The organism is Peribacillus sp. FSL K6-1552, assembly GCF_038005205.1.
Lineage (GTDB): Bacteria > Bacillota > Bacilli > Bacillales > DSM-1321 > Peribacillus > Peribacillus butanolivorans.
Genome location: NZ_JBBOST010000001.1, coordinates 4785174 through 4842844, shown reverse-complemented (window position 1 = coordinate 4842844; position 57671 = coordinate 4785174). Strand labels below are relative to the sequence as shown.

The 57671-nt window shown below is 36.9% G+C and carries 51 protein-coding genes and 2 pseudogenes (2 of these 53 cut by a window edge); 37 read left to right on the top strand and 16 right to left on the bottom strand.

Features of this window, described 5'->3' with window-relative positions:
* Both NST21_RS23240 and NST21_RS23235 read right to left on the bottom strand, forming a co-directional pair.
* On the bottom strand, positions 1-1210 hold the 5' portion of the coding sequence (locus NST21_RS23240) for an amidohydrolase (RefSeq protein ID WP_340891547.1). The gene continues 404 nt to the left of window position 1, outside the view; 1210 of the gene's 1614 nt are visible here — the first part of the coding sequence; the start codon lies at positions 1208-1210; the stop codon falls past the left edge of the window.
* 168 nt (positions 1211-1378) lie between these two features.
* Positions 1379-2722: an APC family permease gene (locus tag NST21_RS23235; RefSeq protein ID WP_340891546.1), complete on the bottom strand. Its 1344-nt coding sequence runs from the start codon at positions 2720-2722 to the stop codon at positions 1379-1381.
* A 1339-nt stretch (positions 2723-4061) separates the two neighbouring features.
* Here NST21_RS23235 and ltrA point away from each other — a divergent pair.
* From ltrA to NST21_RS23220, 3 genes are all read left to right on the top strand, one after another.
* Positions 4062-5324: a group II intron reverse transcriptase/maturase gene (ltrA, locus tag NST21_RS23230; protein ID WP_053344638.1), complete on the top strand. Its 1263-nt coding sequence runs from the start codon at positions 4062-4064 to the stop codon at positions 5322-5324.
* Between the two features lie 265 nt (positions 5325-5589).
* On the top strand, positions 5590-6111 hold the full coding sequence (locus NST21_RS23225) for an RNA polymerase sigma factor (RefSeq protein WP_340891544.1): 522 nt from the start codon (positions 5590-5592) through the stop codon (positions 6109-6111).
* On the top strand, positions 6108-7196 hold the full coding sequence (locus tag NST21_RS23220; protein ID WP_340891542.1) for a DUF4179 domain-containing protein: 1089 nt from the start codon (positions 6108-6110) through the stop codon (positions 7194-7196). The genes NST21_RS23225 and NST21_RS23220 overlap by 4 nt, the downstream gene beginning before the upstream one ends.
* 301 nt (positions 7197-7497) lie before the next feature.
* Here NST21_RS23220 and NST21_RS23215 read toward each other — a convergent pair whose 3' ends face one another.
* A complete protein-coding gene (locus NST21_RS23215) occupies positions 7498-8478 on the bottom strand; it encodes a patatin-like phospholipase family protein (protein ID WP_056529925.1) in 981 nt (326 codons plus the stop codon).
* A 538-nt stretch (positions 8479-9016) separates the two neighbouring features.
* Between NST21_RS23215 and NST21_RS23210 the strand changes: the two genes are divergently transcribed.
* The 9 genes from NST21_RS23210 to ppsA all read left to right on the top strand — a co-directional run bounded on the left by NST21_RS23210 (position 9017) and on the right by ppsA (position 17179).
* Positions 9017-9226 (top strand): hypothetical protein, encoded by a 210-nt coding sequence (locus NST21_RS23210; protein WP_328114595.1) that lies wholly within the window; start codon positions 9017-9019, stop codon positions 9224-9226.
* Positions 9227-9505: 279 nt separating this feature from the next.
* Complete coding sequence (locus NST21_RS23205; protein ID WP_056529927.1) at positions 9506-9877, top strand: VOC family protein; 372 nt, start codon at positions 9506-9508, stop codon at positions 9875-9877.
* Between the two features lie 474 nt (positions 9878-10351).
* On the top strand, positions 10352-10504 hold the full coding sequence (locus tag NST21_RS23200; protein WP_340891541.1) for a hypothetical protein: 153 nt from the start codon (positions 10352-10354) through the stop codon (positions 10502-10504).
* Between the two features lie 108 nt (positions 10505-10612).
* Positions 10613-11188, top strand: coding sequence for a recombinase family protein (locus tag NST21_RS23195; RefSeq protein ID WP_340891539.1), 576 nt, complete (start codon positions 10613-10615; stop codon positions 11186-11188).
* A 94-nt stretch (positions 11189-11282) separates the two neighbouring features.
* Positions 11283-11858 (top strand): TetR/AcrR family transcriptional regulator, encoded by a 576-nt coding sequence (locus NST21_RS23190; protein ID WP_340891538.1) that lies wholly within the window; start codon positions 11283-11285, stop codon positions 11856-11858.
* Between the two features lie 102 nt (positions 11859-11960).
* Positions 11961-13082, top strand: a complete 1122-nt coding sequence (locus NST21_RS23185; protein WP_340891537.1) for an ABC transporter permease — start codon at positions 11961-11963, stop codon at positions 13080-13082.
* Positions 13083-13763 carry an ABC transporter ATP-binding protein gene (locus tag NST21_RS23180; protein WP_340891536.1) on the top strand — a complete coding sequence of 227 codons (681 nt, stop codon included), beginning with the start codon at positions 13083-13085 and terminating at the stop codon, positions 13761-13763.
* 19 nt (positions 13764-13782) lie between these two features.
* On the top strand, positions 13783-13968 hold the full coding sequence (locus NST21_RS23175) for an antibiotic biosynthesis monooxygenase (RefSeq protein ID WP_340891533.1): 186 nt from the start codon (positions 13783-13785) through the stop codon (positions 13966-13968).
* A gap of 595 nt (positions 13969-14563) precedes the next feature.
* A complete protein-coding gene (gene ppsA / locus NST21_RS23170) occupies positions 14564-17179 on the top strand; it encodes a phosphoenolpyruvate synthase (RefSeq protein ID WP_340891531.1) in 2616 nt (871 codons plus the stop codon).
* 490 nt (positions 17180-17669) lie between these two features.
* Here ppsA and NST21_RS23165 read toward each other — a convergent pair whose 3' ends face one another.
* Complete coding sequence (locus NST21_RS23165) at positions 17670-18209, bottom strand: YhcN/YlaJ family sporulation lipoprotein (protein ID WP_340891529.1); 540 nt, start codon at positions 18207-18209, stop codon at positions 17670-17672.
* 424 nt (positions 18210-18633) lie between these two features.
* On the opposite strand from NST21_RS23165, the gene NST21_RS23160 reads away from it, so the two are divergent.
* Entirely contained in the window at positions 18634-18837 is a 204-nt protein-coding gene (locus NST21_RS23160; protein WP_340891528.1) for a GlsB/YeaQ/YmgE family stress response membrane protein, read from the top strand.
* Positions 18838-19567: 730 nt separating this feature from the next.
* On the opposite strand, the gene NST21_RS23155 is transcribed toward NST21_RS23160, so the two are convergent.
* The 4 genes and pseudogenes from NST21_RS23155 to NST21_RS23140 all read right to left on the bottom strand — a co-directional run bounded on the left by NST21_RS23155 (position 19568) and on the right by NST21_RS23140 (position 21758).
* Positions 19568-20005 (bottom strand): DoxX family protein, encoded by a 438-nt coding sequence (locus tag NST21_RS23155; RefSeq protein ID WP_340891527.1) that lies wholly within the window; start codon positions 20003-20005, stop codon positions 19568-19570.
* Positions 20006-20314: 309 nt separating this feature from the next.
* The gene (locus NST21_RS23150) at positions 20315-20707 is read right to left on the bottom strand and encodes an SRPBCC family protein (protein ID WP_340892623.1); all 393 of its coding nucleotides are present in this window, start codon (positions 20705-20707) and stop codon (positions 20315-20317) included.
* A pseudogene (locus NST21_RS23145) lies at positions 20708-21079 on the bottom strand (ArsR/SmtB family transcription factor); the annotation flags it as partial.
* Positions 21080-21164: 85 nt separating this feature from the next.
* Positions 21165-21758, bottom strand: coding sequence for a YdeI/OmpD-associated family protein (locus tag NST21_RS23140; protein ID WP_340891526.1), 594 nt, complete (start codon positions 21756-21758; stop codon positions 21165-21167).
* A 994-nt stretch (positions 21759-22752) separates the two neighbouring features.
* On the opposite strand from NST21_RS23140, the gene NST21_RS23135 reads away from it, so the two are divergent.
* The 13 genes from NST21_RS23135 (at position 22753) to NST21_RS23075 (ending at position 38098) form a co-directional block, all read left to right on the top strand.
* Entirely contained in the window at positions 22753-23535 is a 783-nt protein-coding gene (locus tag NST21_RS23135; protein WP_340891525.1) for a sulfite exporter TauE/SafE family protein, read from the top strand.
* Positions 23536-23577: 42 nt separating this feature from the next.
* Entirely contained in the window at positions 23578-24777 is a 1200-nt protein-coding gene (locus NST21_RS23130) for an FAD/NAD(P)-binding oxidoreductase (protein WP_340892621.1), read from the top strand.
* A gap of 62 nt (positions 24778-24839) precedes the next feature.
* Positions 24840-26273 (top strand): MBL fold metallo-hydrolase, encoded by a 1434-nt coding sequence (locus NST21_RS23125; protein WP_340891524.1) that lies wholly within the window; start codon positions 24840-24842, stop codon positions 26271-26273.
* Between the two features lie 227 nt (positions 26274-26500).
* Positions 26501-27682 carry a MalY/PatB family protein gene (locus NST21_RS23120; RefSeq protein WP_340891522.1) on the top strand — a complete coding sequence of 394 codons (1182 nt, stop codon included), beginning with the start codon at positions 26501-26503 and terminating at the stop codon, positions 27680-27682.
* A gap of 63 nt (positions 27683-27745) precedes the next feature.
* On the top strand, positions 27746-29191 hold the full coding sequence (locus NST21_RS23115) for a sigma-54 interaction domain-containing protein (RefSeq protein ID WP_340891520.1): 1446 nt from the start codon (positions 27746-27748) through the stop codon (positions 29189-29191).
* 241 nt (positions 29192-29432) lie between these two features.
* Entirely contained in the window at positions 29433-30911 is a 1479-nt protein-coding gene (locus NST21_RS23110) for an amino acid permease (protein ID WP_340891519.1), read from the top strand.
* A gap of 97 nt (positions 30912-31008) precedes the next feature.
* Positions 31009-31386: a RidA family protein gene (locus NST21_RS23105; protein WP_340891517.1), complete on the top strand. Its 378-nt coding sequence runs from the start codon at positions 31009-31011 to the stop codon at positions 31384-31386.
* A gap of 96 nt (positions 31387-31482) precedes the next feature.
* Positions 31483-32478 (top strand): D-cysteine desulfhydrase, encoded by a 996-nt coding sequence (locus NST21_RS23100; RefSeq protein ID WP_340891514.1) that lies wholly within the window; start codon positions 31483-31485, stop codon positions 32476-32478.
* A 1222-nt stretch (positions 32479-33700) separates the two neighbouring features.
* Positions 33701-33841, top strand: coding sequence for a hypothetical protein (locus tag NST21_RS23095; RefSeq protein ID WP_157444582.1), 141 nt, complete (start codon positions 33701-33703; stop codon positions 33839-33841).
* A 414-nt stretch (positions 33842-34255) separates the two neighbouring features.
* The gene (locus NST21_RS23090) at positions 34256-34900 is read left to right on the top strand and encodes a formylglycine-generating enzyme family protein (RefSeq protein ID WP_340892620.1); all 645 of its coding nucleotides are present in this window, start codon (positions 34256-34258) and stop codon (positions 34898-34900) included.
* A 590-nt stretch (positions 34901-35490) separates the two neighbouring features.
* A complete protein-coding gene (locus NST21_RS23085) occupies positions 35491-35949 on the top strand; it encodes a DUF2716 domain-containing protein (protein ID WP_340891512.1) in 459 nt (152 codons plus the stop codon).
* A 158-nt stretch (positions 35950-36107) separates the two neighbouring features.
* Positions 36108-37016: a PhzF family isomerase gene (locus NST21_RS23080; protein WP_340891508.1), complete on the top strand. Its 909-nt coding sequence runs from the start codon at positions 36108-36110 to the stop codon at positions 37014-37016.
* Positions 37017-37354: 338 nt separating this feature from the next.
* Entirely contained in the window at positions 37355-38098 is a 744-nt protein-coding gene (locus tag NST21_RS23075; protein ID WP_340891505.1) for an amidohydrolase family protein, read from the top strand.
* A gap of 266 nt (positions 38099-38364) precedes the next feature.
* On the opposite strand, the gene NST21_RS23070 is transcribed toward NST21_RS23075, so the two are convergent.
* The 3 genes from NST21_RS23070 to NST21_RS23060 all read right to left on the bottom strand — a co-directional run bounded on the left by NST21_RS23070 (position 38365) and on the right by NST21_RS23060 (position 40356).
* Positions 38365-38526 (bottom strand): SDR family NAD(P)-dependent oxidoreductase, encoded by a 162-nt coding sequence (locus NST21_RS23070; RefSeq protein WP_157444581.1) that lies wholly within the window; start codon positions 38524-38526, stop codon positions 38365-38367.
* Positions 38527-38597: 71 nt separating this feature from the next.
* Positions 38598-39128 carry a PadR family transcriptional regulator gene (locus NST21_RS23065; protein ID WP_056530005.1) on the bottom strand — a complete coding sequence of 177 codons (531 nt, stop codon included), beginning with the start codon at positions 39126-39128 and terminating at the stop codon, positions 38598-38600.
* 46 nt (positions 39129-39174) lie between these two features.
* A complete protein-coding gene (locus tag NST21_RS23060) occupies positions 39175-40356 on the bottom strand; it encodes a YhgE/Pip domain-containing protein (RefSeq protein WP_340891503.1) in 1182 nt (393 codons plus the stop codon).
* A gap of 614 nt (positions 40357-40970) precedes the next feature.
* On the opposite strand from NST21_RS23060, the gene NST21_RS23055 reads away from it, so the two are divergent.
* Positions 40971-42737, top strand: a complete 1767-nt coding sequence (locus tag NST21_RS23055; RefSeq protein ID WP_340891500.1) for a GMC family oxidoreductase — start codon at positions 40971-40973, stop codon at positions 42735-42737.
* Between the two features lie 234 nt (positions 42738-42971).
* Here NST21_RS23055 and NST21_RS23050 read toward each other — a convergent pair whose 3' ends face one another.
* On the bottom strand, positions 42972-43526 hold the full coding sequence (locus NST21_RS23050; protein ID WP_340891499.1) for a helix-turn-helix domain-containing protein: 555 nt from the start codon (positions 43524-43526) through the stop codon (positions 42972-42974).
* A 110-nt stretch (positions 43527-43636) separates the two neighbouring features.
* On the opposite strand from NST21_RS23050, the gene NST21_RS23045 reads away from it, so the two are divergent.
* Positions 43637-44221 (top strand): LysE family transporter, encoded by a 585-nt coding sequence (locus NST21_RS23045; protein ID WP_340456177.1) that lies wholly within the window; start codon positions 43637-43639, stop codon positions 44219-44221.
* A gap of 104 nt (positions 44222-44325) precedes the next feature.
* Here NST21_RS23045 and NST21_RS23040 read toward each other — a convergent pair whose 3' ends face one another.
* Together NST21_RS23040 and NST21_RS23035 are read right to left on the bottom strand one after the other, a co-directional pair.
* Positions 44326-44454, bottom strand: coding sequence for a hypothetical protein (locus NST21_RS23040; RefSeq protein ID WP_340891497.1), 129 nt, complete (start codon positions 44452-44454; stop codon positions 44326-44328).
* A 374-nt stretch (positions 44455-44828) separates the two neighbouring features.
* The gene (locus NST21_RS23035) at positions 44829-45410 is read right to left on the bottom strand and encodes an LOG family protein (protein ID WP_056530032.1); all 582 of its coding nucleotides are present in this window, start codon (positions 45408-45410) and stop codon (positions 44829-44831) included.
* Positions 45411-45709: 299 nt separating this feature from the next.
* On the opposite strand from NST21_RS23035, the gene NST21_RS23030 reads away from it, so the two are divergent.
* From NST21_RS23030 to NST21_RS22995, 8 genes and pseudogenes are all read left to right on the top strand, one after another.
* Positions 45710-46225 (top strand): histidine phosphatase family protein, encoded by a 516-nt coding sequence (locus NST21_RS23030; RefSeq protein ID WP_340891495.1) that lies wholly within the window; start codon positions 45710-45712, stop codon positions 46223-46225.
* An 83-nt stretch (positions 46226-46308) separates the two neighbouring features.
* A complete protein-coding gene (locus NST21_RS23025; RefSeq protein ID WP_340891494.1) occupies positions 46309-46848 on the top strand; it encodes a DUF1697 domain-containing protein in 540 nt (179 codons plus the stop codon).
* 265 nt (positions 46849-47113) lie between these two features.
* Positions 47114-48319, top strand: coding sequence for an IS200/IS605 family element RNA-guided endonuclease TnpB (gene tnpB, locus NST21_RS23020; protein WP_340887741.1), 1206 nt, complete (start codon positions 47114-47116; stop codon positions 48317-48319).
* Positions 48320-48422: 103 nt separating this feature from the next.
* A pseudogene (locus NST21_RS23015) lies at positions 48423-48620 on the top strand (LysE family translocator); the annotation flags it as partial.
* A 187-nt stretch (positions 48621-48807) separates the two neighbouring features.
* On the top strand, positions 48808-49233 hold the full coding sequence (gene fabZ, locus NST21_RS23010; RefSeq protein ID WP_201223121.1) for a 3-hydroxyacyl-ACP dehydratase FabZ: 426 nt from the start codon (positions 48808-48810) through the stop codon (positions 49231-49233).
* 526 nt (positions 49234-49759) lie between these two features.
* Positions 49760-50950 carry a glycine C-acetyltransferase gene (locus tag NST21_RS23005; RefSeq protein ID WP_340891491.1) on the top strand — a complete coding sequence of 397 codons (1191 nt, stop codon included), beginning with the start codon at positions 49760-49762 and terminating at the stop codon, positions 50948-50950.
* Between the two features lie 41 nt (positions 50951-50991).
* Positions 50992-51951 carry an L-threonine 3-dehydrogenase gene (locus tag NST21_RS23000; protein ID WP_340891490.1) on the top strand — a complete coding sequence of 320 codons (960 nt, stop codon included), beginning with the start codon at positions 50992-50994 and terminating at the stop codon, positions 51949-51951.
* Positions 51952-52157: 206 nt separating this feature from the next.
* On the top strand, positions 52158-53552 hold the full coding sequence (locus NST21_RS22995; protein ID WP_053347619.1) for an amino acid permease: 1395 nt from the start codon (positions 52158-52160) through the stop codon (positions 53550-53552).
* A gap of 226 nt (positions 53553-53778) precedes the next feature.
* Here NST21_RS22995 and brnQ read toward each other — a convergent pair whose 3' ends face one another.
* Positions 53779-55113 carry a branched-chain amino acid transport system II carrier protein gene (gene brnQ / locus NST21_RS22990; protein WP_340891489.1) on the bottom strand — a complete coding sequence of 445 codons (1335 nt, stop codon included), beginning with the start codon at positions 55111-55113 and terminating at the stop codon, positions 53779-53781.
* A gap of 597 nt (positions 55114-55710) precedes the next feature.
* On the opposite strand from brnQ, the gene NST21_RS28970 reads away from it, so the two are divergent.
* A complete protein-coding gene (locus NST21_RS28970) occupies positions 55711-55917 on the top strand; it encodes a DUF6980 family protein (RefSeq protein WP_377374765.1) in 207 nt (68 codons plus the stop codon).
* 441 nt (positions 55918-56358) lie between these two features.
* On the opposite strand, the gene NST21_RS22985 is transcribed toward NST21_RS28970, so the two are convergent.
* Positions 56359-57671, bottom strand: partial view of a sigma-54 interaction domain-containing protein gene (locus tag NST21_RS22985; protein ID WP_340891488.1) — the 3' portion only. It continues 97 nt past the right edge of the window; 1313 of the gene's 1410 nt are visible here — the last part of the coding sequence; its start codon lies beyond the right edge, outside the window; the stop codon is at positions 56359-56361.

The window sequence follows — 57671 nt, the reverse complement described above, 5'->3', positions numbered from 1 at the left end:
CCTCGTACACCTCCCTTTGTGAAACGTTGATATGTTCTGGCTGAACAGAGGCAAGTACTCCTAGTTTGTTAAACCTTTCAATGTCATCAGGATGAATCATTTCTACATGCTCTATTACATGACGGGAATCTCTCACCCCATTTTTCCGCTGTGCTGCTTCAAAAGAATCCAAGGCTAATTTAACCGCTCCATCCCCAATACAATGGAAGCGAACCCGAAATCCTTCTTCATCAGCTTCTACTGTCCAATTTTTAATCGTCTCCTCAGGAAAAACTGTATTCCCCTTTGTCGTTGGATTGTTTGCATATTCATCTAGCAAATAGGCAGTATGACTGGTGGTGACTCCATCGACAAACTGCTTGAAGCCACAGAATTGAACCAAATTGGATGTATATTTCTCACGTAAACTTTTTGCCAGTCCCAAATCTCCGTTTAAGGGAGCAACAAAATGAATTCTTGCAGTTAACTTACCTTGTTTTTCATATTCACCATACAATTCAGCTTCTTCCACACCCATTTCTGGGATCCTTAATAAATCATGAACAGAAGTAACTCCGTATTTAGCTGCTTCACGTAAAAAATTATTGAGTAACTTATCTTGCATTTCAAGATTAATAGGTAATGCTTTCGTGACAAAACCTACAGCGTGCTCAAGTAATAATCCTGTAGGCTCCCCATTTTCATCCCTAACAATCTCGCCGTATGGAGGATTTTTCGTATTTTTATCGATCCCTGCCAATTCCAACGCTTTGGAATTCACCCATGCACTATGAAATTCAGCCTGATATAACAGTACAGGTCTGTCCGAAATTACTTCGTCCAAGAAGGATCGGTGCGGCTGCCCATCCTCCCAAAGGCTTTGTTCCCAGCTACACCCTATGACAAAGGGGTCATCTGTTTTGGTGTCTGCGTATGCTTTAACCATCTCAGCGGCATCTTTTGCCGATTTCGCTGAATTGAGCCGAACGCTATCATTCAATAAACCTCCTAACAACAAATGGATATGGAAGTCATGGAAACCCGGCATAATCAGTTGATCACCAAAATGGTAAATCTTCGTCTGACTATCTACATATTCAGCAAAACAACCTAATTCTAAAACTTCTATAATTTTATTTTCCTTGATTAATATAGACGCTGGAGCGGGAGAGTCTGTTGACCCGGTTAAAACTGCATTCCCACTAATAACAATATCTGCTATGATCGGCATTGTAACCTCTCCTTATATAGTAAAATCTTATTTTCGCATGCCACTTGTTTTATTTAAAAAGTGCAAGTTCTATGCCAAATTAACTCTGGCTGTTCACTTAATCCTATAAAAATGCTATTACTTTTGATTATTGTATCTTCTTTTATCATGATAATTTCCCCTTTATTTTTAAGTATGTTCACCTGATAAGTTTATTTCTGGTGGTGACTCTTTAAATCCTTTTGTTAATACCAGCATGTATACAAACCCAAGCACGAACCAAATCCCTCCAAGTACTTTTGAGTGAATATCTAAGTTCACAAGTAACCATAAATCAAGAACGGCTCCAATAAGTGGGATGATTAAATATAGAATGGTTCCTTTGAAGGATCGCTGTTTGTTCTTGATAAAGTAATAAAAAATTACAGAGAGATTAACACAAGTGAAGGCAAGGAAGGCTCCGAAATTTATAAATGAAGCAACTAATGTCAAACTTAAAACTAATGCAAGTAGTGAAAATCCACTAATTACAAGAATGTTATTAACAGGAGTGTTATATTTTTTATGAAGAGTTCCGAAGAATCGCTTCGGTAATTGTCCATCACGCCCCATTGCATAGAGGACACGTGATGCACTTGCTTGAGAAGACATTGCAGATCCAAAGGCGGTGAATCCATAAACAGCTAAGAAGAAAGTAGCAAATGTTTTTCCGCCAACTAATGTAATAATTTCATTAGCTGCAGCATCCGCATTACTGAACGTATCATATAAAGGCCATACGTTATGTGCAAAATATGAAACGGCTATAAATAGAATTCCTCCTGTAAACATGATGATATAGATTGCGCGGGGAATGGTTTTTTCAGGTTGAATCGTCTCTTCAGCAAATGCTGTAGCAGAATCAAACCCAAGAAATGAGAAACAAAGAAGTGCTGCTCCTGCGACTATGAAAGAAAAGTGCTCATTCGTATTATAAAAAGAATCAAAACTCCAAAGTGTACCCGTTCCTGTGCCACCGGTAATTTCACGAATGGATAATCCGATAAATATAGCGATGAAAAGAATGGCTAAAATTGTAAGGAGAGCATTTGCTTTTGTCGCCATTTTTACGCCTATCACATTAATCACTGTCACAATCAACAGTAAACTTAATACCCAAACATATGCCGGTATAGATGGAAAAGCTGCCGAGAAGAAAATGCTAAATAATAAGTAATTGACCATTGGAATGAATAAATAGTCCATTAAAATCGACCAACCTACGAGAAAACCAGCATAAGAATTGATTGATTTTTGTGTGTACGCATAAGCAGAACCTGCTGAAGGTATAACCTTTGCCATCTGTCCATAACTGTATGCCGTAAAGAACATCACACCTAAAGCGAGTAAGTAGGATCCTGGAACCATACCATGAGATAATTGAGCCGCGATTCCATATGTACTAAACACAGTGGCCAACGCCATAAATGAAAAACCAAATAGAACAACAGGAATAAGCGTTAACGACCTCTTCATCCCTTTTGAATCTGACATATAACAACCCCCTTTATTTCTGTTTTAGTTTCTACACATAAAACAAAGCAAAAAATATGCCATTTTCACATAATTAGTAACCGACCTTCTTTTGTGGTGACACAAGCCTTAAGAAAAATCCTTTATCAAATGAGATGAAATTTGTACTTGAGACCACAATTAAGTTCCAAAAACATGTAAAATTGCATACCTTATTCATATTTGCATAAAAAATCATCCTATTTAAAGTAATCTACTTTAAAAGGATGTCATTGTTATTCTAGGGATCCTACCAGGGTAGCATCAGGAAAATGGGATTTAGAATGATAAGCATTTGGTACAAGTCTTATGAGATATTATGAAGCCTAATTTAAGGTGTGATTTGATTATGTCTCAGTAGACTTTACTCTATTGAAATTGTGAAGGATTATAATTAAATTAACAGGTACAAGAGTTGAGGAACCGGGATTGCTGCGCGATCCTTTTTTGTTATTGCTAACGGGGCAGTTTAGTTGAATAAGAAGAACTTTATTCTTCGAAGTGAATTTACTTTTTTTAAAACTGCAATATAAAGGCAATAGAAGAAAAGGATGAGGACTGGTGTTTAGGATTATTATTTCTTAATACACGAATTGTAAATCACTAACTCTTTTGATGGGAAGCTTATTCAGGAACTGAAAACACTGGCTGATTATGACTATGATAAAGATTTTTCAAAAATCTTTATCATTAAGTTTGTGAAACATTGTACTTAAACTAACAGGTGCGTTAGCTGAAGATCAGAGCTGTCTTTAAGGCAGCTTTTTCGTGCGCCCGGCATGGGTGCAATCTATAGGGTGAAAGTCCCGAACCATGAAGGCAGTAGTAGTGGTTAGCTTAATGCAAGGGTGTCCACGGTGACGTGGAATCTGAAGGAAGCAAGCGGCAAACCTCCGGTCTGAGGAACACGAACTTCATATAAGGCTAGGTATCATTGGATGAGTTTGCGAAACAAAACAAAGTCCTTACTGCCGAAGGTGGTACAGAGTAAATGAAGCAGATAGATGGAGGGAAAGATTGCACTCTTACCCGGGGAGGTCTGATGACAGCCAAGTACACTTGGTAACCTGTCCAGTGATGGACAGCTGAATCATCAGAAGTCAGCAGAGGTCATAGTACTTGTCTACTCGAGAAGATAAGGAAGGACCGAACAGATTAAGGAGGATGAATACTAGGCGTTCGTTATCTGCGAAGAAGCAAACAATTCCTAACGGAACTTATTTGAAGGAAGAAGTGGTGAATACACGGGGAACTTCAAAAGGGCGGAGCAGATAAAGGCACAAATAGACCATCTCGTCCACGCAGGGAAAGGATATCAACGATGTTAATGGAACAGATACTAGAGAGGGAAAACTTAATACAGGCATTGAAGCGTGTAGAAAGAAATAAGGGAAGCCATGGTGTAGATGGAATGCCGGTTCAAAACCTGAGACCGCACCTCGCAACCGAATGGTACAACATGAAAACTGCCCTTTTACAGGGTACCTATCAACCGCAGCCCGTCCGTCGTATCGAAATCCCGAAACCAAACGGCGGAGTTCGGCTATTGGGTATTCCAACCGTTCTAGACCGTTTCATTCAACAAGCCATTGCCCAAATATTGACTAAGATATATGACTCAACCTTTTCGGAGAATAGCTATGGATTTCGCCCTAACAAACAAGGGCACCAGGCGGTTCGAAAGGCAAAGTCCTATATAACCGAAGGTTATACATGGGTAGTGGATATGGACTTGGAGAAGTTCTTCGATAAAGTGAATCATGACAAGCTCATGGGAATGTTAGAGCGGAAAATTGAAGATAAACGAGTTCTCAAACTGATTCGTAAATTCCTTCAAGCAGGCATTATGATAGGCGGACTTTTTCATAAAAGTGAGGAGGGAACTCCGCAAGGAGGTCCGTTAAGTCCTTTATTATCTAATATCATGTTAGACGATTTAGATAAAGAACTAGAGAAACGCAATCTTCGATTCGTAAGGTATGCGGATGACAGTACTATCTTTGTGAAGACACGAAAAGCCGCCAAACGTGCAATGGGAAATATCTCAAGCTTCATTGAAAATAAACTGAAGCTAAAGGTCAACTACGAGAAGTCGAAGTATGATCGCCCTTGGAACAGAACGTTTCTCGGTTTTAGTTTCACGAAGTCAAAGAAGAACCCGAAGGTTCTACTGGCTAAACAAACGGTGAAGAGAGTAAAGAAACGAATCAGGGAAATGACCTCGAGAAAATTACCGATACCCATGAAACTCCGAATAAATAAGTTAAAGCAATACCTTAGAGGTTGGATGGGGTATTTCGCCCTCATTGATACTCCGAACGTATTGAAGAATTTAGATTCATGGATTCGAAGAAGACTCAGGATGTGCCTATGGAAGCAATGGAAATTGCCAAGAACGAGGGTGAAGAAACTCAAAGGATTAGGCGTCCCATTTGGAAAAGCATATGAATGGGGAAATAGCAGAAAGGGTTATTGGCGCATAGCGCATAGTCCTATTCTAGACAAAACCCTTAATAATGTTTATTGGCTCCATCATGGGTTAGTAAATCTATATGAACGATATACAAAACTACGTCAGACTTAAACTGAACCGCCGTATACCGAACGGTATGTACGGTGGTGTGAGAGGTCGGAGGCTAGGCGCCTCCTCCTACTCGATTTATGCAACTATCGAGGCAGCCTTTTTCTTATGGCACTAAAAGAGCAGAATAGTGCAAGAAAGATTACAAAATAGATAAAGCTTCGTTTATTTTGGCCTCAGATTTTTTTTTGAGAAAATATAAAAAAATCTAAGCCAAATGAAACTCTAGTTTGTCTAATGAGTGTAAGACTTAAAAGGGAGAGGGTGAATGATAATTATTAAATTAGTGAAAAAAGCTCAAAAAGGTGATGATAAAGCCTTTTTAAAACTTTTCCAACAATATGAAGAAGATATTTATCGGATGGCTTATGTATATGTCAAAAATGAAAGTGATGCCTTAGATGTGGTTCAAGAGGTGGCATATCGCTCATTCAAAAAAATAGAAACATTGAAATATCCAGAGTATTTCAAGACGTGGTTAATAAAAATAGCAATCACTTGTTCCATTGATTTAGTTAGAAAGAATAAAAATGTGGTCCAACTTAAACCAGAGTATGATGAGTGCATTAGCTTTGAGGATGAAGATATTCCTCTTTCTATAACACTTCAAGAATTACTAGATCAGTTAAATGAAGATGAAAAAAGTATCGTTATTTTAAAGTTCTATGAGGGTTATTCATTTAAAGAAATTGCAGACTTGTTAAATATGCCTATAGGATCAGCAAAATCGGTGTTATATCGTGCGTTAGGTAAACTTCGAAAACAATTTAAGGAGGCTGATCTTTCGTGAGTAATATAAAGCAAGAGTTAGAAAAAATTAAGATTCCAAAAGAATTACACGAAAGAACAAAACTTGGCTTAGAAAAAGCAAAATTAGAGCAACAAAGCAACAAGAAAAGAAAACTTTACAAAAGGTTTTCAATAGCTGCAGCAGTTTGCTTGATTGTTGTTTCGACATTAACTTTTACACCCGTATTAGCAGCTATTCAAGAGGTATATGATAAAATATTTTCGAGTAAGCATATTGATGATACAGGTGTAAGAACTGCAATTGATCTAGGACATGGTCAAGCTGTTGATCAAACATTTTATGATGAAAAGCATGACATAACCGTGCATTTTGAGAGTGTGATGATGGATGATAAGGAGACAAAACTCTTATTAACCTATCAAAGTAAAAAAACAAATTTAAAAAACTTTTATATCGACCTTTTTGAGGGTGAAAGTTCTATCAACTTAATTGTTGGAAATGAACAAAAGAAATCATTAGATAATGTGGGTTGGGGAAGCAGATATTACGATAGTAAAGAAAACAAAGTGGTTGAAGCATTATCTTTTGAATCAATAAAAGAATATGAAGGACAAGACATTCGTTTAGAAATTGAAAATTTAACAATATATGAAAACAACGAGACTCGCAGCGTACAAACGATATGGCCACTCAGTTTCAAGCTCAGTAAATCTGCCATCTCAGAAAGAGAAACAGTAGCAGTAAATAAAGATTTCGTTTTTGAAAAAGTAACATACAAGATTAAGCAGGTAGAGTTTTCAGCACTAGAAACAAGAGTTGTTGTTACAGGAAAAGATACAAAGCTTATGAGGGATGAAACCGGAATGAAATATAGAGTGATGAGTAAATTGGAACATCAATTCCTTAATGCAAGGAGATTTGATAAAAAATACGGTTATATCGTAGATGATAAAAAATCTGGTGTATTTTTGAAATCAGCTGGTGAAAAAGTTGAACCGGTTTTTAGTAAAGGGGAAGTAGAAGGCGAAGACGATGAATATATTATGATTTTTGCTCCAGTTAAGGATCCCCAAGACTGCATTCTTGAAGTTGGTAATAAAATTAAAATACCATTAACTAAGTAGGCAAGTGTTTCCTTGATTGTTTAGTATAAGCTTCATTTTTACTAACAGTTCAACTAACGGGTAGTGTGAACAAGAGAGGGGGGGACGTTGTTCCCCTATAGAAAACCTACTCTTAATGAACTAACAGGTGCTTTACTTCAATAAGGGAGCTGCTTTGGCAGCTCTTTTTTCTTATGGCACTAAAGGGGCAGTTTAGTTGAAGAAGAACTGAATAAATAAATAAATAAATAAATAAATAAATAAAAACAGCCAGGTTCTGGCTGTTTTTTTATAAAAAATCCAAATTCTTGAAATGAAAAAATCAATCAGATTTATGGGATAATTTTATATTCCAGTTTTTCTCTATAAATTGAATTGCAGGTTGTAAATTTGTTTTGTTAGCAATTGAAATGACAGTGGGAACCACAGAAGGGTCCGTTTTGGATAAATTAGGAATCCGTGGATTTAACCGAAAAAAACGATTTCCTAGAAGCTGAGAACTGACCATGGATTCATAGTAACCGGATCCACTAGCGACTATTTGAAGAAATGGCAGTAAGGGTTCATTGGGCGATCGGTCCAAAAGAACTCCCCAATTTGGGGGAAGGTTCTTCATATTTTCGGGGCGTATGTTATCTGCACTCACCATCCCCCACCCCTTCGTATCTCTTCTTAATTGAGTCGGCTCTTCACCTGTTCCAATGGATAATACCGCAATTTGATCCAACGGCTGTTTGGCTTTCCCCACTGCAAACGCAATACTAGCTGTACTGGGGTTAGTTGCTACTGTATACCCATCCACGTAGTTTTGATAGGCTCGTTGTGTCGCGGGAGCACCACTGCTCCGTAGTATTACATCACTCGCTTTCTCATTTAAATAGGGAGAGCCAGGAAAGTTGTGGAATAACACAGGAGTCCAACGATTCAGCTCCGGTGAGAATAAATGAAATGCAGGGACAACAATTCGTCTTTTTAAGTCTTTGAGGAGAAGATCTGGTGGGAAAAATGTTTGTACCGCTTTAATGAAACCAGAATATGGTAATTGTTGGTTGTAAACAGGTCCACCTGGTCGGGAAACGCTGAATGCCGGCAGGATTTTATCCTTAAAAAACTGGAGTGTCTCCTTCGGCGATCTTCCACTTGCTAACGCAAGGGCAGTGAATGAACCGATTGAATTTCCCGAAAAAACATTGGTTCGACTAATTAATTTTGGGTTTTGCTGAGCCAGTCTGTTCAAAAGTTGTAAACTTAAAGCACCTAAGGTACCGCCTCCATCAAAGGTCATGATCCGATATTTTGTCAAAGCTGATTTCTCCTTTCTAATCTGATCACAAGTATCATTCAGTATATGTTTTATTTCGTGTCTAATGAATACCTCTTTGACCTGAAATCCTTCAGGACCGGATTATGTAGCTAAACATCCAAGGAAAGACTCCATCGAGTATATAAAAAAATACTCCGACGAGGATAGAGGAGACTACGTTTGAGTGGCAGTACGGGCAAGCCAAAGCTACAAAGGTTACTTGGTCATTATTATGGACGAAAAGATAATAATGATTTGCTCATGTTCGCTTCTACACAAAACGTAAAATGATAGTTTCTTTAAGGAGGGAGAAATCGTATGAAAAAGAAACATAAAAAATTATTATCTATGACAGTAGCTGTATTTGTGAGAAAATCGTATTAAACTGAGGGAGTTTAATAAGATATCTTCCATCTGTTTAATTGAGTGCCAGCTCATGTTATAATGGATAACTTAAGATAATTACTACTTTTACCTATAATTGAACGGATGCCAAGAAAAGCCTCCGCATAGCGATAAAATATGGAGGTGTAAGAGAATGAATAAACAATGGACGATTGGTAAAATTAAAGAATTTGTTGAGAACAATTCGGAAAGTAAGTTGCTAACGACGGAATATCACGGTTTTTCTCAAAAGTTACTATTTAAATGTACATGTGGTAGCAACTTTGAAAAAACATTTACGAAATTTAAAAATAATAACCAACGTAAATGTGACGTGTGCCAACCGCCTAAAGCGACTCGATAAAGTATAGCGAATAAACGAAGTGCCGATTTCTATTAATGAGAAGTTGGCACTATTTTTATTTTAGGGGGAATAAAAGTGGATTTCACTAAAGGGGCAGATTAGTTGAAGAGTGCTGTTTGACCTTTGTTCAACAATTGGGCCATTTAATGGAAAATTAACTGGGCTTTGGTTTTACTTTATAAAAATTGGACAAACTGAAATGTGTTCTTCAAAGTAATGATGTATACTTAATTTATGTAATGAACTTTCTGAATTATGAATTTTTTAAGGGGAGGAATTATGAAACTAGGCGCATTCTCTGTAAGTTTAAGTGTAAAAGACATTAACAAATCAAAATCATTTTACGAAAATTTAGGATTTCAAGTATTTGGAGGGGATATTACCCAAAATTGGCTCATTATGAAAAATGAAAGTTGCATAATTGGACTATTCCAAGGAATGTTTGAAAAGAACATTCTAACTTTTAATCCAGGATGGAATGAAAATGCCGAAAATCTCAATTCGTTTACGGACATTCGAGACATTCAAAATCAGCTTAAAGAAAATGGAATTAAAATACTGTCTGAAGCAGATGAAACAACCGAAGGGCCTGCAAGTTTTACAATTGAAGATCCTGATGGTAATCCCATTCTTGTAGATCAACACAGATGAAATGGAGAATGCAACAGGAATATATAATTATCCTTTAATAAACGTGAAATTCACTATTTAAGGTGACGGTGAAAATGTAGAACATGAGAAGTTATGGGTATTGAGTCTTGAAAGAAAAGGTCTCCCTTTATTACGTTAGATTGTTCTCCAAATTTCGATTAATTAATGTATCTATTCAATACTGAAGGGGTTCTTTCTTTTGTCGTCATAAGGTTGGTTTACTTGAGATTTATTAAATTTTCAAGCCACCCTTATGAATCCATAAAAAAATTAAATTATTTATTCAAGAAAAGGGCGCGATTCTTTAATAAGAATCGCTTTTTTTTATAGAACTAACAGGTACTTTACTTCATTACCAGGAGCTGATCAGCAGCTCCTTTTCTTATGGCACTAAAGGGGAAGTTTAGTTGAAGATGAAAATCGTCTATTATAATTAAATATTAAGGTTGTATCTATTCCATAGGAGGATTCAAAATGGCTAAAGAAAAGGCTAAAAACATAGTAACAAATGGAGATGTTTTTGCTGTAAATTTACCAAATGGTAAATATGGAGCAATAAGAATTGCTGACTCCTCTCGCAATTTTCATATTGTATCATCCCATCTCTGCAATTATTCAGTTTATTAGTACAATTATATACCAATAGAGTGTACTCTATTGATACAAGTGTAGTAGACTGATAAAATCATAGTTAAGAGTGTCTCATAAGACTTGTCTCGAAAATGAGGTGATATTTTGCGAAAAATTGGTTATATTCGTGTCAGTTCGACTAGCCAGAATCCTTCAAGGCAATTTCAGCATTTGAACGAAATCGGAATGGATATTATATATGAAGAGAAAGTTTCAGGAGCAACAAAGGATCGCGAGCAACTTCAAAAAATGTTAGAGGATTTACAGGAAGGTGATATTATATATGTTACAGACTTAACTCGGATTACTCGAAGTACGCAGGATTTATTTGAACTGCTTGATATAATACGAAGTAAAAAAGCAAGCATAAAGTCACTCAAGGATACTTGGCTAGATTTATCAGAGGATAATCCATATAGCCAATTCTTAATTACGGTAATGGCTGGTGTTAACCAATTAGAACGAGACCTTATCCGTATGCGTCAACGTGAAGGGATTGAACTAGCAAAAAAAGAAGGAAAGTTTAAAGGTCGGTTAAAGAAATATCATGAGAATCACGCAGGAATGAATTATGCAGTAAAGCTATATAAAGAAGGAGGTATGACTGTAAATCAAATTTGTGAAATTACAAACGTGTCTAGAGCTTCATTATATAGAAAACTGTCAGAGATTAATTATTAATCACTCTTCAAATTATGGAAAGAATATATTGAACAATAGAACTGGATGAAATAATAAATAAACATTAAGGAACGAATTGAAAAGAGGTTATAACATGGGGAGAGATCGGAAATTTAATACAGTTGACCTATTCCTTTGCACCAAAAAGCTTATTATTCAAACAGGGTATGAAGGGTTTACAATTGGCCAACTAGCAACACAATTAAATGTTACACGATCTGCAATTTATAAGTATTATCAAAATAAGGATGAGTTACTATTAGATTTTATGGTAGAGGAAATGAAAAATACATTAGCGAGTTTTTCTTCTCTTTCGGAGTCCTTGCCATTTTTAGAAAAGATAAACTTACTTTTGCAAAAGATATTCACCCACAAGGATTTACATTTGATTCTTGGGATTCAAGATGTCATCCCTACAAAAGGTGATCCACAATTAGAAGCTAAGAAAAACCATCTTTCTCTTATGCACCGCGAACTATATAAGCCTCTTATCCATGTAGTGCAGCAAGGAAAGATAGAAGGCTTCATCGAAATGGACATGCCGAATGAATTGTTATTAGGGTTTATATTTCAAAGTATTTCTATTCCTAATCATTCAGGAATGAACGCTGAACAAGTGCTCATCTATACGAAGAAGTTGATTCTAAATGGAATTCTAAAAAAAAAGTGACATATATGTAACTTATGTGTATAATCTTTGTATAAGACATATAAGTTATTTTTTTGTTTAAAAGTGACACATGTGTAACTAATTTGAAGGGGGATTTTAGATTTGTTTTTAGCAATTAAAGAATTAAAGCATGCTAAATTTCGTTATGGAATGATGAGTATTATTATCATTCTTATTGCTTGGCTAGTATTTATTTTATCGGGACTGGGAAATGGTCTTTCAACACTAAGTGCTGCCACGATTAAAAACTTGGCCGCAGATTATGTAGTTTATGAGAGAAGTGCTGGTGCTACGTTTAGTAAATCTATTATGTCTGGTAATTTAATTGACGATATTAAAAAAAATAAAGATGTAAAGGAGGCAGCTGTTTTTGGGTCATCAATGGCAGCTGTTTCCAAAGAAAAAACTGATGATAGCAGTAAGAAAACAGATGTAGCTTTAGTTGGAATTACTGCCGATTCATTTATTGAACCAAACGTAATAGAAGGAAAACAACTTTCTACTAATAAGAAGTATGGTGTTCTAGCTAATAGTAATTTAAAAGATGACGGGTACAAAGTTGGGGATGAAATTCGTGTTTCCAATTCCAAAATGAAATTAAACATTATTGGTTTTGTCGAAAATGAAACCTTCAACCATTTACCAGTATTATTTGCGAATATGGATACTTGGAGAGAGTATCAGTATGCAGCGCCAGGAGCTGACAACGGCATTAAAAATCCAGTCCAAGCAATTGTTTTAAAAGCTCCTCAATTAGATAAAGCCCAGCTGGATAAACAGTTCAAAGGGATTGAAACTGTTACAAAATCAACAGCTGTAAAAGGGATGCCGGGATATAAGGAAGAGAACGGTACAATTGTAATGATGCTTTCATTCTTAATTGTCATTTCGGCTTTTATAATCTCCGTTTTTTTCTATGTTATTACAATTCAAAAGACGTCGCAATTTGGTGTAATGAAGGCAATTGGTGCCTCAAATCGATTTATTTCTAACGCTATTGTTGCTCAGGTGTTCGTTTTGTCGTTTTTGGGAATTTTAGTAGGTATAGGTTTAACATACTTGACAGCTCTTTCCTTCCCTAAAGATATGCCATTTAATTTAGATGGTAAGCTAGTAGTCTTGTACGCAATTACTTTATTAGTTATAAGTCTATTAAGTTCTCTTGTTTCAGTCCGGCAAATTACAAAAATTGATCCATTAACAGCTTTAGGGAGAGTGGAATAAATGAGTGGTATTCAGTTGCAACAAGTTACAAAACAATATAAAGAGGGAACTTCTACTCTAACAGCATTAAAAGAGGCTTCTTTAACAGTGAATTCTGGAGAGTTGGTGGCAATTGTAGGTCCATCTGGCTCGGGAAAAAGTACTTTACTATCTATTATCGGTGCATTAATAAACTCAACGTCTGGGAAGGTAATTGTAAATGGAAAAGATTTGGGGTCGTTAAATGAGAAGCAACTAGCCGACTTCCGTTTAAATGAAATAGGTTTTATTTTACAAACATCTAACTTAATTCCTTACTTATCTGTAATTGATCAGTTGATTTTAATAAAACGAATGGCGGGTAAAGTAAATAAAGAAGATCATCAATTTGCAAAAAGTTTACTGAAAGAACTTGGGTTAGTAAATAAGATGCACAAAATGCCTAATGAATTATCTGGCGGTGAGCGACAGCGCGTAGCGATTGCCCGAGCCTTTTTCAACCAGCCAAGCGTTATTCTTGCTGATGAACCAACAGCAAGTTTAGATTCAAAACGTGCTCATGAAGTTGTGAAATTAATTGCTGATGAAGTGAAAAAGCGAAATAAAGCAGCGATAATGGTTACGCACGATGAACGTATGTTGGCTTACTGCGACCAGGTTTATCACATGGAAGATGGGAATTTAAAGTTAAATATTATTTGAATAAGAAGGGGAGTTAATCATGTTTGTTATTACTAATCGCATTAAAACAAAAAAAGGATTTGCCAATCATTTAGCACCGGCTTTCACGAAGGATTCCCAAGTTCATCAATTTGAAGGCTTTATTAAAACTGAAGTTTTAGTCTCCAATGGCAATAAAGCGTTCGATGAAATGAATGTGAATATGTACTGGGATAGCTTATTTTAAAGTTTGGCGTGAAAGTGATGCGTTCAAAAATGTCCATAAGCGATCTTCTGAAGATTCGGAATCAAAAGAATCTCCATTACTTGAAAGTGAAATTGTTATTTCTGAACTGATTTCTACAACCAAATAAAGGTACCAATGATTTCCTGAATAAAGAAAAGCTAATGTTTTCAATTAACCATTGAGAACATTAGCTTTTTCATATTTGTATTTCTTTATCGTTGTAAATCCGCATTTTCCTGACGCTACCCCATGATTGGATATTTGAATATCATCTTTTGTGAGTCATTTGTCTTGTAAAATGGGGTTTTTCTTCCTTTGAATTTGCAACAATTATGGTCGTGTAAATACATTGATAAAAATGAGAAACTGTGGTAAATTTATATAGATACACCAATTATGTATTTTTGTATAAATTATCCCTATTTTAATTATACTTCATAAAGTCCTTTTCAGTCAACCACTATTTTTATATTTTAAGGGAACATGGAACTTCGCCAGGAGCAGGAACGAGTGGACAGCGTAATTGGTTGATCAGATGAACAATTTTTGTAATATGATTCGTCTTGGTATTGAGCGATAAATGGGAGGGAAAGAAATGAAACCATATGTACTAGAGTTTCGGGAGATCGATAAAACGCAACTTTTGCTCGCCGGAGGAAAAGGGTCGAATTTAGGGGAACTATCGAAGATTCATGGAATACAAGTGCCAGAAGGATTTTGTGTTACGACAGAAGCCTATCAAAAAGCCCTCGAACAAAACGAAGCCTTCTACGCATTGTTGGATCAACTAACACTGCTAAAAGTAGAGGATCGAGATCAAATTGGTGAAATCAGCAGGAAGATTCGGAAAATCATTATGGAAGTAGAGATTCCTTCCGATGTAGTGAAGGCTGTTGCTCACTATCTCTCCCAGTTTGGCGATGAACATGCTTATGCAGTGCGTTCCAGTGCAACTGCTGAAGATTTACCACACGCCTCTTTTGCCGGTCAACAAGATACCTATTTAAATATCATCGGAAAAGAAGCAATCTTACAGCATATCAGCAAATGCTGGGCTTCCCTATTTACGGATCGTGCGGTAATCTACCGAATGCAAAATAGATTTGACCACAGACAAGTTTATTTATCCGTTATCGTTCAAAGGATGGTTTTCCCACAGGCTTCAGGGATTTTATTTACCGCTGATCCGATTACTTCTAACCGAAAACTGCTATCAATCGATGCCAGTTTTGGGCTTGGAGAAGCACTGGTCTCTGGCTTGGTATCTGCCGATTGTTATAGAGTACAGGAAGAGGAAATCGTCGATAAGATGATAGCAACCAAAAAATTGGCTATCTATGGACTAAAAGAAGGCGGAACAGAGACCCAGCAGATCGATCCCGATCAGCAAAAGACTCAAACACTTACTGAACAACAAATTTTACAACTAGCACGGACAGGAAGACAGATCGAAGCTTATTTTGGTTGCCCACAAGATATCGAATGGTGTTTGGTTGATGATATATTTTATATTGTCCAGAGTCGGCCAATCACTACTTTATACCCGATCCCTGAAGCGAATGATCAAGAAAATCACGTTTACGTATCTGTTGGTCATCAACAAATGATGACCGACCCCATAAAACCATTGGGAATGTCGATATTCCAGTTAACATCATTTGGACCCAGGTTTAAAGCTGGTGGAAGGTTGTTTGTTGATGTTACACATAGGCTGGCTTCACCTGACAGCAGAAAAATATTATTAGATGCCATGGGACAACACGATCCGCTCATGAAAGACGCACTCATTACCATAATAGAGCGAGGAGATTTCATAAAATCTTTACCAAATGATAAGCAAGAACAGAGTTCCGGTAAAAGCAATAAAAGTGTGTCGTCTGCGGATTCTAGGGCACAAATCGAAAACGACCCGACAATCGTTTCTGATTTGATTAAGAGTAGTCAAACATCGATAGAAGAGTTAAAACAAAACATCCAAACGAAATTAGGATCGGATTTATTTGATTTTATTCTGGAAGATATCCAGAAATTAAAGAAGATTTTATTTGACCCACAAAGTTCAGCTGTGTTTATGGCTGCTATAGATGCTTCATCATGGATCAATGAAAATATGAACGAGTGGTTAGGTGAAAAAAACGCAGCCGACACCCTTTCTCAATCTGTACCAAACAATATTACTTCGGAAATGGGTCTGGCGCTATTGGATGTCGCAGATGTGATTCGTCCTTATCCAGAAGTTATTGATTATTTACAACATGTAAAAGATGAAAACTTTTTGGATGAACTGGTTAAGTTTGATGGTGGACAGGAAACCCGAGACGCTATCTATGATTATCTCAGCAAATACGGAATGCGATGTACCGGAGAAATCGATATTACTAAAACTCGTTGGAGCGAAAAACCAACTACACTTGTCCCCGTGATTCTTAGTAATATCAAAAACTTTGAGCCTAATGCTAGCAATCGGAAATTTGAGCAAGGGCGACAGGAAGCTTTGAAAAAAGAACAAGAGTTATTAGATCGATTGAAGCAATTACCGGATGGTGAACAAAAAGCCAAAGAAACAAAACGAATGATCGACCTAATACGGAATTTCATCGGTTATCGGGAATATCCAAAATACGGCATGGTTAATCGCTACTTCGTTTATAAGCAGGCTTTACTGAAAGAAGCCGAACAACTCGTACAAGCGGGCGTTATTCATGAAAAAGAAGATATATACTATCTCACTTTTGAAGAACTTCACGAAGTCGTACGCACAAATAAACTAGATTACCAGATCATCAGCAAACGAAAAGACGAGTACAAATTATATGAAAAACTAACTCCACCACGTGTTATCACGTCTGATGGTGAAATCATTGTAGGTGAGTACAAACGAGAAAATCTCGCAGCTGAAGCTATTGTAGGTCTACCGGTTTCTTCCGGAGTTATAGAGGGCAGAGCACGCGTCATCTTAAAAATGGAAGATGCAGATCTAGAAGATGGAGATATACTGGTTACAACCTTCACCGATCCTAGCTGGACACCATTGTTTGTATCCATAAAAGGACTTGTCACCGAAGTTGGCGGACTGATGACCCATGGAGCAGTCATCGCACGTGAATATGGCTTACCTGCCGTTGTCGGTGTTGAAAATGCCACCAAGCTGATAAAAGATGGGCAACGTATTCGAGTAAATGGAACAGAAGGTTATATAGAAATACTATAATTCATTACATTTAAATCATAAAAGAAGAGCATTCGAATTAGGAGAATCATTGACATCATGGTGCTTTGCGGTCTATGTTAAGAACCCTGTCACTAGGACATATAAGGGGGAAGTAACTGAAGATCGATATTAACGTCTGTTAAGATTATCTTGAAATCGAGTCTTCTTTTAAAGGGCGCGATTGTTGAATAATTAAATCCCAATTTCTCATTTATATCACTGGAAGATTGGGATGTTTAATAGTGGAATATCCTTAACGTTGTAAATCCGCGTTTTGCTAAAGGTACCCCTATTAGGGATTGAAGAAGTATGAGAAGGTGCTACCTGTAACAATAGGTAGCACCTCTTTTTGACCAAAAAGCCTCACAGGCCTAAACGAAAAACACCAAAATGCTTCCTCGTTTTATCAATTTGTATCGATATCTTGATCCGATAGTGAACCTAAGCAATATGAGCTCAAGTCGATTATTAACAGAGGTTTTAAGCTCTTTTATTTGGCATCCGGGAACATTCTTTGTACCATATCACCAAACTCATTAAATAGTCCGCCAATCGGCTTTCCATTTTGAATATCGTTGGTATATTCATTCATACTTTTAACAAAGTCAGGATTCGCAGAGACATAAACGTTGTCTACACTTTCATCATGTTTTTTTACATGATCAACAATTCTCTTTTCTAAGTCATTTGTCAGGTTCTTGTCATTTGTCAGATTCACGGCGACATATGCGTTATTATCTGTAATAATGACAGAGGCACCGTCTACATCCTCCATGTCCTCTAGCCGATTTGCTACTTCATCAGCCACGCGCATTTTATTATCATCGTCATCATTGCTTAATTGCCTGGTATTGTAATCGTTGTCCCCATTTCTGTCATTTACATTCAAGGTATTGTCCATGGCATTATTTTTATCGCTTCGAGTATTCATTCCTACATTTTTTCCATTATCATTATTATTATTATCACTTACCCCGCAGCCGGTTAGGAATAGAGCAATCAAGGCGCTTGTTAAAAATGTGTATTTCATGTTAGTCACTCCTTTAAAAGTATTTACCCTAGTACTATCTGCTGTATTTCCGGGAATATTCATAAAAAAAGAACTTTATAATCGCTATGGATACTGCCCTAGTTTTCACGGGGAATAAACGAAATTAATTTTATTTCAATAATTGCTGTTTCTGATCTTTAAGGCAAACATCGAAAAAACGCTGTATTTTAATCACTATAATAACTATTTGTAATCAATATGTGGGGTTTAGCTCGTGTTGGCTACTAACAAAAAAGTACCTTTTAATTCTTAAAATTATTCTTTTATTTCCATCTTTTATTCGCCTTTCTAGGTCGGATAATAATTTTTAATACGGAGGGAAATATAACGGCAGAATAAATAAGCTTCATAAAAGCAATATAATAAAAAATGCTTGAAGACTTAAACTGGCTGGTTAGCGGGTATGATTACCGGACGCGATATTCCATTTGGTATTGTCGGTAATATCATTGCTGGTTTCGTAGGTTCTTGGTTAGGCTCATTAATTCTAGGAAATTGGGGTCCAGTTGTTGCCGGCTATGCGATTATTCCAGCGTTAATTGGTGCTATCGTGTTGGTATTCATCTTGAGCTTGGTCTTAAAAAGTACACGTAAAGCTTCAGAGTAAATTACCTAAAAGCTGATCTTTAACAGGTCGGTTCCTTCAAATTTGATTCCTGGATAAGTCTGCCCTGGTAGGTCAGATACGATTTTTGTATAAATTCCAATTTCATATTCCGAACGGATCAAACAGTTAAACCTTTGGCAGGGATTCTTTGTGGTTATTGAATAGAAACTAACTGTATTTCGGAATACAATAGGGAAACTCTCCATATGCCCCCAATGGTACTGGAATACCTCGAGTACCTGCCTTTAAACTCATTCAAATGGTTAATAATTTGGAAATACCGATAAAAGAAATCAGAAATTTTGTATCAGACTATAAACGGTAAGGGGTACCGCAACATGCCCATTAAGCCAAGAAAATCGGTCACCCTCAAAACGATAAATTGAACTTAGAAGTTACAAGAAAGTCCAAAATTTCGTTCTGGGGTACTACAAAACTTTAACTTGATGGCAATGGGGGTACCGCCAGCAAAACGCGGATTTACAACGTTAAGGATATTCCAGCATTAAAAATCCCAATCTCTCAGTGATATAAATGAGAAATTGGGATTTAATTATTCAACAATTGCGCCCTTTAATGGAATACCAAAAAGAAAAACACAGATGCAAATAAGCTTATTATCTTCTCTTACACCAGTAATTAGTGCACATTCATTATTTCGCATTCTTTTGAAAATAAAGCCTCCTAGTTCTTTTATATAAAACTTTAATTTCTTGTTTGGGAGATTTGATTAACAATTTGGCCCAATGCCTCGTTTATTGGTGTAGAAGATGCGGCTTTGTGGTCTCAACGCCCATGAAGCGATATTGAGTGCAGCATATGAAAGCGGAAGGATAATATGAAACCCGTAATCACCATAATCGTTAGCAAACGCATGAGATAAAGCCGCACCAGTCATTAAAAAGAAGATACCAGCGTGAGCCCATTCTTTAAGCCGAGGCAAACCTGGCACAACGAGAGCGATGACTCCAAGCACTTTCCAAATCCCGAGAATGGTCAAGATGTATAATGGGTAACCAAGATTCGTCACTAACTCGACGTTTCCCCCATATTGCATCAGTTGCCCGATACCACTTAACATAATAGCTGCTGCGAGTAGTAATGTGACCGTCCAATAAGCAATCATTTTTCCTTTTGTTTTCATTCTTTGATCCCTTCCTTTAATCATTGATTTAAAAATGAAATACCATTACTGGGTAGTTCCTTACAACTCTTCACATTCGTCAGGACAATCGGCTTAGCGTTGTAAATCCGCATTTTCCTGACGGTTCCCCTATTATATTGTCTTTTCTTGAAATCTATGTTCATAAAAGAGGAAGGGTTCCGTATCCTATTGCAAAATCCGAAATTGTAATCAAAATTGCATCTGAATTTGTAATGTGTTTTGTATCAATATTTTTACTAAAAAAAGCAAACGCATCAGTTGAGCCGTTTGCTTTTCCTATACGTATAAAAAAACAGGTTCAGAGGTTTGGTCTTACATTTCCTCTAACACTTTTTTAAGTTCTTCGCCCATTTTCGCCCAACCATGTTTCGCACCATTGAACGATTGGTCTTCTTTTTCGAATCCTGTTTGTTCAAGATGTAAGTAGGTTGTTTCATCCTCTTGCTTCAATGTCCATGTGACTATAGTGTTTATCGGACCACCTACCCATGTGTAAGATAACTTAAAAGGCTCTTCCACTACTAATACTTCACAATCTACAATTAAATTCCACTGCTCATTTCGGTATTGACTTTTATGTCCTACGATTGGTTTAAAGTTATTTTCCATTATCCATTTTGCAAGAGTATCCGAATCTGTTAATGCGTTCCACACCTTATTGATCGGGCTCTTAAAATTAAAATCTTGTGATACTGTTAAATTCATTTTTTGTTCCTCCTGTAATATTTGGTTTAAAAGCAACATTCTTTCATTCCAGAATTTCCTGTAAAACGATACCCAATCCTCAATTTCTCTTAACGGGGCAGCATTCAGCCGATACCTTGTTTCTCTACCAACTTTACGGTCGGCAACTAGACCAGCTTCTTTAAGGATAGTCAAATGTTTAGAAACAGCAGTACGACCCATTTGAAATTGAGCGGTCAATTCGTGAAGAGGTAACTCTTCTGCATCTGCCAACAAACGTAGCAATTTACGTCTTGTTGGGTCAGCGATGGCTACATAAACATCACGCTCTTGATTTTTATCGTTCAAAATCACCCCCCCTTTAAATTGGGCGCCGATTGGTGCCTTTATCATATGACACTAATTGGTGTCCTGTCATTTTCTTTATTTTCCATAATAGCATTAGTTTTATTCTCCTATCATCAAGTATATAAGTGCCCTAATCATTTAATCCCTTTCCATTGAGAATTTGCTGCATACATTTTTCAACCCTTGACACTCGAGTTTTGGATTGTTTGGGTTCAGAAAAATAACGAATGTATGCTCTTTGCCGTCCCGGCGTCAATGCTTCAAAAGCAGTTTTCAAGGCAGGGATTTCATCTAATTTATTTTGAAATTCTTCAGGAATTAAGAAGTCTGTCGTCTTCTTAAATTCGACTTCCAAACCGGCTTTTTCAACTTCAATGGCTTCATAAATATAGGCTTTCAAGATGGTTTCCATTTCAACTATTTCTTGAACATTGGTGAACCGTATCTGGCGCGCCGCCTGTACATTCTCCGTTTGTTGGATTAGAATCCCATTGGCATCCTGTAACAAGGCACCTTTGTGAAACAGAAGCGCACAATATTCTTTAAATCCATGTATTAAAATTATGTTTTTTTTCTCAAACGTGTAACAAGGATGCATCCACTTAAATTCTTCGGTCAGCTCACAGTCAAGAACGATATTCCTCAACTTCTCATATTCTTCCTTCCAATTTTCAGCTTTACTTAAAAATTCATCAACCTTAGGATTCATTCTACTATTTGTCATCAAGGAACACCCCTCTTCAATTTTTCGATCAGCTGACAGTCAAGAATGGTCATACTCAATTTCTCCAATTCTTTCTGTCACTTTTTGGCTTTACTTAAAAATTCATCAACCTTGAATCATTTTCCATGACCCACTTGGCAAGCTGGCTTGAATCGGTTAAGGCTGACGTGAAGAGGTAATTCTTCTACGTCTGCCCATAGACTAATCAGTTCAAGTCGAGTCGGGTCGGGTCGGGTCGGCAACGGCAACATACACATCCCTCATTTTTTTTGTATCGGTCAAAATCACCCTCCCCTTACTTTCGTATTATAAAAAGACTCCGATTGGTGTCCGATTTACAATAGGACATTAATTGGTGTCGTGTCAAGCAGACCTGGCTTGAAAGTTACAGGGAGCTTATGTCGATAATCTGTCCGTTATTTAAGTGCATTTCTTAACAATGTCACATAAATATCCAGTTTTGTTTGAGAGTCTTATTCCATTAAATGGCCCTTTAATGGAATAGCATGACTAACGTTTTTAAACAAATGTAAGGTTTTTTTCAATGTTGTAGCTACTGTCAAAAAGCATACTTTATGACACGTAGAATGATAGCTCTAATCTGTATGTCAAAAGGTGAATTATTTCATTTCTACCAGAGGTAACACATTAACAAGTTCCTGTACGCTATTTCAGTTATACGAAATCTAAAAAAAAATTTTGGTAACAGATATGTTAGTTGAAACACTTTATAGAAATAGCTTGAAGAGTTTATCACAGATGCAAAAATAGTTCCTAGTCCTAGGAAGAATTTAAACTTGATGATAAAGGCTTTTTTTATATATTGATAGCAAAATTGGGAATTTCCATAGAGTGGGGTGCGCAAACCAAGCGGTTTTACAGGAGAAATTAGTTGGCATGGTTTTTGCTTATATAAATGATAAGTAAATAGAGAAAGGAGGGAGGAGAAAAATCACCGTCTACTCTGCTTTGTTGGTGAGAGTCTCAGAAAAGAATGACAACGATTCAAGTGCTCCTCTCCATTTTTTCAGGAACTATTGTCGGATTCGTACTTGGTTTGCTCGGCGGAGGTGGATCAATACTTGCTGTTCCACTTTTGCTTTACGTTGTTGGTATGAAAGATCCGCATGTGGTAATTGGCACGACAGCGTCAGCCATTGCTATAAATGCCTATGCAAACCTTATTCCACATGCACGAGCCGGCCATGTGCAATGGAAATCGGCGATTACTTTTGCCCTATCTGGTGCACTAGGTGCTTATACGGGATCGATTATCGGAAAGTTGGTACCTGGTAAACAGTTGTTATTTCTTTTTGCCATTTTGATGATCGTCATAGCTGTAAAAATGGTTATGCCAAAGAAAACGAAGAGTCAGGCAGATGATTTTCAAAATCAAGTGAAGCTTCCACTGTTGATCACCATGGCCATTCTAGTGGGGCTGTTATCCGGTTTTTTCGGGATTGGCGGCGGATTTTTGATTGTTCCCGGTTTAATTTTTGTAACAAGGATGCCAATGATTGCAGCAATTGGATCTTCTCTGGTATCTGTGGGCACATTTGGGCTTATGACAGCTATAAGCTATAGCTTATCTGGCCTTGTAAATTGGTGGATTGTGTTCGCATTTGTTGGAGGGGGAGTTGTCGGCGGAACAGTCGGAGCTTGGCTGGCAGTGCGCTTAAGCAAACAGCAGCGTACGCTCCATTATGTATTTTCCGGTGTTGTTATGTTGGTCGCCATTTACATGCTAATCATTAATGCTGAAGCATTAGATTGGTGAGCTACTTTATAAAATTGAGATGAGGAGATTAGAATGGCAAAGATGAAGAATGAGACACATTACAAAGTTTTGATTGTAGGAGGGGGCAGTGCCGGAATTACGGTTGCAGCCCGTCTCCTGCGTGAATCTCGCACTCTGAGCGGAAACATTGCCATCATTGAGCCTGCGACGAAACATTATTATCAGCCATTATGGACACTTGTGGGAGCTGGCGAAGCTGACAAAACTGTGACACAAAGGGAGGAAGCATCCGTTATTCCGAGCGGAGCCGTGTGGGTACAGGATGCGATAACCACATTTCAGCCAGATGAAAATGCTGTTGTAACAGCATCCGGAAAGAAACTGCACTACGAATATCTAGTTGTCGCTGCCGGGATTCAAATTAACTGGCACGAAATCAAGGGGTTAAAAGAGAGTATTGGAAAGAATGGGGTATGTAGTAATTACTCTTATGATTATGTTGATAGCACTTGGGAGGCGATCCGAAACTTCAAGGGAGGGACTTCCATTTTTACCAATCCGAACACGCCGGTAAAATGCGGTGGAGCTCCTCAAAAAATTATGTATTTGGCAGAAGATTATTTCAGAAAATCAGGAGTTCGCCCGCAATCTTCGGTTATTTTTGTTTCAGGTAGCCCATCCATTTTCAATGTGAAAAAATATGAACAGGCACTAAATAAAATAATTGAACGGAAAGAAATCGAGACATATTTTATGCATCATCTCATTGAAATTGATGGTGACAAGAAACGAGCGACATTTGAAAATCTGAACACAAAAGAGCGTGTGGATATGCAATATGACATGATTCATGTGGTACCACCGATGAGCGCCCCTGATTTTATCAAGAATAGTTCCCTCGCAGCTAGTAATGGTTGGCTGAATGTAGATAAATATACGCTGCAGCATGAACACTTTGACAATATATTTGGCATAGGGGATTGCACAAACTTGCCTACTTCAAAAACAGGGGCTGCAATTCGCAAACAAGCGCCCGTGCTTGTGCAAAATTTACTTCATCGGATGCGTGCCAAACAAATGGTTCATAAATATGACGGCTATACATCATGTCCACTTGTTACTGGATACGGGCGGCTTATACTGGCTGAATTCAATTATGATTTACAGCCGCAAGAAACTTTTCCTATCGATCAATCCCGTGAGAGGTTCAGTATGTATGTATTGAAGAAAAACTTGCTTCCCGTTATGTATTGGAACGGGATGCTTAAAGGTATGATGTAAAAACATTTCTGATAGGCATAACAAAACAAAAGTAAGCAAGGCCCTTAAAAGGAGGATGATTTATGCTACTCAAGTATTTTTATGATGAGAAACTGGCTCAAGCTTCATACCTTGTGGGATGTCAGGCTACTGGCGAAGCGATCATTGTTGATCCGTCACGTAATATAGAAGCTTACTTAAAAACGGCAAGAGCACATGGTGTGCGGATCGTGGGTGTAACGGAAACACACATCCACGCAGATTTTTTGTCTGGTTCAAAGGAGCTAGCTTCAAGGCTTGGGGCCACATTGTATTTGTCTGATGAAGGAGGGGCGGACTGGAAATATGAGTACGCAACTGAATATCAACACTGCTTTCTAAGAAATGGAGATGTATTTTCCATTGGAAATATCAATTTTGAGGTGGTAAATACACCAGGACACACACCTGAACATATATCGCTGCTCGTAACAGATGGGGGTGCATCTACCAAGGATCCACTCGGCATATTTACCGGAGATTTTGTATTTGTCGGTGATGTGGGGCGTCCCGACTTATTAGAAAAAGCCGCAGGGGTGCAGGGGTCCTCGGAAAAAATGGCACGCATGATGTATCGGTCTTTACAGCAGTTTAAAAACCTTCCTGACTATCTGCAAGTATGGCCGGGGCATGGAGCGGGCAGTGCCTGTGGAAAAGCGCTAGGTGCAATCCCGTCGTCAACCATTGGATATGAAAAACGGACAAATTGGGCACTGCAATATGATAATGAGGATCGCTTTATAGAAGCGCTGTTGGCTGGACAGCCGGAGGCACCCCCTTATTTTTCAATGATGAAGCGGTTGAATAAAGAGGGATCGCAGCAAATTCGAAGTATAGCAGCACCACTTTGTATGGAGGTTTCAATAGATATTGTGCAGGAATGGACGGAACAGGGAAGTGTCATTGATACACGTCCGGCCAGTGAATTTGCCACCAAGCATATACGAGGGGTAATTAATATCCCTTATAACAAATCATTTGTAACTTGGGCGGGATGGCTGTTGGATTATGACCGACCTATATATCTTCTGGCATGCAATGAGGATTTGGCAGATATGATAAATGATCTCCAGTCCATTGGATTGGATCGCGTCGTTGCAACAATGGAACCATATATCATTGAGAAGGCAGGAGAAACTGATTCGCGTGTAATGAATTATGAAGAAATGACATTGGACAAGATAGATGGTGCTATTCAATCAGACCATATATATGTGCTTGATGTCCGAAGCATGGGTGAATGGGAGGAAGGCCATATTCCGCAGGCGAAGCATGTGATGCTTGGTCATTTACAGGAACAGGCACACAAAATTCCGCATGATAAACCAATTTTGGTTTATTGCAAAACCGGCGGAAGATCAGCCATCGCTGCAAGCCTTCTACAAGTTCATGGTTTTAAAGAAGTACAAAGCCTTGTAGGTGGTTATGAGGAATGGAATAAACAGAAGAAGTTGCGACCCACCAGAGATGCTAAATGATTTCTTTGAATTTTATCATCCATGCGAAAAATTTACCATGATTGCAAATGTGCAAATACTTATGATGAGAGGGTTTTAAAAAAATGACCGCGGTATTAGGGGATTCAACCAAGAACCTCTATAAAAATAAGGAGATTTTATAAGTGAAATGAGTTGGCATGACAATTGCTTATACAAATTAGTAATGAGGCATAGTGCAAACAAACATTAAGAAGGAGAGATACTCGATGAAATATAATTTTGACCAAGAAATCTGTCGACTGGGTACAGCCTGCGAAAAGTGGGATGATCTAGAAAATCATTTTGGCGTAAAGGATGTTATACCGATGTGGGTGGCCGATATGGATTTTCAGTCTCCACAACCTATCATCGAAGCATTAAAACAACGTGTGGAGCACGGTGTATATGGCTACACGCTTAGACCGGACTCGTATATGGAATCCATTGTTGGTTGGCTAAAAAGAAGACATCGATGGTCCATTGAGAAAGAATGGATTACCCACAGCCCAGGCGTGATTCCAGCCCTATCGTTGGCGATTCAGTCCTTCACGCAGGCAGGTGACAAAATAATTATCCAACCTCCTGTATACCATCATTTTGCCCGGGTGATCCAAGCGAACGGCCGTGAAATTGTAAACAACCCGCTTAAGCTTGAAAATGGGCATTATTCCATAGATTTCGAAGATTTAGAGGCAAAGATAGATTCAACGGTAAAAATGTTGATTTTGTGTAGTCCTCATAACCCAATCGGAAGGGTATGGAGCAAAGAAGAATTGACGAGATTGGGACAGATTTGTATGAAGCATAACATTCTCGTTGTGGCAGATGAAATTCATTTTGACTTTGTTTATAAGACACATACTCACATTCCATTTGCCTCTATATCAGAAGAGTTTGCGAATCATTCTCTTACCTGCATTGCGCCAAGCAAAACTTTTAACCTGATGGGTGTACAGACGTCAAGTATCATTATTCCAAATCAGCAACTGCGCGATAGGTATAATCGAGAACTTAATACATTATCCATTGGTTCGCCGAACATATTTGGCGTTGTTGCGTTAGAGGCTGCTTACCGATACGGAGAAGAATGGCTCGATCAGCTCCTTGAATATTTGCAGGAGAATTTGGAATTCACTCTGAGTTACTTCAGCAAAAACATCCCTCAAATCAAAGTCATCCAGCCGGAAGGCACATACCTTGTATGGCTGGATTGCCGGGAATTAGGGTTTTCAGTTAAAGAAATGGATCAATTTATGTTGCAAGAAGCAAGGGTTGCAATGAATGAGGGGCACATTTTTGGTATGGAAGGTGAAGGGTTTATGCGACTTAATATCGCTTGCCCGCGTTCGATGTTGAAAAATGCTTTGGGTGGCATAGAAAAAGCTGTCTCCTCTTTGTGCAAAGCGTAAGAATTTATTTTATAATAAATTTATTTTATTATTTCATATAGCGCAATAGCAGAGGAGGATAATATGGCAGGCTTTATCGGCATGCAGCAGTTTATTCAAGATTACGCTGAGAACACAGCAGGAATCCTTGGTCTGGATATAACCGTGCTTGATGAAAAGGGCGTTCGTATTAGCGGAACTGGTTACTATAAAGATCTCATTGGCAAAACGGCTCCTGAAGGTTCCTTTTTCAGAATGATATTGGAAACAGGGGAGCCAGGAGTGGTTTATGATGTGAAAAAAGATGAGTCGCAGTGTAGGAGTTGTAAATTCGTAAATCAATGCAAAGAACTCGCTACCATCGGGTTTCCTATTGTAAAGCAAGACAAACCAGTTGGCGTCATCGGCATGATTGGTTTTTCCCATGAACAAAAGGAGAAAATGATTATAGAATCAGAGAATCTGATCCAGTTTTTACGCAATGTTAGTACTTTGTTAGTCAATAAATTAGCAATGCTGGACCCTGATAAAGAACCGGGTTGCAAAATTCAAGAAGATATCCCGATCCCCCCGAAATCTATTACTTTTGAAAACATTCTTGGTAAAGATTCCGGGCTTCAAGATGTTATTAAAAAAGCAAGACGGATTATAAACAGCCCATCCACTGTCCTGATTAGGGGAGATAGCGGTACGGGGAAGGAATTATTAGCGAAAGCGATTCATTTTGAAAGCAAACGCCGGATGCATTCATTTGTAGCAGTTAATTGCGCTGCCATACCTGAAAGCTTGTTGGAAAGTGAGTTGTTTGGTTATGAGGGCGGATCATTTACCGGCTCAAGTCGGAATGGGAAAATGGGGAAATTCGAATTAGCGCACAACGGAACCATTTTTCTTGATGAAATTGGAGATATGCCGCTTTTCTTGCAGCCAAAGTTATTACGGGTTTTACAAGAAAGAGAGATTGAAAGAATCGGTGGAAAAAAAGCAATCGAGATTAATGTAAGGGTGATTGCAGCCACTCACCAAAACCTGGAGGAAATGGTGCGAAACGGTACTTTTCGTGAGGATTTATATTATCGTCTCAATGTCATCCCTCTCCATACAAAACCCTTGCGAGAGCGGCGTGATGATATCACTTTGTATCTTGAACATTTCATGCATAAACATTGTAAGATCATGCAAAGGTACCCATTGAGACTTGACCCCATGCTGGAGCGATGGCTTATACGTTATGATTGGCCGGGGAATATACGGCAGTTGGAAAACGCCGTAGAATATATGGCAAATATGGCTGAATCAGATATCGTATCCTTCCATGATTTACCTGACTATCTATTTCAACAGGATCATCTCACTGTGGAGAGTAGCGGATTAAGTTTAGAACAAATGATTTCAGAATATGAAAAAGACGTAATCCAGAGCTATTTCTTAGCTGAAAAATATCGGCATGATAAAGAACAAATTGCCCGGGAACTACAGATTAGTCTGTCTACTCTTTATCGCAAGTTGGAAAAATATAAATTATGTTAACTTCATATAAAAAATTTCTATTTTACTATTAAAGTTACTTGAAATAAAAGAGAGAGTGCTCATATCATTTTTTTCGCCTGAATTTGAGAGGGGTGAGGACAAAAGCAGAAGGTAGAGGTATTTTAAAAATTGACTGAAAGTTCTAAAAATAATCAATAAAGAGATTTTTCTTAAGAACAGCCAGATGAGCCTTGCATACAAATTGTATTTGAACGGTGAGTAATTAGGGGGGGATATACATATGGGGAAATTAGAAGCAGAGGTAAGTAGCGTACAAGAAGAGAGAACTTCTGAAGCATCCTTACAAAGGAAGCTGAAACCCAGACATTTAACGATGATGGCTATTGGTGGCGCTATTGGAACTGGATTGTTTGTATCCAGTGGATCGACGATTAGCACTGCGGGGCCGGGAGGAGCGCTTGCAGCATACATTCTGGTAGGAATCATGGTCTATTTTGTCATGAATAGTTTAGGAGAGCTATCGGCCTTCTTACCGGTCCCGGGGGCCTTTGATATCTATGCCTCAAAGTATATTGATCCTGCGTTAGGCTTTGCGTTAGGTTGGAACTATTGGTATACAACCGCGATAACGGTTCCTGCAGATTTGGTGGCCTCTACTCTTATTATGAAGTATTGGTTTCCGGACTCACCTTCTATCTTGTGGAGCGCACTATTTCTGGGTTTGTTGCTATTGTTAAATGTCTTATCAGTTAAGGCATATGGGGAAAGTGAATACTGGTTTGCCGGTATTAAGGTCATCTCGATCATCGTATTTCTCGTTATTGGGGTTGCTATGATTTTTGGAATTATGGGAGGACATTCGGTCGGGTTCAGTAACTTTACCCATGGAGAGGCTCCTTTCAATGGCGGGCTTGTATCTATCTTTAGTGTAGTGCTCATCGCGGGCTTTGCGTTCCAGGGAACTGAGGTTATTGCGACGGCAGCCGGTGAAACCGAAAATCCATCGAAAAATGTACCGAAAGCGATTCGGTCAATCTTCTGGCGAATCCTTATTTTCTACGTGTTGACGATTTTTGTTATCGGTTTGATTATCCCTTATACGGATCCAAACCTGCTTAAATCCGGCGTTCAAAATGTATCTATCAGCCCCTTCACGCTTGTTCTTCAGAGAGCTGGGTTGGCATTTGCTGCTTCCGTCATGAATGCCGTGCTGCTTACATCTGTTTTATCAGCAGCAAATTCAGCAATGTATGCTTCTTCACGTATGCTATGGGCACTGGCGAAAGAAGGAAAGGCACCACGAATCTTTGCACGGCTTAACAGGAAGGGAATTCCCATGTTGGCCCTTTGTACAACTGCTATTATAGGACTTGTCTCTTTTTTGGCTTCCCTTTTTGGAAATGGTTCAGTGTTTATCTGGTTGGTAAATGCTTCAGCCCTTACCGGATTTATCAAATGGTTCGGGATTGCCGTTAGTCATTACCGCTTCCGTAAGGCATATGTAGCCCAAGGCAGAGATCTAAATGAATTGCCGTTTAAAGCCAAATGGTACCCGTTGGGACCGGTTATCACGCTGTTATTTTTTGTGGTTTTCATTTTTGGGCAGACTCTTTTTTCTGGACATCAAATTAGCTGGGCAGAAATTATAGCGACGTACATTGGTCTTCCTATTTTCTTGCTTCTCTGGCTTGGTTATAAAATCATTAAGAAAACAAAAATAGTTCCGCTTATGGAGTGTGATTTTGAGCGCAAAGAATAAGAGGTAAGGCTGTAATTGAATGTAAGCGTTTTATTCAAAGGGAAATTAAATTCAATTCCGTATAAATAGGATTACAAAAAAAAAAGAGGTGTTTTATATGTTAAAAGAAACAATCGTAACCAAAGAAGCCCCCAAGGCTATCGGTCCTTATTCACAAGCCATTAAAGTAGGAAATGTAGTGTATACTTCAGGGCAGCTTCCAATTTATCCTGAAACTGGAGAAATGCCTGATAATATTGAGGAGCAAACAAGGGTGTCATTGGAGAATCTTAAGAAGGTTGTGGAAGCGGCGGGAGCAAGCTTACAGCAGGTAATAAAAACAACGGTTTTTTTAAGTGATATGAGTCACTTTGCCGCGATGAATCATGTATATGGAGAATTTTTTACAGATAATTATCCAGCTAGAAGTGCGATTGAAGTTGCTCGTTTGCCTAAAGATGCTATGATTGAAATCGAAGCCATTGCTATGATTTAATAATAATAATTGAAAAGAGAATGTTAGAATGATATTCTCTTTTCTTTAATTTACATATGGTTAGTCTTAAACAGAGAAATATGGAGGAGATTTAATATGAATTTAGCACAATTCCCTAGACGGCGATATACACCAACCGATACACCTATTGAGAAATTACATCATTTTTCTGAAGTTCTTGGGGGCCCATCCATTTATCTTAAACGAGATGATTTACTGGGTCTGACGGCTGGGGGAAATAAAACAAGAAAACTAGAGTTCCTTGTTGCCGATGCAATGGAAAAAGGTGCGGATACGTTAATTACATGTGGAGGCATTCAATCAAATCATTGCCGCTTAACACTAGCCGCTGCAGTTAAAGAGAAAATGAAGTGCATCCTTGTGTTGGAAGAAGGACTTTCAGAAAGTCCTGAGCCAGATTTTAACGGTAACTATTTCTTATATCATTTATTGGGCGCTGAAGAAATCAAAATTGTGCCTAATGGAGCGGACTTAATGCAAGAAATGCAGAAAGTAGCTAATGAGGTAACGGAGAAAGGGAATCGACCTTACATAATACCAGTCGGGGGATCCAATGTGATTGGTGCAACGGGATATGCTGCTTGCGCTCAGGAAATTTTGGCACAGTCATTTAATCAAGGAATCGATATGAAGTCAGTCGTTTGTGTAAGCGGCAGTGGGGGAATGCATGCTGGTTTGGTGACCGGATTTCATGGAAATCAAAGTGGAATATCGGTAATTGGAATAAACGTAAGCAGAGGAAAAGCTGAACAAGAAGAGAAAGTTTTTCAGCTTGTTAAAGAAACTTCAACACACATCGGCATTCCAAATTCAATCCCTCGTGACGCTGTTATGTGTTTTGATGAGTATGTCGGACCTGGTTATGCTTTACCTACGCCAGAAATGGTGGCAGCTGTCAAACTCATGGCAAGAACAGAAGGGATTTTATTAGATCCGGTATATACGGGTAAAGCGGCAGCGGGACTCATTGATTTAATACAAAAAGGCACTTTTAAGCCGGATGATAATATACTATTTGTACACTCTGGCGGCGCCTCATCGCTATATGCCAATACTTCTCTCTTTTATTGAAATTTAAAACAAAAAGAAAGATGTGAAAGGTAATATCCGGTTCTGGTGTTAAGATTGCAATTATTGAAAGAAGTCTATATTTCTTAAAGAATTTGGTTTTTATGCAGCCATTCCAAATAGTTGATTCTTTTTATTAGAAGCTTGCTGATTCAGTTTAAAAGCAGTATTTTATGTTTGAAAAAACTTGTTTAAGCGTTTTAATATTTTAGGTCTTTAATGGACAAGCTATGAGTCATATAAATAAATAGATTTGTAAGTGCATAGAAAAAATGATCAAACTTTTTATAAAGTCTATGTCATATTTTAATGTTGATTAGTCAGAAATTAAGAATAGAGTTGATTCTACAATACAATACAGTAGAATCAACTCTATTTCGTTTATTGTGGATTTTGATAATTTATAATTAAGTCTGGTTGTTTGTAGATTGAAGTACAGCATTTGGGGGATAACTACAATGTTCGTAATAGCCCCTTTATTTTCGGGATAGTCGTTACTCTCTATAGAATAAGTGTGGGTAGTGGATTTGCAACGATAGGAGTATTAATCATTATATTCCCTATTCTTTTTATAGCTGGGGTAGTTCTTTTTTGGATATGGGATTGATAAAAGAAATTTAAATTATTATTGGTGTAGTTGAAACAAGTATGATTATTAAAGAGACAAGTACAGTGAAAACAAGAATATAACCATTTCCTTTTATCATTAGATACCACGAACCTTTTTTAGTTTAATGTACAATAAGTCGAAGGTAGTAGTAATTATTTACACAGAGTAAATCCATGTTGAACTAACTGGTGCGTTAGTTCATTCATTAAGGAATACAATAATGATCAATAAGGAATACAATAATGATCAATCTTTTTTATAAAAGAATAAATCCAATTAATAAGGGCATGTTTTGATTAATCTTTTTTCAAAACATGCTCTTCATATTTGTTTTTTTATCCAGGTTAAAAGCGTTAATTTAAGCAAACTTTATTTTAAAGCTACACAAGGGGGGCATTCATAAAACTACTTTACCCATTGAAGGCAAATTATCCAATTGAAGAGCTGTGTCAGGCTTTTTTTAAAGTAGACGGTTAGCGAAGAACAATGGGGGAAATACTAAAGGGAAGGATTGTTATTTAGAATTTTCAGAAAATTATATTGACAACAAAATGACGTTGTTATATATTATTTATAAGTTAAATTTATTGTTATATAACAGAAGGAGGAATCAAGATGATGAACATGTATGATAAAGCCTATGAAAGTTATTTAAAGATTTGTGAAAGGTATGAAATGGAGTCGATCAACTTCGACCACTTCATCAAAAATTTAACCAAAGATCAGTTGGATGAATACAGTAAATTAGCCGTTTAAATGAAAGGGCGTGATTGCACAAGATGGACCTCCCGGTTGATGTAGATGTAGAAGCCAAATAGAAACCCCACCAGTTGCTAAATGGAAACAGGTGGGGTTTTGTCATGTGTTTAAGTGTAGTTTTAAAATAAAGTCGTACTGTTTATAAAAAAGATGTACCGATTTAAATAAAGTTTAATCGTTTATAAAAATGATAAACCGAAATCAATACTTGATATTGGTTTTCCTTAATGAACTAGGAGGTTAGTTTAAGAAGGAATTTCTTAGTGAAAGAGTGAATTTAATATTTAAAGGAGTTGAAATAATGAGATTGGGATTAAGAAAAGATGAAATAAGGTTAACAGACTATAAAATCAAGCTCATTAGGAGGAAGGTAGAGTGTCTAATAAAATAAAGAGATACATTGACTATCCAATGGTAAAAATTCCAGGGGGAGAAATAGAATTAAGAGACGATAGAATAAAAAGCAAATGGAAAGCTGAAATAAGACCGTTTCTTCTTGCCCGGTATCCTGTAACTATGGGTCTATACTATGCTATTACAAATAAATCACCTAAATCTTTTGACGGAGATCTAAAACCGGTTGTGAATATTTCTTGGAATGATGCGATTTCTTTTTGTAATCTACTGTCACAGAAAGCTGGACTGAAAGAGTGTTATTCTATAAGTAATGATGGTGAAAACGTTATTTGTGATTGGGAATCAGGAGGTTATCGACTTCCTTCAGAATCAGAGTGGCAATATGCATGTAAAGCAGGGACTACTGGTTATAGATACGGAGAGCTTGATAAGATTGCCTGGTATAACGAAAATTCAGGAGGCAAGATCCATGAAGTAGGAAGAAAGGAACCGAATGCATGGGGTCTGTATGATATGTTAGGGAATGTTTGGGAGTGGTGTTGGGATATATATGATGAACAAGTGTACGGCTCCTACCGAATTTTTCGAGGGGGTAGCTGGGCTGAAGAGGCCAGGGGTTGTGGGGCTTCGTGTCGTCGTCGTAGCCATCCGTCATTTTGTATAGACGACCTTGGATTCCGTCTTGCCCAGTCTTTTTAACTTCAACAAACAAGTCAACTTTCGAGGTTTTACAGCACAACTAACGGATAACAGTGACTGGCTACACGTGTTTGTTTAATGAGATGAGATCCAAAAAGAACGGGTTCATTCCACGAAGGAAAATCTGCTTTTTTTATTGATAAAACCTAAATAATTTTTTATTTAAGCCCTCTTTAAAACAGAAAAAGCTCCTCATATAGCTCCCGAACCATCATTCAGAGCTTAGATTTTCTATTGCCATTTTTATCTTGGAATAGGAAGTAGATCTCATTATGATTGCATCTGAAATTATATGAATAAAATCCAGCCTGGCTAGATCCTCTACCTTTCTCATACAACACAAACTTAGAATTATATATGCTAAGATTTATTAATGTAACCCTTTATAATGGGATGCATTTTATTCAATTTTATCTATTTTGTTCTTGGAATGAGGAGATTCTTAGACTTTCTTAATGAACTAAAGGGTGCTTTGCTTCAAAAACAGGGGTTGCTGTGGCAGCCTTTTTCTTATGGGAACGGGGCAGGTTAGTTGAACAAGAAATGGTATAATAATCCTCATTAAAAGCATCGTAAAGGTGGCTATTCAAATGGGAAATTGGATTGAATTATCTACATTAGAATATAAAGAGGTATGGGATAGGGTATATGATGCATTTAAATTTGAACCAGGTATGGCAGACTTTCCATCTTTTGAAGTGCCAAATCCATTTATCACTTATGATGAGATTTATTATGATCTAGAGGAAAAATCATTGCTTGTCTTTCAAGAACTCACACAGAAAAATGAATATATGTATGCGTTAGATTGGCAACATCCAGGTTATTGGATAAACCCCCGTTTGGAGTTTCCCAAAAGTGAATTTGATGAATGGAAAGTACCTATTTTTCCAAACGGTGATTATTACTTTTTTATTCATAAGAATTTTGAATGGGGATTATTAGGACACCCTTGGGAAAGAACCATAACTATTTTTGGAAAAGAATTGATAAAGGTTTTTGAAAAACATCAACCAAAAATGTTTCAAAAAATATTACGTCAGGGATAATGTAAACCTTTTTGAACTAACAGGTGCTTTACTTCAGTAACTGTGGTTGCTGCGGTTCCTTTTTCTTGTGGAGCTAAAACGGGGTAATTTTTAATATAATAAGAATTATAGATAGTATAAAGGACCGGAAATTAACTATATTAAAGGTGGGAAATGACATGGCAAGAAAGTACCGATTATATCAAATTGATTCATTTACGAAAGAAAAATTATCAGGTAATCCTGCTGGTGTAATTACAAATGCAGATGGTTTATCTTCGGGTGAGATGCAGAGGATTGCTAGAGAGCTTAACAATTCGGAAACGGCATTTATATTTAAATCAGACAATAGCGAATCTGATGTACATATTCGTTTTTTTACGCCTACTCATGAGGTTCCCATCTGTGGACATGCGACGATTGCTGCCCACTATGCTCGTGCAGTTGAAAATAGTTTAAATACAGGTAAAGTTTATCATAAAACTGGTGCCGGTATTTTACCAGTCGATGTGATTAAAGAAGATAATGATTACAAAATTATAATGACCCAGGGTAGTATAAGTTTTGATGCGGTGATTGATGGTCTAGCTTTAGAAAAAATATTTACAGCTTTCAATATTAGTGAAAATGATTTATTAGAAGATTGTCCAGTACAAATCGTTTCTACCGGGCATTCCAAGGTGATGATTGGAATTAAAAATTCGGAACTTCTTCACCGATTAAACCCTAATATGGATTTACTAACAAAAGTCAGTGGAGTAATTAATTGCAATGGTTTCTATGTGTTTACGATGAATGCTCCCGACTCCGAAGTCTTAATTCATGGAAGAATGTTTGCTCCAGCAATTGGTATTAACGAAGACCCTGTTACAGGCAATGCGAACGGCCCTTTAGGCGCATACTTAATACACCATGGACTTGTCAAACATGATAATACTTTATTTAGTTTTAAAGCAGTGCAGGGCGAAGCTATAAACCGGGCGGGTGTCATTGATGTTCAAGTGAAAATTTGTAATCAGGAACCAGAGGAAGTAAGGATTGCGGGAAATGCTGTAATCGTATTTAAGTCCGAGTTATTACTTGAATAGCCATTCAACGTGCGTTAGCTTAAGATCGAAGCTGTCTTAAGGCAGCTTTTTAATGGTTCAGGTTAGCTTAACCTGGACCATTAATATTATTGTAGCGTATTTAGATTTTGTGCCCTTAATAACCTTACAACTACCTCGAGGTTGAGTGAATAATTCCTTGTTACAAATACTATTAGTTTTCTTCTTTCAATAAGGCAGGTTGCTGAGGCAGCCTTTTTCTTATGGCACTAACGGGGCAGGATAGTGCAATAAGATAAACTTATGAATCTGTATTAATAACCCACAATTTTATTTATGTACCATAATTGATATGTTAAAGAAAAGAAAGGGGATTTGAAATGAGAATTTTTGATGCACATTTTCATATTATTGATTTTGATTTTCCAATCATCGAAAACCAAGGATATTTGCCACCCAGCTATGTTGTAGAAGATTATCAAAATGAAACTGCTGATTTGAATGTATTAGGTGGAGCGATTGTATCTGGGTCATTCCAAGGATTTGACCAAGAATATTTATTGAAGGCACTTAAACAAATGGGATCAACATTTTGTGGCGTTACGCAATTACCTTTTACTGTGACGGACGAAGAGATTATAAGTTTAAATAAAAATGGGGTAAAAGCATTACGTTTTAATATAAAACGAGGTGGGTCAGAAGATTTATCGAAACTCGATTACTTTGCAAGGAGAGTTTATGATTTAGTAGGGTGGCATAGCGAACTTTATATTGATGCAAAAGAGTTACCCGAAATTGCATCTACTATTGAAAAATTACCTGCCATATCAATTGACCATTTAGGATTATCTGAAGAAGGATTACCTCATTTATTAAGGCTGGTGGATAAAGGCATTCGAGTTAAAGCAACTGGTTTTGGTCGTGTAGAATTGAATATTGAGAATGCCTTACACTCAATTTATGATATTAACCCAGACGCTCTTATGTTCGGAACAGATTTGCCATCTACAAGGGCGAAAAGACCTTTTGAGTATGCAGATATTGAATTGATTCAGCGTCTATTTGATGAAAAAGCTACCGATAAAATATTGTACACGAATGCGTTAAAATGGTATTTTAAATAATTCAGCCTTAAGATTTAGAATGAAAATTTAAAGTTTGTGAGTGAGTACACGTAAACTCTTTTTTTCTTATGGAGCTAAAGGGAAAAGAGCCTAGGCACTCCATTTTATTAAACTTCATGATGGGAAAACTTAATTTAATCTTTTGTAATCATATAGGGAAACAATTTAATTATGAATAGAAAACTAAGAGCCTTACTACAAAGAATGTTAGTAAGGCTCTTTAAAATTTTTAATTTTCAATGGGTTAACAAAGGTGTTTAATTCATCTACAATTCAGTAACCCCTGCGACTGCTAATTCTTGTTTTGCTTGTTCTAGTCGTTCTTTATTTATATCAGCTAATAATAGTGTTCCTTTTTTACCAACTAATTCAGCAATCGCTTTGCCCATTCCGCCTGAACCACCAGTAATGACATATACATTATTCATTTTGTGAACCTCTAATTACTTTTTGATCTAAAGTATGGAACTCCTGCCAAAAATCCTGCTCTTGAGTAAACTTATAATTCATTAGTCTTAATCCTTCTAATTAACTCTTCAAACCAATATATTGTGTGATCTGTTCTGGTCGAAAAATAACCATCCAAAAATTCACGAATATTCTCGTTGCCTTTAGGGTCTGGCTCGAAATTCTCAAGCTGCTCCCAAATAGCCTTGATGGACTTTACTTTTTTTTCTAATATATCTACTACTTTATCCCGGTCTACATACTTGATGTTGGCTAAACCAACAATCATATCCTTAATTTCATCCGCACTTTCAAATAATTTATAGATTTTATTTGGTAGTTCTTCGCGACCCTTAGCCGTAATCGCAAATACCTGTTTATCAGGTCGATGTTCTTCTTTTATCACTTCAACTGGCTCGACTAAACCTTGTTTTACTAATGATTCAAAATGGTAGTACAGTTTACTTTCAGTTAACCCGCCTAGGCGATCCAACGGAATGGGTTCTGAAAGCTGCTTTTTTAATTTATAAGGATAATTTTTATCTTCCATCAGCTTGCTCAATATAAAAATTTGAATAGACATTTCCTACGCTCCTTTAAGAAGTATTATCTCCTTATTGTAGCAAAACCTAAGCTGTGATTTCAGCCGCATTCTTTTCAACTTCTGTTTCAGAAACCTGTCCTGGCATTGGTTTTTGAATAAACGCGACAATAGCCATATTAATTAACATCGAAACAGCACCAACCGCAACCATTGACCAAATATACGGACTTGGACTAATGCTGCCATATAGGTTTGCAAAGTACGCTTGCACCGAGTAATACATTGGTGAAATGTGGCTCATCCATTCATATGGTAAATGCATCATATCACGTGTGATAGTGGCACCATTTGCTATTGTTTGAATTAATAAAATCGGTAAGTTTAAAATCATGCCGCCTTCACCTAATAAGAAGATTAAAATCGCTGTGAAATTAAAACATACCATATAGTTTAAAATTTGTTGACCTACTATACTGAAGAATAGGTCACCGCTTGGCTTGTCAATTAAATACGCTACACCTACAGCAACGAGTGATGAAATAACTGCAATCAATAACGCAGCTAATTGCACATAAATGAATAAACGTGTTTTACTTGCTTTTCCTCGACTGGCTTTAAATGCACCTACTAATTGCATCGCTCCAATCATCGCCCCAACATAACCGGCCATTGTTAAGAACATTGGCAGCATATTATTATTCATACCATCTGGTATTTCGTTGATTGTAACTACATTTCCGACATAGGATTTCTCAATCTTTTCCGCTAATTCAGCGGCTTGCTTTTCTGGTACATTAAAGTTCATCAATACGCCCTGGGCTGTTTGTTGTGAGAATTGTGTGCTTAACTGATTGTTAATTTCAGTTACGATAGCATTCATGGTAGAAGAAACGACTGTTGCCCCTGCCTCATTGATTGTAAAGTCAATGCTTGATGACGCTTCACCTTTTTGCATATTCGCAGAGAAGGTTTTTGGGATGTGTACGACTAATGCCAAATCATTTTTCTCTAAATCTTTTAAGGCTTGTTTATTGGTTATATCCGTCTCGATTTCTTTAAAGGGTAAATTTTCTTGTAACTTTTCGGCAATCATCGCACCATTTTTACCGGCATCATCATTGATGATAGCGATAGGTAATTTATCGACATTTCCTGGAATGGCTGTATACCCAGGCAAGAAGATGCCTAGCATGGCAACAGCATAGAAAATCCCCATAAAGATTGCCGCAGTTGCCCCTCTTGTTTTTAAGAATTTAGTAAATTTCATCTGTTGAATCCATCCTTTTGAGTTAATTTTAACATGTTACTTTATTCAAAGTACTCAAATTAGAGTAGTTTAAAAGAAGTACTTTGAATTTTATTTTATTTTTTTCAATAAGTCAATTGAAAAATTTTATGCAGAGGAAAAAACCCCCAACAAAGCAGGACGTCAAATCTTCTACTTTGTTGGGGGTAACTATTAGGGAGATCATTTGTAACTTGAATTCCTTCGGCAACCTTGTATGCCAAAAACCCTCTCTAACTGCCGTATATGACCATGATCACCCAAAAAGGAGCAACAGTAACTCTCATACAGCTAACGGGACAGGTTAGTTGAATAACATTAAAGCAATTGCCTTTTATAAAAAGAACGGAATGCTAGAACTTAAATCTGAGTTAGGTGGGAAGGTAATTAGAATGAAAGGTATAATTTAACTTTCACTCTCTTCAATTAAAAGAGTTCTTTACTTCAATAAGGGAGTTGCTTCGGCAGCTCTTTTTCTTATGGAGCTAAAGGAGCAGGATAGTGCGATAAGACACAATTTATGAAAAATAGATTATACCCCATTACCTCGGACTTCTATGAACATAAACTAATTTAATGAAAGGAGATAGATATGTATGGGTATAAGACCTGGTACTGATAAATTCAATATATTTGATTATATTGTCATAGGAGCTGGAACGGCAGGCGGGGTAGTCGCTAAGAAATTAACGGATGACCGAAAAACTTCCGTACTTGTGTTTGAGCCTGGAACAAATATGACTGCTCAGTTAAGCACCCCGAACATTTTAGATGCCATTATTTTGGCCAGTGATAATAAGTTTGCCTCAAACCTTCTATCCAGAATAGAGTCCTCCATTCTACGGCAGCTTATTACGGTTAATGGGAGGGCCATTGGTGGAAGCTCAGAAGTTAACGATATGTATTCTGTCCGCGGGAGTAAAGAGCTGTATGACGAATGGGCTGATCTTGTTGATAACGACCAATGGAGCTACAACCAAATTCTTCCTTTGTTTATCGAAAATGAAACCTATACTGGACAAACACAAAGCCCGAACGAAAGGGGAAGTAAGGGGCCAATATTTGTTAGACAACAGCATATTCCTCCGAATGGGCTCATACAAACGCTGACAAATGCAACTGCCAAAGTATTGGACATTGACATTGTTGAGGACTATAACACAGGCGTACGTGACTGTACTTTTTACAAATCCCAATTTAACCAGAAGGAGGTTGGTAATACCACTACCCGTTCTTCGACCGCAACAGGATATTTAAATGAGAGTATTGTTAGTCAGGGAAACGAGTTTCATCCAGATGAGTTTGGAGTTGGAAAGAGAAAGTTGGTCATTTTCGCTAAAACAACGGTGAACAAAATCTTATTTAAGAAAAAGAAAGGGCAGATGATTGCGATCGGAGTTGAATATATCAAGGACGGTGTTTCTTATAAAACGTTTGCCCGAAAAGGTATTATCGTTTCGGCAGGATTTTCCTCCTCAGTAATCCTTCAACGATCAGGGATTGGCAAATCCAGTGATTTGATTAACGCAGGGATTACACCATTGATTGAAAATCCAAATGTTGGTTACAATCTGCAAACTCAAGCGTATGCCGGCCTGGGAGTCAGGGTGGATACATCTCAGATAATTCCTATAGCTGTAGCCGATCCTAATCAGCCTATTGCCTTAGGTGCTTTTAAAGCAGAGCATAAGGATAGTTTGGAGGGCCGCCGCCTTCAACTGATAGGAGCCCCAGCACCCCTATTTATTCCTGCTTCGGATATAGCTAGTAATGCGTGGAATCAAGATTTAACCAAGCCTACCAATATCATGAGTTTTGGCATTATAGACCTTAATCCAAGAAGTAAGGGGACAATTATGGCCTCCCATAGCGATCCAGAAGCTCTTCCGTCGTTTTCCTTCAATCCGTTACAGCCAGATACGAATGATCTAGATTTCATGGTGGATCAATATATCAACACTTACAATATTATTAAAGAGGCTAGAAAAAATAACAGCGGCATTCATGAAGTGGTATACCCTCCGGAGCAAATCTTCACTTTAACGGATGAGGCAGAAAAAAGAAAGCAGCTTGGAGATTATGTCAAAGCATCTTATTCGAATTTCTTCCATTATGGCGGGCAATGTAAGATGGCGAAGAAAATTAAAAAAGGAGTTGTCGATGAATTCCTAAATGTCTTTGGTACCAAAAATCTTAAAGTCGCTGATCTTTCTGTCGCTCCTATTTTACCAGACGGTAACACTTCAATACCTGCTCAGATGATTGGTTTAAATGCTGTAAGATTCATTCAAAATAATCCTCACCCTATCGTAGTTGATGATGATGAATTTGAGGATTTCGAAGAAAGTGAATCAGACGAGTAAAACAGGGAATAAATTTTGGATTATAGACTCTAAGAGAGGTTTACTTTTTATTTAAGTAGAAAATAACACCTTCTTCTTCAACTAACTGGTGCGTTAGCGTCATAAGAAGGCCGCCTTTTTGGCGGCCTTTTTAAAGTATGATTACTACAATTGGTAGGTTTAGTAATAGCTTCATTGTTACAAAGGCACAAATAAAAACAGAAGAAAAACCCCGTTCTTGTAAGACGGGGTTTTTTAAGTTGGATAATATAAGATCATACTTAATCGAGTTAATGTTTCCCCTGAATTAAGATAGTCATGGGGTTTGTCAGCTTTGAATCTGATAGAATCACCATTTCTTATTGTGTATTCATTGTTATTTACACGTACAGTTAGTTCCCCTTCAAAAACAGTTAAGAACTCTTCAGTTCCCTCTCTGTGCGAATCAGCACTTAGGAATCCACCTTTTTCTATCTCGATTGAATAAACTTCAAAGCGTTTATCATCTTCGAAGGGAAAGTAGGGATAGACTCGATATTTTCCATTGTCTTCAGATAATGTTTGAATATCACTTCTTAGAACAACTTTTGTATCTGGCTGCGGATTATTTATTAGAGAAGTAAAAGAGATCTTTAAGCCATTTGCAATTTTCCAGATCGTTGTAATAGTGGGACTCGATCCTCCTCTTTCAATTTGACCAATCATTGTTTTACTTACTCCAGTCAGCTCTGCGACTCTTTCAAGGCTTAATTTTTTACTTTCTCTAAAGGCTTTTAAGTTTTTTGCAAGTATAAGATTTATTTCCTCCATAAATACACTCCTTTATATACAATATAACGTCCGTATTGTACAATAAAAAGTAAATCGTTATATTGTTCATTTTAGACATTATAACATACATCACAGAAGGAGGGCCCAATATGCCTTTATTGTCGTTTTTGCTATATGTTTTTGTTACTAGTTTTACACCAGGTCCTAATAATATTATGGCAATGTTATTTGCTAACAAATACGGGTTTAAAAAGACACTTGGATTTTGTTTAGGAGTAGGTGCAGGTTTCTTTGTAATCATGATATTGTCGAGTTATTTTAATCTTTTGCTTAAAAATTTCATTCCGAAAATTGAATTTATTATGACGTTCCTAGCTGCAATCTATATGTTGTATCTGGCTATAAAAATAATAAGTAGTAAAAATAATGATAAAGACGATGATGGGGATAAAAATAACCGTTTTCTTTCAGCTATGCTTTTACAATTCGTAAATCCGAAAGGTATTTTATATGGCATAACAGCAGTATCAACCTTTATCATTCCATATCATACTTCAAATTTCAGCTTACTATTTTTTTCATTTTTTCTAGCGTTTGTTGGTTTTCTTAGTACTATGAGCTGGAGTGTGTTTGGTTCGCTGTTTCAAAGGTTCCTAAAAAAGTATAGAAGTCAGTTTAATCTAATTATGGCTTTGTTATTAGTGTATAGTGCAATTTCGATTCTTGTAGAATAAAACAGGTTTCTTGTTAAACGGGTGCATTAACTCATTGGTGGTTACACTAAAAAGAAAAGTTTTTTACTGTACCTTAATTTCCTAAATTAGAGTCCTTTTCTTTTTTAATTATGAAAAAATCCAACAAATACTATACCTAAGTTAGCATTAGAATCTGATATTAGAAACTCATTTAAATTTGACAATAATCCTACTAATTCAGCAGTAAAGCTTATAATTTCGATGGAATTCATTGATACCCTGCCCCCCTTCTTCGCTAGGCTTACGTGATTGAGCCATATAATAGGTTATATTTACTAAGGTGAAATGAGTTTGTAATGACTAAAATGATTTCTTACAATTGTTCTTATAATATGAAGTGAATTGACAAACAGGAAAGTAAACCAAGTTCCCATTATCATTTTTGGATATTTAGGCAGCTTTTCAAAAAAACAAAAGAATCGTAGTTTGCTAAATCAAAATCCACAAAAAGCCCCTATCTATGTCGATAGGGACTTTTTGTGGATTTTGAATAAAGTTTGATAAAAATCCTGTTGGATATGTACCAGGATTTTTACTTCTTCAACTAAAGGGGCAGAAGAGTGCGGGCCTGTTGATTTTTGAATAATCAGGTTTGTTTTTCAGTAATAAAAGATTTTACGGTTGGTGGTTCATATGTATTAAATTGATCAAGTAGGCCATTTGGTTCTACATCTACCAGCGCCATAGAACGGTATTTTTCATGCAGGAACTGTTCATCAGACATATGATTAAATAAAGCAACAAGAGGATCATAATAATGATTAATATTTAACAGTCCACAAGGTTTATGATGAAGTCCTAACTGAGCCCAGGTAAAAATCTCAAAGAACTCTTCTAATGTTCCTGGCCCACCTGGCAATGCTATAAAACCATCGGCAAGTTCTGCCATTTTTGCTTTTCTTTCATGCATGGAGTCCACTACAATTAGTTCGGTTAGGTTCTTATGGGATATTTCTCTTTTTTCTAGAAAACTAGGCATTACTCCAATTACTTTTCCACCCGCTTCCAAAACGGAATCTGCAACTGCCCCCATAATTCCTACACATGCTCCCCCATATACCAGTGTAATATTACGTTTAGCCAGTTCTTTACCCAGTTTTTTTGCAGCTTCTAAATAGACATTAGATGCTCCTTTACTTGATCCACAAAAAACAGCTAGAGTCTTCAATTAATATCACATCCTATTAAGTAGTCTTGCTTACTTATCATACAGAAATATGGGGATTTTGTTAAACTTAAATTATTAAAATGAAAGGTGGGTTAATATGAACGTAACTGAATTTCAACAATGGGTAAGAGATTATTAATGCCCATAAAAAGAAACTATCTGAACGCTATTCTAATGCGAATAGCGTATAGAATCATAATTAAGTAACCTGATAAAGTTAAGCAATTGAACCAGTAAGAGGAATCATATAGTACCTTGAAGAATTTATATAGGAATATAAATAAAGTAGAGGTGATTAAATGCAAATTTTATTGATTCGTCACGGTGAATCAGAAGATGATTTTTTAGAGAAGGATTACACAGGTTCTACTGATTTACCATTAACAAGTAAAGGTCTCATTCAAGTTAAGAAAATGTCTAATCGTGTGTTAAACGAGTTTCCACCAGATTTTATTTGGAGTAGTACTTTGAAAAGAGCTAGTAAAGCAGCTGAGATTCTATCTAATACTATCGGTTGCCCAGTGAAATACTTAGATGACCTTATAGAAAAGCAAGAAACTGAGAGTAAACTAGAATTTAGGGTTCGTGGTGAACAAATTTTTTCTTTTATTAAAGAAAACAGTAAAGAGTTCAATAGAATTGCTATCATTTCACACGGTGGAATGATAACTAAAATTATTGAAAGTTTTCTGCAATTACCAACAGTTAATAATAATGTATGGTTTAATTCTGATAATACAGGAATTCATCTCCTTGAATATATTAGGAACGTGCAACTTATCCGATTTACTAATAGTACATCTCACTTAAATTAATATAGCTAGAAGGGAAGATTAGTGAGGTAGGAGTTAATGCTAGAAATAGGTTAAATGTGAAATGAAAAAAAGGAGGGGCAAAAATGACTATCTATATCGCCTTTCTGCGAGGGATTAACGTAGGTGGACACAATAAGATAAAGATGCAAGAATTAAGGAACTTATTAACAAATATGGGGTTAGATAAAGTTAATACTTATATTCAAAGTGGAAATATTGTATTTCAGTCTGAGGAAAATGCAGAACAATTACAACATCAAATTATGCAAGAGATTAGAAATTATTTTGGTTTTTCAGTAACCGTTATCTTGAGAACGGTTACAGAGTTGGAACAGATTATTAACAATTGTCCATACCCAGTTAACTTGTTATTGGAAGGTGAGAGTGTGCACCTTTCTCTCTTGGCAAAAGAGCCTTCAAAGGAAGGTATAAATCATTTACTCAACTTTAAAAGTGAAATGGAAGAATGTTATATAAAGGGTAAAGAAGTTTATCTATATTTACGTCAAGGTGTTCGAAATTCCAAGCTTTCTTCACAGCTTCAAAAGTTAGGTGTTCCAGCCACAGCACGCAATTGGAAAACGATCAAAAAGCTTGAAACCATGGTAAAAGCGATGCAATGAGTAGTTTGAAGAAATTCAGATAAAATAAGTTATTCAACAAACCAGTGCTTTACTAACAGGGTTGCTACTGCAACCTTTTTCTAATTGAGCTAGAGGGAAAGTTAAGTTCAATAAGGATGATTTTGGTAAAGTGTAGTTAGTTAATGATTAAAAGGGCGAGAGCCCAACGGTAAGGGGGAGATGAATGGCTGTTGGCATAAGCCAAAGTGATCTTTTGACAAACATATGTTCCCTGGTTAATAATAACTATAAGGGGGTGAAACCAATGGTCGTAAACAAAGCTTATAAGTTTCGAATCTATCCAACTAAAGAACAACTAGTTCTAATCAATAAAACGATCGGCTGCTCCCGTTTTGTCTTTAACTTCTTTTTAGGCAAACAAAAGGAGAAAGATGCCTACTGGTATATTTGTGAAGAAATGAAGCAGAACGGCCAATTATCCTCTAATGAACGGAAAGGTTCTTTTCTGAATAAATACGCAACAATCAAAGAACTTCCAGCTTTAAAGAAAGAGTATTCTTTCCTGAAAGAAGCAGACAGTATTGCCTTACAGAAATCGGTGGAAAATTTAGCAGATTCTTATAGTCGATATTATAAAAAGCAAAACAAATCACCACGCTTCAAATCGAAAAAGAATCCTATCCAGTCCTACACGACTAAACATACGAATGGAAATATAGGAATGATTGGAAACAAAATCAAATTGCCAAAGCTCGGTCTAGTTCGTTTTGCTAAAAGCCGCGAAGTTGAAGGGCGAATCATCAATGCCACAATCAGGCGGAACCCTTCGGGTAAATATTTCATTTCCGTTTTAGCCGAAACCCATGTACAAGTACTTCCTAAAACGAATCGTTCGTGCGGTGTAGATGTTGGCTTGAAGAACTTTGCTATTCTTTCAGATGGTACGGTCTATCAAAACCCAAAATTCTTCCGGACGGTCGAAAAGAAATTGACCAAAGCACAACGGATTCTTTCAAGGCGACAAGAAATAGCCTTGAATCAAAATAAACCATTGGCTGAAGCCAAAAACTATCAAAAACAAAAACGAAAAGTGGCTATCCTACACGAAAAAATTTCAAATGCCCGAATGGATTACTTACATAAAGTTTCTACCGAAATCATCAAAAACCACGATGTTATTGGAATGGAAGACTTGCAAGTGTCGAATATGATGAAAAATCACAAACTAGCTAAAGCTATTAGTGAAGTATCTTGGTACCAATTCAAAAAAATGTTGGAATACAAAGCAAAATGGTATGGTAAACAAATCGTGACCGTATCTAAAACGTTTGCTTCTAGCCAATTGTGTTCTAGCTGCGGTTACCAAAATAAAGACGTTAAACATCTGAATCTTCGTGAATGGGATTGTCCTTTTTGTTCTACTCACCACGATCGAGATATTAACGCAGGACTCAATCTAATGAATGAAGCCATAAGGCTTCTAACCGTAGGAACTACGGGAAAAGCCTAATTAAAAATTGGCCGATAGGCTAATGTTCTTAGGAATCCCCCACTTCAATCAGACCATAAGGTCGATAAGTGGTGGGTAGTTCAATGCAACAGATAATTCCTATGGTCCTTTTCCTTTTATCATTTTAGGTCTTTCATTTGTTATGACGGGAACTTTTTGGTGTTTAATAGTCGCTAATTTTTCTTCATATGTAACTAAAAAGTTAAGGAATAATTCTAAAATTGAATATTTATTAAATAAATTAACGGGTATCCTTTTTATTGGATTAGGAATAAAGCTATTTCAAACAAAAGCACCTTAAATTAAAACTATTCAACTAGGGTAATTTTTTTCAGTATTAGGAGCTGATCAGCAGCTCCTTTTCTTATGGATTAAAGGGAAGTATAGGTTGAAGAAGGATCATTTTAGTACCAACTATTAATACCAGATGATAGAATTAAATGAATCGTTAGTAATAAAATATTATTATTGTTATGGGGGCCTTAATGATGTTAGATATTCAAAAAATTAAGGAAGTAATTAGACATCGTTATCCATTTCTTTTAGTGGATAGGATTTTGGAATTAGAAGAAGGAAAAAGAGCAGTTGGTATAAAAAATGTTACAGCAAATGAGGATTTTTTTAACGGGCACTTCCCTAACTATCCAGTTATGCCAGGTGTATTAATTGTAGAGGCATTAGCTCAAGTAAGTGCAGTTGTGATGTTAACTAAAGAAGGAAACCAAGGACGATTAGGGCTTTTAGCAGGTATAGATAAATGTCGTTTTAAACAGCAAGTAAAACCAGGAGACCAACTCCTTCTTGAAGTTGAAATCACGCGATTAAAAGGTCCTATTGGGAAAGGCAAAGGTATAGCTACAGTTGATGGGGAAATAGTTTGCGAAACAGAAATAATATTTGCATTTGGTGATTAAAAGTTATTAATTTTTTTGGGGAAAGTTTCCTTAGGGGGGCTTTTTTTGTTTAAGAAAGGTACAAATTTCATGTCAACTCTTTTTTAAAAAACATATTTCATAGGCGATGACACACGTACTGATCAGGGCTCTTTCGAAGTTCACTTTAATAAACAAGAAAACTGCCTTTAGTATTCATTTTTCACATCTATCTCCATGTTTAACTTCGAAATTGATGATGGAATTCTCTTCGTATTTTCTACGATTTAAACGCATTTTTGAGCGGGATTTATTACAAAGCTACAAAAATTCCAAAATTTTTTGTCCACACAATATGGACAACTATAATTTTTTCTATTATTATGATTCTTATAACTATTAGTACAAAAGGATTTAGGTTACTTCTTCATGTATTTTTGGAGAGGACACATGTATTTTCGTGAAAATGAGTAAAATTCAATATTCTTAAATGCAATGTTTGAGAATAGAGGTAAATCATAAAAAAAATCCTGCATTTATTCCAACCATCAATGAGGGGGTATATGAAATGTCTAGTGAAATATTAAATCAATTTTTGAATGAAAATTTGGAAGATTTAAAAGAAAAAGGACTTTACAACATTATTGATCCGGTAGAAGGTCCAAATGGTCCGGTAATTACCATTGCAGGCAGAGAGCTAATTAATTTATCATCCAATAACTATTTAGGTTTAGCAACAGATCAGAGATTAATAGAGGCATGCATTGAAGCAACGAAAAAATATGGTGTCGGATCCGGTGCGGTTCGTACGATCAACGGAACATTAGATATTCATGTCAAATTAGAAGAAAAGCTTGCCGAATTTAAACATACAGAAGCAGCCATTGCTTACCAGTCTGGATTTAATTGTAATATGGCAGCGATTTCAGGAGTGATGGATAAACATGATGCCATTCTTTCAGATGAACTGAATCATGCTTCTATCATTGATGGATGTCGATTATCTAAAGCAAAGATCATTCCCTTTAAACATTCCGACATGGACGATTTACGGACAAAAGCACGTCAAGCAAAGGAGTCCGGATTGTATAACAAAGTCATGATCATTACCGATGGAGTTTTCTCGATGGATGGAGATATTGCCAAGCTTCCTGAAATTGTGGAGATTGCCGAAGAGTTTGATTTAATTACGTATGTTGATGATGCGCATGGTTCGGGTGTATTAGGTAATGGTGCAGGAACAGTAAAACATTTTGGGTTATCGGATAAGGTGGATTTCCAGATTGGAACATTATCCAAAGCCATTGGTGTTGTAGGAGGCTATGTAGCAGGAAAGAAAGATTTAATTGATTGGTTAAAAGTGAGAAGCCGTCCATTTTTATTTTCAACGGCTGTCACACCAGGAGCAGTTGCAGCTTGTATAGAAGCCATTGATATTTTGATGAATAGCTCAGATCTTCAAAATAAGCTGTGGGAAAACAGCAATTACTTGAAAAAGGGCCTAAAAGAATTAGGGTTTGATATTGGAGAGAGCGAAACACCGATTACACCTTGCATAATAGGAGATGAAGCAAAAACACAGCAATTCAGTAAGAGGCTGAATGAAGAAGGTGTGTATGCTAAATCTATCGTATTTCCTACCGTTGCAAAGGGAACAGGAAGAGTGCGGAATATGCCGACAGCTGCTCATACAAAAGAGATGCTGGATCGTGCATTAGCCATTTATGAAAAAGTAGGAAAAGAGATGTCGATTATTTAAGGAATTGCTTGCTGCAGAGTGAAAAAGGGGAGGGATTTTTGATGAAAAAGATCTTAGTAACAGGGGCTTTAGGTCAAATTGGTTCAGAACTAACGCTGAAAATGAGAGAGATATATGGATCAGACAATATCATTGCAACAGATATTCGAAAAACAGAAAGCGATATTGTTCAATCAGGTCCATTTGAGATTTTAGATGTTACAGATGAAAAAGCGATGTTTAATATGGCAAAAAAACATGAAGTGGACACGATTATTCATTTAGCTGCATTATTGTCAGCAACAGCTGAAAAGAAGCCTCTTTTAGCCTGGCATTTAAACATGGGCGGATTGGTTAATGCTTTGGAAGCGGCACGAGAACTTGATTGCCAATTATTTACACCTAGTTCTATTGGCGCGTTTGGTCCAACCACGCCTAAAGATTTGACTCCACAAGACATCATTCAACGACCGAATACGATGTACGGAGTGAATAAAGTATCCGGAGAGTTATTATGTGATTATTATCATCATAAATTTGGGGTTGATACGAGAGGTCTTCGATTCCCGGGACTGATTTCGTATGTTACACCTCCTGGCGGTGGAACAACCGACTATGCAGTTGAAATTTTTTATGAAGCGATTAAAAATAAAAGATATACTTCTTACATTGCTGAGGGAACGTATATGGATATGATGTATATGCCTGACGCTTTAGCTTCCATCATTACATTAATGGAGGCAGATGCCTCAAAATTAAAACATCGGAATTCTTTCAATGTGTCTGCTATGAGCTTTGATCCGGAGCAAATTGCAGCCGAGATTAAAAGGCATATTCCGGAATTTGTCATGAATTATGAGGTCGATCCTGCAAGACAATCTATTGCCGACAGTTGGCCCAATACAATAGATTCAACTTGTGCAAAGGAAGAGTGGGGATTTAAGGCGGAATATGATTTGGAGAAAATGACGAGGGATATGCTGATAAAGCTGAGAGTAAAGTCACTTTTAGTTACCGCATAAATAAGCTACTAGCCGAATAAAAGAGTTGTAAAACTCTTTTATTCGAGTTACTATATTCAGATGTTTTGAATTTTTTTTAAACGTTATGTGATGCAGTTTTTACAGCCATTAAAAAGTAAGCGCTTTCTATTGGCGTATAAAATTAAACAATCGGTCGATATGCCGTGCATCAAATTTCGACTATTAGTAGTGTAGGGGGAATTGGAATGGCCAACAAAGATTTGAACAGGGAGTTGAAAGGTCGTCATATTCAGATGATTGCTTTGGGCGGTACAATTGGTGTTGGTTTATTTATGGGTTCAGCCAGCGCGATCAAATGGACAGGTCCGTCCGTAATGTTAGCTTATGCAATCTCAGGGATTTTTATATTTTTGATTATGCGTGCAATGGGGGAAATGTTGTATTTAGAGCCAAGTACAGGTTCATTTGCAACATTTGGTTATAAGTATATTCATCCATTAGCAGGGTATATGACTGCATGGAGTAACTGGTTTCAGTGGGTTATTGTTGGGATGGCTGAAATTATTGCAGTTGGGACGTACATGCAGTATTGGTACCCTGATCTTCCTGCTTGGATTCCAGGTTTGATCGCAATGGTTATTCTAGGAGCAGCGAACCTAATTTCTGTTAAATCTTTTGGTGAAATTGAATTTTGGTTTGCACTGATTAAGATCGTAACAATTATATTAATGATTGTTGCAGGATTTGGACTTATTTTCTTTGGAATAGGTAACGGAGGAGAAGCGATAGGATTATCAAATCTATGGGAACATGGTGGTTTATTTACAGGCGGTTGGAAAGGGTTCTTCTTTGCTCTTTCACTAGTTGTTGCAGCGTATCAAGGTGTAGAACTAATCGGGATTACAGCTGGGGAAGCGAAAGATCCGCAAAACACGATAACTAAAGCGATTCAAAGTACCATTTGGCGTATTTTAATCTTCTATATCGGTGCGATTTTTATTATTGTAACCGTTTACCCGTGGGATCAACTAAGTTCAATTGGTAGCCCATTTGTTGCAACCTTTGCGAAAGTTGGTATTACAGCAGCAGCTGGAATTATTAATTTTGTCGTAATCACAGCTGCAATGTCAGGCTGCAATAGTGGTATTTACAGTGCAGGACGTATGCTTTATACTTTGGGAATAAATGGACAAGCGCCAAAATTCTTTGCGAAAGTATCTAATAGTGGTGTCCCTTTATTCGGTACGTTCGGTGTGATTGTTGGGTTAGCAATTGGTGTTGTTTTAAGTTATATTGCACCAGAAAATTTATTTGTGCATGTATACAGTGCCAGTGTACTTCCTGGTATGATTCCGTGGTTTGTCATTCTGATTAGTCAAATTCAATTCAGAAAAGTAAAAAGTGCTGAAATGGTCAATCATCCATTCAAAATGCCTTTTGCACCTGTTACAAACTACTTGACCATTGCTTTCTTAATTATGGTATTAATCGGAATGTGGTTTAATGATGAAACGCGTATATCGCTTATTGTAGGAATTGGTTTTCTAGGTATCGTTGTAATTAGTTATTACGCTTTTGGAATAGACAAACGTATACCAGTAGATGCTGCTCAGACAGATGATAAAGTGGCTAACCTATAATTTACTTTGGATTTTAAATTATTGATTTACTTCAAAACCAGGGTTGCTACGGCAGCCCTTTTTTTTGAAATGAAATGCGTAGGTTAGTTCTATAAGAGTAAAGATAAAAGATGTAAACAAGGCAAAGTGGTCGACCAATTTGAGATCATTTGTTATATCCATATTCATAAAAAAGCAGTCTAGGCATTAATCCTAGACTGCTTTTTAAAATACATTATTTATTTAATTAATCTACTTGATGATTAAGACGGAATTTCAATATGCTAGCGGCATACCCTATGAATCCTCCAACAATAGCTGGAATAATCCACCCTAGTCCTACCTCGTACAAAGGAAGAATTGTATTAAAGAAATTATTAATGGATGAAATGTGTATACCGGCTCCATTTAATCCATCAAATAAACTGACAATAAAAGTTAAAAGTAAGCTACCTTGATAAACTTCAGCCTTCCCTTTAAATAAAGAATGAAGGAAGGTTAAGAAAATCAATACAATAGCTAATGGATAAATAGCTGTCATTACAGGTACAGAAAATGCAATTAACTGTGTTAGTCCAATATTGGCAACTATTGCACTAAAAATCGATAAACTAATAGCAATTGTTTTGTAAGGTAGCTTTGGAAATAGTTTATGGAAGTACGAAGAACAAGATGTAACAAGTCCTACGCTCGTTGTTATACAAGCTACTGTAATCATTAATCCTAATAATACCCCACCATAAGCTCCAAAATAGTAATCCGAGACTTTTGCTAAGATAATACCTCCATTATCCAAGTGTCCAAGTTTTTCTACACTTGAAGCACCCATGTAAGAAAGAGCTGTATAAATGGTTGCTAGGATAACGGCAGCAATTCCAGTTGCTTTTCCACAAACAATCATAATTTGTTTTTTTGTTTTTGCTCCTTTTTCTTTAATGGCATTAATGATAATGATGCCAAAAACAAAAGATGCAAGAGTATCCATTGTTAAATAACCTTCTCTAAACCCATTAAAAAATGGTTGAACTGTATAGTCCTTAGCAGGTGCTTGAAAATCCCCAATTGGATTAACAAAAGCTACTACTACCAGGATTCCGATGAACGTTAACTTGATAGGTGTTAATATTTTCCCCACAATTTCGACAATTTTCGCGGGATTGAGCGAAAGAAGACACGTAATTGTAAAAAAGATGATTGTGAAAATAAGCAAAGGAAGCGGCCCAGAATTTTCGGGTAAGAATGGTTTTACACCTATCTCAAAAGAAACGTTTCCTGTTCTAGGCATTGCAAATAATGGACCGATTGCTAAGTAAAGAACGATTGTGAATACAATCCCAAACACAGGATGTACGCGGCTTGCTAATGATTGTAAATCATCTTTTCCAGAAAAACCAAGTGCCAACACACCTAGTAACGGTAATCCAACCCCTGTTACTAAAAACCCAGCATTAGCAGTCCAGATATTCATTCCTGCTGATTGACCAAGCATCGGCGGGAAAATTAAATTTCCTGCCCCAAAGAATAGTGCGAATAACATGAAACCAATCACTACTATAAATGAAGATGGTACTTTATTAGACAAATTAAAACCTCCATGATAACTAAATTTTACTATTTTTAAAAAATATTAAATTTTCTAAAAATTAAACACGAACAAAATTAATAAGACGTATCGTATTATAACCAGATAATTTTAATATTTCAATATAAAATTTAATTTTTATTATATACCCTATTGACTAGATAGTCTACGTTGATTCCATTTAGGAATTAGTTGACAGATTTTATAACCAAGAGCGGCATAATTTTTCCCAATAAAAATAAAACATTTAAAATAGGAGGTGAGTATATGCTTGATTTTCTAGATGGATATCGAAAGTTTGAGCGACAGAATGTATTAGGAATTGATGTTAAAATAGAATAAAGAGAACGATTTCAAAGGGGGAGTGCTGAAGAAATCATTGAAGAAATCGACCAAGAGCTTTTAAAGGAATGGGATAAGTAAAGTGGGATAAATAAAATAAACATACGACTTACTTCAACTAACGGGTGTAATCATTCTTTAAAGAGATATGACGAAATGCGCTTTTTCTTATGTAACAAACAGGGCGGTTAGTTGAATAAAGTTTGATAATATAAAAAACAAACTAAGTGAGGATTACCCCTAAGGAGAAATCGAATGAAAAAACATTGCTGTGATGATATGGCATATCACGCGAATTTCAAATGTGAGATACACGAAAACCCATTTGAATGTCCAGATAAACTTGTAATCTATTATGAAAAAGATAATGAGTACGGGTTGATAATTCACGATGGTGGTTCATCATCTATCGAAATTTTGTATTGCCCGTGGTGTAGTAAAAAGTTATTAGAAGGAAAATAGAAAAAGATCACATCTAGGATTAATATCCAGCGTGTGACCCGTTTTTACACGTATATCGGTCGTACCCCCTTAGTGTAGGGAAAATCGGTTTTTTTCTCCAAAAATTCTCTTCGCGTATGTTTTCCGCGTTTTGTTGGTAGACCCCTTGCCCATCACTAAGAAAATGGGTCCAAAAAAATGAGCTTCTTTTTTAGAAGAAAGCCCAAAATTTTGTTCTGGGTGAGCTATAAAACTTTAACTTGATGGCGGTAAGGGTACAGCCAACTTTTCAGGAAATTGTACGCTAAGCGAATATCAACCTAAAAAGTGAAATTCCCGTACGCTCAGGAATAGACTTTTTTAATTTGCTCTTTACAACAAAGCATGACTTTTGGTTGGTTCCTCACACTGTCAAGGTTTCCTAACATTTTTATCAGTTACGGCGGGATCTACCATTCCCGCTTATTTTTCTTTCGTAATCGCATATTTCGCCAACCTGCGCATAAATAATGACTGAGTAATGCCCAGTGCTTTTGCCGCATCGCGGGTTGTTTTATGATGATGGAATGCTTGTGTGATCATTCTTTTTTCGACGCTTTCCAAAACTTCATGTAAAGAATTTCCTGCATTTAAAGGGATAGAAACCTCTTCGCAGACTGAATCGAGCAAGCGTTTTGGCAAATCCTGAATTGCAACTTCATTCTCTTTTGCCATAATGACAAGCTGCTCAATTATATTTTCCAATTCCCGTACATTTCCAGGCCATTGATAGTTTTGAAGCATTTCGACCACTTTTGTAGAAAGTACTCGTTTATGGTTATGCAAGTAATTAAACTTCTCCAAATTATACTGAAGGAGACAAAAGATGTCTTCCTTCCGCTCGCGAAGCGGGGGTATGCGGATCGGTAAAATATGGAGGCGATAATATAAATCAGCCCGGAACTTCCCTTCTTTGACCATATCCTCCAAATTACAGTTGGTAGCTACAATGATACGCACATCGGCTTTTACCGTTTGGGAAGCTCCAATCGGCATGTACGTTTTATTTTGCAGCAATTGAAGGAGTTTGGGTTGCAAAGAATGTGAGAGTTCGCCAATCTCGTCTAAGAAAAGGGTGCCTTTCTCCGCAAGTTTGACAAGTCCGGTTTTGCCGTTTGCATTTGCTCCGGTAAACGCCCCTTTTTGATAGCCGAACAGTTCGGATTCCAGGAGCAATTCCGGAATCGCTGCGCAATTAAGATGGATAAACGGACGATCTTTCCGGTCACTCAGATGATGAATACGTTCCGCTATAAGCGTTTTTCCAACACCTGTTTCCCCTGTAATAAGAACGGTCGTTTCCACACAGGCAACTTTTTCAATGGTTTCCTTGAGCATATCATAGGCCCGGCTTTGTCCGATAAAAAAAGGGACTTCTTTGGTCCGTACAAGTTTCGCTTTGAGTTTTTGTAATTCTTGTAAATAATACCGAAAAGCAGAATCCAATTCTTCAATTTTAATTTGAGAACTGTAACCGACGAAATCTGGAATATCATAACCCAATGTGACAGCATATTTTGGTTCATCATTCTTGTCCAATATGAGATGTCCTGTAATTACCCCTGTTCCTTCTCCACCTTGTTGAATGACGCTGACATTTTGTTTCTTATCTAAAACTATTTTTGCAACAGACGGCTTGAAGAACCCCTCTTTTTCCAATTGTGAGACGTTTTTTCCGATTAGCTCCTCTTTCTTTTTCCCAATCAGCTTACAGCTCATGTCGCTAACAAAAAGAA

What these genes read in the sequence shown, in the direction of transcription:
- NST21_RS23115 (WP_340891520.1), top strand. Translation starts at nt 27,746, where the DNA reads ATGGCAGGCTTTATCGGCATGCAGCAGTTTATTCAAGATTACGCTGAG.
- NST21_RS23160 (WP_340891528.1), top strand. Translation starts at nt 18,634, where the DNA reads ATGATTACCGGACGCGATATTCCATTTGGTATTGTCGGTAATATCATT.
- NST21_RS23165 (WP_340891529.1), bottom strand. Translation starts at nt 18,209, where the DNA reads ATGAAATACACATTTTTAACAAGCGCCTTGATTGCTCTATTCCTAACC.
- NST21_RS23060 (WP_340891503.1), bottom strand. Translation starts at nt 40,356, where the DNA reads ATGAAATTTACTAAATTCTTAAAAACAAGAGGGGCAACTGCGGCAATC.
- NST21_RS23040 (WP_340891497.1), bottom strand. Translation starts at nt 44,454, where the DNA reads ATGAATTCCATCGAAATTATAAGCTTTACTGCTGAATTAGTAGGATTA.
- NST21_RS23175 (WP_340891533.1), top strand. Translation starts at nt 13,783, where the DNA reads ATGTTTGTTATTACTAATCGCATTAAAACAAAAAAAGGATTTGCCAAT.
- ppsA (WP_340891531.1), top strand. Translation starts at nt 14,564, where the DNA reads ATGAAACCATATGTACTAGAGTTTCGGGAGATCGATAAAACGCAACTT.
- NST21_RS23050 (WP_340891499.1), bottom strand. Translation starts at nt 43,526, where the DNA reads ATGGAGGAAATAAATCTTATACTTGCAAAAAACTTAAAAGCCTTTAGA.
- NST21_RS23155 (WP_340891527.1), bottom strand. Translation starts at nt 20,005, where the DNA reads ATGATTAAAGGAAGGGATCAAAGAATGAAAACAAAAGGAAAAATGATT.
- NST21_RS23210 (WP_328114595.1), top strand. Translation starts at nt 9,017, where the DNA reads ATGAATAAACAATGGACGATTGGTAAAATTAAAGAATTTGTTGAGAAC.
- NST21_RS23080 (WP_340891508.1), top strand. Translation starts at nt 36,108, where the DNA reads ATGGCAAGAAAGTACCGATTATATCAAATTGATTCATTTACGAAAGAA.
- NST21_RS23045 (WP_340456177.1), top strand. Translation starts at nt 43,637, where the DNA reads ATGCCTTTATTGTCGTTTTTGCTATATGTTTTTGTTACTAGTTTTACA.
- tnpB (WP_340887741.1), top strand. Translation starts at nt 47,114, where the DNA reads ATGGTCGTAAACAAAGCTTATAAGTTTCGAATCTATCCAACTAAAGAA.
- NST21_RS23070 (WP_157444581.1), bottom strand. Translation starts at nt 38,526, where the DNA reads ATGAATAATGTATATGTCATTACTGGTGGTTCAGGCGGAATGGGCAAA.
- NST21_RS28970 (WP_377374765.1), top strand. Translation starts at nt 55,711, where the DNA reads ATGAAAAAACATTGCTGTGATGATATGGCATATCACGCGAATTTCAAA.
- NST21_RS23200 (WP_340891541.1), top strand. Translation starts at nt 10,352, where the DNA reads ATGGCTAAAGAAAAGGCTAAAAACATAGTAACAAATGGAGATGTTTTT.
- NST21_RS23150 (WP_340892623.1), bottom strand. Translation starts at nt 20,707, where the DNA reads ATGAATTTAACAGTATCACAAGATTTTAATTTTAAGAGCCCGATCAAT.
- NST21_RS23140 (WP_340891526.1), bottom strand. Translation starts at nt 21,758, where the DNA reads ATGACAAATAGTAGAATGAATCCTAAGGTTGATGAATTTTTAAGTAAA.
- fabZ (WP_201223121.1), top strand. Translation starts at nt 48,808, where the DNA reads ATGTTAGATATTCAAAAAATTAAGGAAGTAATTAGACATCGTTATCCA.
- NST21_RS23135 (WP_340891525.1), top strand. Translation starts at nt 22,753, where the DNA reads ATGACAACGATTCAAGTGCTCCTCTCCATTTTTTCAGGAACTATTGTC.
- NST21_RS23105 (WP_340891517.1), top strand. Translation starts at nt 31,009, where the DNA reads ATGTTAAAAGAAACAATCGTAACCAAAGAAGCCCCCAAGGCTATCGGT.
- NST21_RS23030 (WP_340891495.1), top strand. Translation starts at nt 45,710, where the DNA reads ATGCAAATTTTATTGATTCGTCACGGTGAATCAGAAGATGATTTTTTA.
- NST21_RS23075 (WP_340891505.1), top strand. Translation starts at nt 37,355, where the DNA reads ATGAGAATTTTTGATGCACATTTTCATATTATTGATTTTGATTTTCCA.
- NST21_RS23100 (WP_340891514.1), top strand. Translation starts at nt 31,483, where the DNA reads ATGAATTTAGCACAATTCCCTAGACGGCGATATACACCAACCGATACA.
- NST21_RS23025 (WP_340891494.1), top strand. Translation starts at nt 46,309, where the DNA reads ATGACTATCTATATCGCCTTTCTGCGAGGGATTAACGTAGGTGGACAC.
- NST21_RS23055 (WP_340891500.1), top strand. Translation starts at nt 40,971, where the DNA reads ATGGGTATAAGACCTGGTACTGATAAATTCAATATATTTGATTATATT.
- NST21_RS23225 (WP_340891544.1), top strand. Translation starts at nt 5,590, where the DNA reads ATGATAATTATTAAATTAGTGAAAAAAGCTCAAAAAGGTGATGATAAA.
- NST21_RS23205 (WP_056529927.1), top strand. Translation starts at nt 9,506, where the DNA reads ATGAAACTAGGCGCATTCTCTGTAAGTTTAAGTGTAAAAGACATTAAC.
- NST21_RS23090 (WP_340892620.1), top strand. Translation starts at nt 34,256, where the DNA reads ATGGTAAAAATTCCAGGGGGAGAAATAGAATTAAGAGACGATAGAATA.
- NST21_RS23085 (WP_340891512.1), top strand. Translation starts at nt 35,491, where the DNA reads ATGGGAAATTGGATTGAATTATCTACATTAGAATATAAAGAGGTATGG.
- NST21_RS23000 (WP_340891490.1), top strand. Translation starts at nt 50,992, where the DNA reads ATGAAAAAGATCTTAGTAACAGGGGCTTTAGGTCAAATTGGTTCAGAA.
- ltrA (WP_053344638.1), top strand. Translation starts at nt 4,062, where the DNA reads ATGTTAATGGAACAGATACTAGAGAGGGAAAACTTAATACAGGCATTG.
- NST21_RS23095 (WP_157444582.1), top strand. Translation starts at nt 33,701, where the DNA reads ATGATGAACATGTATGATAAAGCCTATGAAAGTTATTTAAAGATTTGT.
- NST21_RS23005 (WP_340891491.1), top strand. Translation starts at nt 49,760, where the DNA reads ATGTCTAGTGAAATATTAAATCAATTTTTGAATGAAAATTTGGAAGAT.
- NST21_RS23065 (WP_056530005.1), bottom strand. Translation starts at nt 39,128, where the DNA reads ATGTCTATTCAAATTTTTATATTGAGCAAGCTGATGGAAGATAAAAAT.
- NST21_RS23110 (WP_340891519.1), top strand. Translation starts at nt 29,433, where the DNA reads ATGGGGAAATTAGAAGCAGAGGTAAGTAGCGTACAAGAAGAGAGAACT.
- NST21_RS23180 (WP_340891536.1), top strand. Translation starts at nt 13,083, where the DNA reads ATGAGTGGTATTCAGTTGCAACAAGTTACAAAACAATATAAAGAGGGA.
- NST21_RS23120 (WP_340891522.1), top strand. Translation starts at nt 26,501, where the DNA reads ATGAAATATAATTTTGACCAAGAAATCTGTCGACTGGGTACAGCCTGC.
- NST21_RS22995 (WP_053347619.1), top strand. Translation starts at nt 52,158, where the DNA reads ATGGCCAACAAAGATTTGAACAGGGAGTTGAAAGGTCGTCATATTCAG.
- NST21_RS23125 (WP_340891524.1), top strand. Translation starts at nt 24,840, where the DNA reads ATGCTACTCAAGTATTTTTATGATGAGAAACTGGCTCAAGCTTCATAC.
- NST21_RS23190 (WP_340891538.1), top strand. Translation starts at nt 11,283, where the DNA reads ATGGGGAGAGATCGGAAATTTAATACAGTTGACCTATTCCTTTGCACC.
- NST21_RS23130 (WP_340892621.1), top strand. Translation starts at nt 23,578, where the DNA reads ATGAAGAATGAGACACATTACAAAGTTTTGATTGTAGGAGGGGGCAGT.
- NST21_RS23235 (WP_340891546.1), bottom strand. Translation starts at nt 2,722, where the DNA reads ATGTCAGATTCAAAAGGGATGAAGAGGTCGTTAACGCTTATTCCTGTT.